This is a genomic window from Actinomadura sp. NPDC023710 (assembly GCF_040639875.1).
Taxonomy (GTDB): Bacteria; Actinomycetota; Actinomycetes; order Streptosporangiales; family Streptosporangiaceae; genus Spirillospora; species Spirillospora citrea.
In genome coordinates, this window is record NZ_JBFAGB010000003.1 from 1 (window position 1) to 56,443 (window position 56,443).

A 56,443-nucleotide genomic window follows, 5' to 3' on the forward strand; every position below is an offset into this window, starting at 1 on the left:
TTCGCGTCCCTGTGTGGTTCCCAGAAAACAACCGGGAACCCGTTAGACTTAACTTAATTGAATGTCGAGCCGATGGCTCGGACGTGGATTTGCCCACCCCCGTTTGCTTGGGGTGGTGCGTTGAGACGTTCGGTGGTTTTGGCGAGGGGGAAACACCCGGTCCCATCCCGAACCCGGAAGTTAAGCCCTTCAGCGCCGATGGTACTGCATGGGAGACCGTGTGGGAGAGTAGGACGCCGCCGGACATATATTGCAGAAAGGCCCCGCCGTTACCGGCGGGGCCTTTCTCATTTTTGGCCTGGTGGGCGGTCATCCGGGAGGGAGACGTCGTTCTTCAACGGTGGGGCCGTGAGGGACGCTCGGCGCCCGTGGGCCTGTGGAGCCACCGCTCGACGATGTACTGAAGCGGGCTGGTGTTGATGTAGTGGAACTTGTACCGGCCCTCGCGCCTGGTCTCGACCAGGCCGGCGGCCTCAAGGACGTCGAGATGCTGCGAGATCGCCTGCCGTGAGGAGCCGAGCCCGTGCATGGTCGTCAGGCGGCCGCAGATCTCGTAGAGCGTCTGACCGTTCTGGCGGGTCAGCTCGTCGAGGATGGTGCGCCGGGTGGGGTCGGCCAAAGCCTTGAACATGTCTCCCACTCACCCAACGTTAGGCAAGCCACTGCTTGCCAGTCAAGATCGACCGCCGGTGGGCGCGGCAGGTGTTCAGTGCCCTGCCGCGCGGCCCGTGTCTCGCCGGCCCCATTGCTACCGGTCTAAAGGGGTGCTCGTTCCGTCCCGGAGCTGCTCGCTGCGGCCGTCGGGTCGAGGGGCGTCGTCGCCCGGAGGAGCAGCGGTAGGGCGGTGGCGGTCAGGCAGAGGAGACCCGCCACGAAGGTGGCCGCGTGCAGGCCGCCCAGGGTGGCGAGGACTGGATCCGTCGCGGACGAAAGCGCATCGGTGCGAGCCGTGACGATGGCCGCCAGGCCGGCCGTGCCGATGCCGCCGAGGAACTGCGGCAATTGTGACAGGCCGCCTGCGGTGCCCTGCTCGTCGTCCCGCAGCCCGGACGTCATGGTGGTGATGAAGGAGACGACCGTCAGGACGTGGCCGAAGCCCATGGCGCCGGATGTGGCGAGCAGGAGCGGAAGTCCGCCCTCCACGGGCAGGAGGACCATCGCGCCGGTGCCGATGCCCTGGACGGCGAGGCCGAGGCTCATGGCGCGGGCCTTGCCCAGGACTGCGATCAGCCGGGCGGCCAGCACACCCGCGACGAGGGCCGCGATGCCCTCCGCGAGGAAGCCGGCACCCGTGGCCAGTGCCGAATAGCCGAGCACGTCCTGCATGTAGAGGCTGAGGAGGACCGTCGTCCCGCCGCACATGCCGAGGGTGACGAAGCCGACCAGGCCGCTCCACTTCACCGTCGGCCTGTTCAGCAGGCCCAGCGGGATCAGGGGTGCCGGGTGCCGCCGCTCCGCCAGGAGGAACGCGCTCAGGGAGAGCGCCGCCAGGGAGAGGGAGCCCAGCGTCGGCGGGCTCGCCCAGCCCGCGTCGGCGCCTGTCGAGATGCCATAGACCAGGGCGAACAGGCCGATGCTCGCCAGTACGGCGCCGGGGACGTCCAGGCGGGCCGTCGCCCGTGTGCCGGTGCCACGCGGCAGCGTGGTCGTGCCGAGCAGCACCAGGACGCTGATGGCGGCCAGGAGCAGCATGGTCCAGCGCCAGTTCAGGCCGCTGGTGATGACGCCGCCGCCCAGGGTGCCGAGGACGAACCCCAGCGACAGCACCGCACCGTTGACGCCCAGCGCCCGCGTTCGGCGGGGTCCTTCCGGGAACGCCGCGGTCATCAGCGCGATGGCGGTCGGGGTGATCATCGCGGCGGACGCGCCCTGGCCCGCACGGGCGGCGATCAGCAGGGCCGGCCCCGTCGCCAGCGCCGCCGCCAGGGAGAGGCCCCCGAACAGGACGACTCCCAGGGTGAACAGCCTGCGGCGGCCGACGATGTCGGAGACGCGGCCGAACAGAGGCAGCAGGCTCGCGGTCGGGAGCAGGCAGGCCGTCGCGACCCACTGGAGCGAACCCGTGCTCGCGAAGCCCAGATCGCGTCCTATCTCGGGCAGGGCCACGGTCACGACCGAGTAGTCCAGCCCTGTCATGAAGGTGGCGCCGCACAAGATGAGCAGGGCCAGCCATCCGCGGCGGCCGAGCGCGCTGGAACGCGCGCGCCGGATCGAGTCGTCCGTCATGTTCGCCTTTCATGATGTGCCGTGCCGGAACGCATGACGGCGTCCCGGCACGGACCACCCTGCGGCGAACCGCGAGCGCTACCCAGCCCCCTGCTGAGGGCACCCCTGCGGTGCCTACATCCGACAGGTGCAGGCAAAGGGGGGCGGAGGCGGGCATGCTGGACGGCATGGAGCAGCGGTCCGAACTCGGTGAGTTCCTGCGCAGCCGTCGCGCCCGGCTTCGCCCCGAGGACGTCGGCCTACCCGACTACGGCGGCCGGCGGCGCGTGCCCGGTCTGCGCCGCGAGGAACTGGCGCAGCTCGCGGGCGTCAGCGCCGGGTACTACACACGCTTGGAGCAGGGGCAGAGCACCAACGCCTCGCAGGCCGTCCTCGACGCGGTCGCCCGCGTCCTGCGGCTGGACGAGACGGAGCACGCCTACATGGGGAGCCTTGCCCGCCAGAAAGCGGAACCGCGCCGGCGCCCGCGCCCGGAGCGGCTGCGCCCCGCGGTCCGCCTCATGGTCGGCGCGTTCGGCGACACCCCCGCACTGATCATGGGGCGCCGCTACGACGTGCTCGCCTGGAACCGCGCCGCGCACGCGCTGCTCGCCGGGCACGTCCCGTTCGAGGCTCCCGAGCAGCCCCGTGGACGCCCCAACATCGCCCGCCTGGTCTTCCTGGACCCGCATACGCGCGAGCTGTACGCCGACTGGCGGACCAAGGCCCGGGACACGGTCGCGGACGTCCGCATGACCGCCGCCCGCTACCCCCACGACCCGGAACTGAACGGCCTCATCGGCGAGCTCACCGTGCACAGCCCGGAGTTCACGTCCTTGTGGGCGGCGCATCCGGTCCAGGACTGCGCCGTCCGGTACACGCGCGAGTTCCGGCATCCGCTGGTGGGGGCGATGACGCTGAACAACGAGATCATGGAGCTGTCCAACGACGAGGGCCAGCGCATGGCGGTGTTCACCGCCGACCCGGGCACCCCCTCGGCCGCAGCACTGAGCCTGCTCGCGGGCCTGGCCGGGGAGGCCGCCGGCATCCTCGAAGGCGGCGCCGCTCGCGCGGCGACACCACCGGGAGCGTCCGAACGGAACGGCTGAGGAGCGACCACCACGAGCTCCGCGCGGCAAGTTGCGATGATGCGCCGCGTGGGGGAGGGCGTTACGCCAGCGCGTTGAAGACCGCTTCGGCGCGGTCGCGCTTGGCATAGAGGTCCCATGCGGTGTCGGCGATGTCGTCGGGGTCGAGGGTGCCGACGGTGATGCCGTCCAGGTCCTCCATCCGGGACATGATCATCCGGTGGATGTCGCCGCGTTCGATCAGGCCGCCGATCGTCAGCGTGCCGGCGTAGATCCCCTTCTCGGTCAGGGCCGCGTTCAGGGTGAGGGCGTAGTTCCGCAGCGCCGCCGAGGAGAGGGCGAAGCCGCCGAGCACGGGCATCGGGACGACGGCGCTGAGGCCGCCCGCGAACAGCAGCCCGCCGCTGCCGCGCTCCAGCATCCCGGGCAGGACGGCGCCCACCACGTCGATCGCCGGATACACCCAGCTCATCGCCTCCTTGGCGGTCGGTACGTCCGTCGAGGTGATGGCGGTGGGCCGGGCATCGGGGTCCGCCGCGCCGGGGCCGTAGTAGACGACGTCGACGGGGCCGACGGCGTCGAGCGCGGCGAGCAGCGCGTCACGGTCGCGGACGTCCGCGGCGCGGGCCGTGGCCTCGATGCCCTCGGCCTCCAGCGCCGCGAGGTAGCCGGGGTGGCGCGCCGGGTTCCTGGACAGGAGCACGATCTTGTGGCCTTCGCGGCCGAAGCGGTGCGCGACGGACATGCCGAGACCCGGTCCGGCCCCGATGACGACGGTCGTGGATGACATGTGAACCTCCAGAAAGTTGAGGACGCCCTCAACTTAGCATGAAACTTGAGGGTCTCCTCAATTTCGTAGTATGGGGGCATGGCCGGGAAGAGCAGGCCGCCTCGGGCGGACGCCGTGCGCAATCGGGACAAGCTGGTGGCCGCCGGCGCGGCCGTGTTCGGGGAACGCGGCCTCGACGCGCCGCTGGAGGAGGTCGCGCGGCGGGCGGGCGTGAGCATCGGCACGCTCTACAACCACTTCCCCGCGAGGGAGAACCTCTTCGACGCCATCTTCCCCGCCCGCCTAGCCGCGCTCGACGAGATCGTCGAGCGGTCCCTGGCCGAGCCCGACCCCTGGAGCGGGTTCGTCGGCTACATCGAGGGGCTGTTCGCCTTGCAGGCCGAGGACCGCGGGCTCAACGACGCGCTCGCCCGGCGCTACCCCCTCGCCGCCGAGTTGAACGCCGCCTGCGATCGGGGATTCGACCACCTGGTGACGATCACGGCCAGGGCCAAGGAGGCCGGGGATCTGCGCCCCGACTTCGAGCCGCAGGACGTCGTGCCGCTGATGTGGGCGATGTCGCAGGTCATCCGGGAGTCCGCGGACGCCGCGCCCGACGCCTGGCGGCGCTGCCTCGGGTTCTTCCTCGACGGGCTGCGGGCCGAGGCCGCGCGGCCGCTGCCCGTTTCGGCGCTGACCGCCGAGCAGATGGCCCGTTTCACGGCTTGAGGTCGGTGCGCCGGACTCTCCCGTGTTCAGGCTTCCAGGTCGCCGAGGAGGGCGTCCAGTTCGCCCAGTTCGTCTTCGCTGAAGACGTGGATGCCGGAGCGGCGGAGGAGCGCGGTCGTCACGCCGGAGCCGGGGACCGACGTGCCGGTGAAGGTGCCGTCGTGGACGCGGTGGCCGCCGCAGGACGGGCTCCCCTCTTTGAGCAGGGCAAGGCGGGCGCCGGCGCGCCGCGCGGCCTCCAGGGCCAGGCGGGCGCCGCGCAGGAACTCGCCGGTGACGTCGGCGCCGCTGCCGGTGAGGATGCGGGCCGTGCCGTCGAGGACGTCGCCGCCGTCCCCGCCGACGATCTCGGCCGGCGGGCGGGGGACGGGCAGGCCGCCCGACACCTCGGGACAGAACGGGACGAGGCGGCCCTCGGTGCGCCAGCGCTCGAAGAGCCCGCCCGCCACCGGCTTGGCCGCGCCGTCGTAGCGGACGGGCCGCCCGGCGAGGCATGAGCTGACCAGGATGCGCTCCACGCCGTCCAGCCTATGCGGGCCGTCGCCCGTCTCCCGCGCGGAGGTCGGCCCACGGTGTTCTCCTCGGACGGTCCGAGCAACCCGCCTTCGACCTGCGACATTCGAAGCCGTCGCAGGTCGAAGGAGAGAGGCGTTCCGGCGGGCGACCGTCCTACTTGCCGCCGCGGATGCGGTTGACGCCGATCTGGGCGACGCGGACGGCCGCGCCCGGGTTGAGGCGGACGCCGCGCCAGGCGAGGCGGCCGTGGGCGGGCGAGACGATCAGGGCCTGGTTCTTGGCGACGCCGCGCATGATGTCGCGCGCGAGCTTCTCGGCCGTGTACAGGCGCGGTGCCGCCTTCGCGATGTCGCCGGTGGCGTCGCCGCTCAGCGGGGTCTCGGGCAGGTCGGGGTTGACGTTGTGCAGGAGCGGGGTGTCCACGAAGCTCGGGCACACGACGCTGACCTTGACGCCGCGCCCCGCGGCCTCGGCGCGCAGGCCGAGGGAGAGGCCGACGACGGCGTGCTTGGTGGCGGTGTAGGGGATGCCGATCGGCATCGGGACGAGCCCGGCGAGCGAGGCGGTGTTGACGATGTGGCCGCGGCCCTGCTCCAGCATGATCGGGTAGGCGGCGTGGACGCCGTGCACGACGCCCTTGAGGTTGATGTCGATGGCGCGGTTCCAGTGGTCGAGGGTGAGCTCCTCGGCCAGCCCGCCGACCGCGATGCCCGCGTTGTTGAACACCAGGTCGAGCCGCCCGTGGTCGGCCTTGACGCCCTGGTAGAGGTCGGCGACGGCGCCGGCGTCGGTGACGTCGAGGGGGGCGGAGACGGCCTTGCCCATGCCGAGGGTGTTCAGTTTGTCGGCGACCTGCGCGGCGCCCTCGGCGTTGATGTCGGTGACCACGACGGTGTCGCCGCGCGCCACCAGGGACGTGGCGATCGCACGGCCGATGCCGGACGCTCCTCCGGTCACGATCGCGATGCTCATTGCGCGCTCCGCTCGGGTGAACAGCGGGTCCGGGCTCGGGGGTGGGGCGAGCCCGGACCGCACTGGCTAATTGGATGTTCTGTTCAATTGCGTGGATTCTAGGTGGCGGCGCGGGCCGCCGGTACTCACCGGGACGACAAACTCGGCGCCGCGGACTCGTCCCGGCGCTCGATCTGGAAGTCGCCGGGGTCGAGGCGGCGGGTCCGCAGCCAGAAGGCGAGGGTGGACGCCGGCCACGCCGCCCGGTTCACGCCCTCGCGGTCGAGGTACCAGCTGTCGCAGCCCCCGGCCACCCACACGGCGCCCTCCGAGCGGTGCTGCACCCAGCGGTTGAACCGGTCCTGCGCGGACGGCCTGACCGAGATCGCGGAGCCGCCCGCGTCGTCCAGCATCGCCAGGCACTGCAGGACGTAGCGGACCTGCGCCTCGATGATGAAGATCATCGAGTTGTGGCCGAGGCCGGAGTTCGGGCCGAGCAGCAGGAACAGGTTCGGGAAGCCCTTCACGGCGACGCCGAGGTGCGCCTCGATGCCGTCCCGCCACGCGTCCTGGATCCTCAGCCCGTCGCGGCCGACGATGCGGGCGCCGTCGAAGGCGTCGGTGACGTGGAAGCCGGTGCCGAAGACGATGGCGTCCACCTCGTGCTCGCGCCCGTCGCGCGTGACGATCGAACTCGGGCGGATCTCGGTGATGCCCTCGATGGTCAGCTCCACGTTGGGCCGCATCAGCGCCGGGTAGTAGTCACTGGACACCAGCGTCCGCTTGCAGCCCATCGTGTAGTCGGGGGTGAGCTTTCGGCGCAGGTCCCGGTCCGGCACCTGCCGGGCCAGGTGCCGGCGGGCCAGGGAACCGGCCGCCTTCAGCAGCCTGGGGTTCTTGAACCCCAGGACGAAGCTCTCCTGCATCAGGTAGATGCCGTTGCGGTACCCGCGCTGGACGAGCGGGACGCGGCGGAACAGCGCCCGCTCCACCCCGGTGACCCGGCGGTCGGGCTTCGGCAGGATCCACGGCGGCGTCCGCTGGAACACCGTCAGATGCCGGACCTTCCCCGCGATCTGCGGGACGAACTGGATCGCCGACGCGCCCGTCCCGATCACCGCGACCCGCTTGCCGGTCAGGTCGTAGGAGTGGTCCCACTCGGCGGAGTGGAACGCCGTCCCCTCGAACGAGGCGAGACCGGGCAGGTCGGGGATCCTCGGACGGTGCAGGGGCCCCATTCCGGCGACCAGCGCCCGCCCGCGGACGGTCTCGCCGCCGTTGACGGTCACCCGCCAGGTGTCGGTGGCGTCGTCGTACTCCGTCGCGGTCACCTCGGCGTTGAACCGGATGTGCTGCGCGAGCTCGTACTTGTCGACCACGTCCTTGATGTACCGCAGCAGCTCGCCCTGCTTCGGGAACATCCGCGACCAGTCGTTCTTCGGCTCGAAAGAGTAGGAGTACAGCAGCGACATGATGTCGCACGCGCATCCGGGATAGGTGTTCTCCCGCCACGTCCCGCCGACCTCGTTCGCCTTCTCCAGGATGACGAAGTCGTGCACGCCGGCCTTCTTCAGCCCGATCGCCATCCCGAGGCCCGAGAAGCCCGTCCCGATGACGACGACCTTGTACGGGCCGCCCGGCCCCGCCGCGGGCGTGACGACGGCGGGGCCGCCCTCGGCCTGCGCCATGCTCAGGCGGCCTTGGCCGGCTCGACCGCGCGGCGCTGCTTGGGCTCGTCCCAGATGCCGAAGGCCTTCCAGACCTGCTTGTTCACCGGCGTGACCACGCCGAGCTCGGCCATCAGGTCGCGGATCTTGCCGACCGAGTTGGAGATCTCCGCCTGCGCGGCGTCGTTCTTGTAGGCGGCGCGGACGACGTCCTTCGGGATGTTGAAGTGCCGCACCATCGGGCCGGGCGGGGAGAGCATGATCCGCGCCATCACGCCGAGGACGACGGGCGTCGCGATGCCGAGGATCCGGCGGCGCACCGGGTGCATGTTCGGGACGCGGTGCTTGAGGTAGTGCCGGGCGAACGAGATGTGCCGGGCCTCCTCCGCGATGTGGATCTTCATGATGGTCTCCTCCAGGGGGTGCTTGATGTGCCCGCCCTTGAGGGACTTGCGCTGGACGTAGTCGATCGGGTCCTCGCCGCCGAGCACGAAGATGAAGAACATCTCGGTGCTGACCAGCGGGATCCACGGGGCGGCCTGCGCGATGAGGCTGAGCGCGCGCGGCATGCCGCGGATCGGCATCTTCGTCCGGTTCACGAACTCCTGGAACATCATGCCGTGGTGACATTCCTCGGTCGTCTCGTGGTAGACGTACCGGAACTCGGGCCGCCCGTTCGGCAGCCGGTAGGCGTAGTTGAGCAGCCCGCGCTTCAGCAGGTTCTCGAACTGCAGCCCGATCTTCATCGCGGTGGCGACGCGCCAGAGGCCGATCTGCGACTTGATCTCCGGCGGCTGCGACTGGTACCACGCCGTCTCCCCGAGCCGGTCGAACGGCGGCAGCACCCAGCGCGGGTCGTTCTTGTCGACGAGGAACTCGGGGTCGTCCCAGGGGATGTCGGCGTAGGCCTCCCAGTGCTTGTCGACCGAGGCCTTGTTCAGGCGGTCGATGACGCCGAGGTACGACTTCTTGTCCTTGACCTGCTCGCGGACCTCGTCGGCGAGTTCGGTGGGGGCTTTCGGCATGGGGGACGCTCCCTCGGGGTGGTGCGGTCGGCCGGGGCCGGTGTGTGACGGGTCGTGGCTAGGGGCCGGTGCGGGGCCGGGCCTCCGCCTGGCCCGGCTCGGGGACGATCAGCTGCGCGACGTCCTTGACCTGGCGCAGCACCGCGGCCTGGTGGCCGTCGGCGTCGTCGTCCAGCGCGTTCTGGATGGACAGCCCGACGAACATGGCGAACAGGGTGCGCAGCGTCGTCGAGACGAAGTCGGGGGGAAGGGTGTTGTCGGGGAACAGCCGCTCGAAGGTCTCCGTGATCACCTGGAGGATCCGCTCGTTCAGATCGCGGCACAGCGGCCGCAGCTCGTCGTCGGTGCGGGCCGCCACCGCCAGCTCCATGAGGGCCTTGGCCGGACGGCCGCGGAACACCTCCCAGAGCAGGTCGAGCGCCCCCGACACGTTGCGCCGCTCCGCCGGCAGCACCGCGAAGGCCGTCTCGTAGGCCAGGCGCTGCGCCTCCAGCAGGTGCTCCAGCGCCGCCGCGACGAGGACCATCTTCGTCGGGTAGTGGTGCTGCTGCGCCCCGCGCGAGACGCCGGCGCGGCGCGCCACCTCCGTGGTGGACGTCCCGGACCAGCCGAGGTCCACCAGGCACTCCGTGGTGGCCTCCAGGAGCCTGGCCTGCGTGCGCTCCCGGCGCTCCTCCTGCGTGCGGCGCCCGGAGGAGCCGTGCCGGTGACGTCTGCGGCTGCTTACTGACACGACTCCGACGGTACGAGCGCGAGATACATGCAATCAAGCCTGCATGTATGTTGCCCGCATCACAATTGGACACCGCGTCTTATTGATCTTCGCCGGTCCGCCGCGTACCGCGCCGGACGTATCAGGCCCCCCGCGCGGCCTCCCCGGGGAGCAGGCGCAGTGCATCTCCTGGCCCGACGACGGGCCCCATGGCGCGAGGCCACGATCCCGGTCATGGAGAACGCAGCGAAAGCACGCCGACCGATCGGGGAGGCCGTCGCGGGCGGCGCCCGCACGGTGGGCCTCAGCAAGGTCTACGGGTCCGGCGCCATGGCGGTGCGGGCCCTCGACGACGTCAGCGTGGAGTTCCCGGCGGGCCGGTTCACCGCGATCATGGGGCCGTCCGGGGCGGGGAAGTCCACGCTCATGCACTGCGTCGCGGGCCTGGAGGACGCGACGTCCGGCAAGGTCCACGTCGGCGACCAGGAGCTCGGGGCGCTGTCGGACCGCCGCCTGACGCGGCTCAGGCGCGAGCGGATCGGGTTCGTGTTCCAGGCGTTCAACCTGCTCCCCACGCTGACGGCCCGCGACAACATCCTCCTGCCCCTGACCCTCGCGGGGGCGGACCCGGAGCGGGAGTGGCTGGACACGGTCGTCCGCGTCCTGAAGCTGGGGGACCGGCTGTCGCACCGTCCCTCGGAGATGTCGGGCGGGCAGCAGCAGCGCGTGGCGCTGGCCCGCGCCCTGGTCACGCGCCCGCAGATCGTGTTCGCGGACGAGCCGACCGGCAACCTCGACTCCCGCACCGGCGCCGAGGTGCTGGCGCTCCTGCGCGACGCCGTGGACCACCTGGGGCAGACCGTGGCGATGGTCACCCACGACCCGGTCGCCGCCGGGCACGCCGACGCGGTGGTGTTCCTGGCCGACGGCCGGATCGTGGACGTCATGGACGCGCCCACACCCGACCGCGTGCTCGACCGCATGCGCGGGCTGGGGGACCACCGATGACCGGGCTCGTCTTCAAGGAGCTGTGGGGACGCAAGCGCCGCATGGCCGGATCCCTGATGGCGGTCTTCCTCGGCGTGACGTTCCTGACCGGGACGCTCGTCCTCGGCGACACCCTCGCGGCGAGCATCGACGGGTACGTCTCCAGTGCGTACGGAGACACGGACGTGGTCGTCCGGAACGCGACCAGGGTGAGCGACGCGCCGTGGGGCGCGCGCGGGCAGATCGACGCGTCCGTCCTGGACGGTGTGCGCCAGGTGAAGGGCGTCGCCAACGCCGAGCCGACCATCGAGGGGTCGGGGCAGCTGCTCGCCAAGGACGGCACGGTGATCCCGTCGCGCGGCCCCCGGACGGCGGGCAACTGGAAGACCGACCCGAAGCTCAACCCCTACCGGCTCGCCGAAGGGCGGGCGCCCCGCGCCCCGGACGAGGTCGTCATCGACAGGATGTTCGCCGACGAGGGCCACCTGAAGGTCGGCGACCGGACGGCGGTGCTCACGCCGGAGAAGGTCTCGGTGACCGTCGTCGGCATCAGCATGTTCGGCGACGAGGAGGCCTTCGGCGAGACGTCCTTCACGGCGTTCTCCCTCGACGGGGCCCGCAGGCACGTCGCGAAGGGCGCCGACCGCATCAGCGGCGTCGCCGTCCGCGCCGAGGACGGCGTCGACCAGGCGGAACTGGCGTCCCGTGTGCGGCCGGTGCTGCCCGCCGGGGTCCAGGCCCTCACGAAGAAGGCGCAGGTCGAGGAGGGCATGAGCCTCGTCCAGAACGGCTTCCTGCGCGTGTTCAGGACCGTCCTGGCCGCGTTCGGCGGCGTGGCGCTGCTGGTGGCCGCGTTCAGCATCCACAACACGTTCGCGATCACGATGGCGCAGCGGACCCGCGAGTCGGCCCTGCTGCGCGCGCTCGGCGCCGGGCGCCGGCAGGTCGTCACCATCGTCGGATTCGAGGCGCTGGTGATCGGCGCCACCGCTACCCTCGCCGGACTCGCCGGCGGGCTCGGGTTCGCCGCCCTGCTCCGGGAGCTGTTCATCCGCTTCCGCATCGGCATCGCGCTGGAGGGCCTCACCGTCGCCGCCACCACGTTCATGATCGCGGTCCCGGTGGGGCTGCTGGTCACGCTGGCCGCCGCGCTCGGCCCGGCGCTGAAGGCGTCGCGGGTGCCGCCGCTGGCCGCGCTGCGCGAGGTCGCGGCCGAGACGTCCCGGCCGTCGGAGACCCGCCTCATCGTCGGCGGCGTCTTCGCGGCGGTCGCGGTCGGCACCGTCTCGTTCGGCGCGGTCACCGGGCAGATGGCGATGGCGGCCGCGGGCGCGGTGATGACCGTCGTCTCGATGGTCGTGCTCGGTCCCGTCGCGGCCCGTCCCGTCGCGGCGCTGCTCGGCGGGCCCGCCGCGCGGCTGCGCGGCGTGCCCGGGGCGCTCGCGCGCGACAACGCCACCCGCAGCCCGGCGCGCACGGCCGGGGCGGCGACCGCGCTGATGATCGGCGTCGGGGTCGTCACGCTGATGACGGTGTTCCTCGGATCGCTGCGCGCCTCCCTGGAGGACGGCGTCGCCGGGTCGTTCAAGGGCCCGATCGTCGTGGATGCGGGAACCAACGAGACCGGCGGGTTCGCCACCTCGCTCGTGCGGGAGGCGGCCGAGCTGCCCCAAGTGGGGGACGTCGCCGGGATGGGCACGGGCGGCATGCGGGTGAACGGCGAGCCGTCCACCGTCAGCGTGGCCGACCCGTCGAGCCTGCGGCGCGTCCTCGACCTGGACGTCACCCAAGGCGGCCTCAACGACGCCGGTACGTTCGCCGTCTCGAAGAAGGCCGCGGACGACAACGGCTGGCGCGTGGGTACCGCGGTCGGCGTGAGGTTCGCGGACGGTGCCTCACAGAAGCTCACCGTGGGCGCCGTCTACGGCAACACCGACATGACCGGCGACTACCTTGTCCCGCGGTCGGTGTGGGACGCGCACACCAGGCAGCCGCTGGACACCAGGGCGTTCGTCGAGCTGAAGCCCGGCGCGTCGGTCGCGTCCGCCCGGCAGGCCCTCACCGCGCTGGCCAAGCCGTACGGGGCGCCCGCCGTGGAGTCGAGGGACGAGTTCGTGGCGGCGCAGACCGAGGAGATGGCCGGTTTCATCAGCGTCGTCTACGGGATGCTGATCCTGGCCATCGTCGTCGCGCTGCTCGGCATCGCCAACACGCTGTCGCTCGCCGTCCACGAGCGGACCCGCGAACTCGGCCTGCTCCGCGCGGTCGGCGCGACGCGCCCGCAGATCCGGTCGATGGTGCGCTGGGAATCGGTCATCGTGGCGCTGTTCGGCACCGGCGGCGGTCTCGGCCTCGGCGTGTTCCTCGGCTGGGGCCTCGGCGCCGCCCTCGGCAACCCGTTCGCGCCGCCCGCCGCGCAGGTCGCGGTCATCGCCGGGGTCGGCGCGGTCGCGGGGGCGCTCGCCGCGATCCGTCCCGCCCGGCGGGCGGCGCGGCTGGCGATCCTGTCCGCCATCGCCGCGCCGTGACCCTCGCCGCGCCGTGACGCGCCCGTCCCCGTTCCCCCGGCGCCGCGCCGGGGGAACGGGGCGTCCTCCCAGGTCGCAGGGCCGTTTCGGGGCGGGCCGCGTGTCGCGCGCGGGCCGTGGCTAAGGTAAGTCCATGCAGGTCAACCAGTCGGGCAAGCTGACCAACGTCTGTTACGACATCCGCGGGCCGGTCCTCAAGCGCGCCAAGCAGATGGAGAACGAGGGCAGCAAGATCCTCAAGCTGCACATCGGCAACCCGGCCCCCTTCGGGTTCGAGGCGCCGCCCGGACTCCTCCAGGACATGATCCGCAACCTGCCGGAGGCGCACGGCTACAGCGACTCCAAGGGCATCCTGCCCGCCCGCCGCGCCATCGTGCAGGGCTTCGAGGACAGCGGTGTCACCGGCGTCGACGTCGAGGACGTCTACCTCGGCAACGGCGTCTCCGAGCTCATCGTCATGACGCTGCAGGCGCTGCTCAACGACGGCGACGAGGTGCTCATCCCGACGCCCGACTACCCGCTGTGGACGGCGGCGGTGTCGCTGTGCGGGGGGACGCCCGTCCACTACCTGTGCGACGAGGACGACGGGTGGCAGCCGAGCCTGGACGACATCGAGTCCAAGATCGGCGACCGCACCCGGGCCCTGGTGATCATCAACCCGAACAACCCGACCGGCGCCGTCTACTCGCGCGAGGTGCTCTCGCGCATCGTCGAGGTCGCCCGCCGCCGCAACCTGATCATCTTCGCGGACGAGATCTACGACCGGATCCTCTACGACGACGCCGAGCACGTCCCGATCGCGTCCCTGGCCCCCGACCTGCTGTGCCTCACCTTCGGCGGCCTGTCCAAGAACTATCGCGTCGCCGGGTTCCGCTCGGGATGGGTGGTGCTGTCCGGGCCGAAGGAGCACGCCGAGTCCTACATCGAGGGCCTCGACATCCTCGCCAACATGCGGCTGTGCCCGAACGTCCCGGGGCAGCACGCCATCCAGGCCGCGCTCGGCGGCTACCAGAGCATCGACGAGCTCGTCCTGCCGACCGGGCGCCTCGGCGAGCAGCGCGACCGCGCCTGGAAACTGCTGAACGACCTGCCGGGCGTCAGCTGCGTCAAACCGCGCGGCGCCCTGTACGTCTTCCCGCGCCTGGACCCGGAGATGTACCCGATCGAGGACGACATGCGCTTCGCCCTCGACCTGCTGGAGCAGCAGAAGCTCCTCATCGTGCAGGGGACCGGGTTCAACTGGCCGTCCACCGACCACTTCCGCATCGTCACCCTCCAGTACGCCGACGACCTGGAGGACGCCGTCGGGCGCATCGGGGAGTTCCTCTCCACCTACCGCCGCTAGGACGGTGACGCGGCGGCGTCGAGGCGCCGGAGGGCGCCGCGGACGACGGCGGGATCCGTGGTCGCCCAGAACGGCGGCAGCGAGTTCTTGAGGAAGCCGCCGTAGCGGGCCGTGGCGAGCCGCGGGTCGAGGACGGCGACCACGCCCCGGTCGTCCATCGAGCGCAGCAGCCGGCCCGCGCCCTGCGCGAGCAGCAGCGCCGCGTGCGTCGCCGCGACCGCCATGAACCCGTTGCCGCCGCGCGCCGCGACGGCCCGGGACCGCGCCGAGGACACCGGGTCGTCCGGGCGCGGGAACGGGATGCGGTCCATGATGACGAGCTGCAGCGAGGGGCCGGGGACGTCCACGCCCTGCCAGAGCGACAGGGTGCCGAACAGGCAGGTCCGCTCGTCCTCGGCGAACTGCTTCACCAGCAGCGACGTGGAGTCTTCGCCCTGGCACAGCAGCGGGTGGGTCAGGTGGTCCTTCAGCTCGTCGGCGGCCTGGCGAGCGGCGCGCATCGAGGAGAACAGGCCGAGCGTCCGCCCGCCCGCCGCCTCGATCAGCTCGGTGATCTCGGTCAGGTAGGCGTCGGCGAGGCCGTCGCGCCCCGGCTGCGGCAGATGCCGCGCGACGTAGAGGATGCCCGCCTTCGGATGGTCGAACGGCGAACCGACGTCGAGGCCCGACCAGACGACCTCGGTCTCCTCGCCCTTCTCCGTCGCGGTCTGCGCGAGGCCCTCGGCAGCGGTCTTGGCGTCCCTCGACGCGCCCTCGTCCAGCGGCGGCAGGCCCCACTGGCGGGCGAGCGGCTCGAACGATCCGCCCAGCGTGAGCGTCGCCGACGTCAGGACCGCGGTGCGCTGCTCGAACAGCGTCGTGCGCAGCAGCCCGCCGACACCGATCGGCGCCACGTGCAGCGCCGGCGGCCGCTTCGGGCGCCCTTCCTGGACGAACGGCTTCTCCAGCCACACCACGTCGAAGCGCTGCGCCATCTCGGGCTGGAACGCCTCCAGGATTCGCACGGCCGTGTCGTGCAGTTCCTCAAGCGAGGACCGCGCCGCCTTGCGCGCGGCCATGTCGCCGGGGTCGGAATCCTTCTTCTCCGGCCCGAGCGCCGTGATGCAGCCGTGCGCGGCGTCCCGCACGGAGGCCAGAGTGTTGCCCAGGGCGCCGGACAGGACGTCCATTCGGCCCGCGGGCATCTCCTCCAGCAGAAGGCCGAGGCCTTCGGCGGCCTCCTTGAGCCGGTCGGCGACGTGCTCCTCGGTCAGGCGCCCGCACCGCCGCGCGGCCGTCTCCACGCCGGCCGCGCTCAGATCCCCCGTCGCGACGGAGGTGACCCGGTCGACCAGCTCGTGGGCCTCGTCCACGATCACCACGTCGTGCTCGGGCAGGACCTGGAACTCCTCCAGGGCGTCGATGGCCAGCAGTGCGTGGTTGGTGACGACGATGTGCGCCTCGCCGGCCTCCGCCCGCGCCAGCTCGGCGAAGCACTCGCTCCCGTGCGGGCACCGCTGCGCGCCCAGGCACTCCTTCGCCGTCACGGCGACCTGCCGCCACGCCTGCTCGCCCACCCCCGGAACCAGCTCGTCGCGGTCGCCGGTCTTGGTCTCCTCGGCCCACTCGTTCAGCCGCTTGACCTGCCGTCCGAGCGAGGACAGCTGCTGCGGGTCGAACAGGCTCGGCCCGCCGTCCTCCTCCTCGGGCACGCCCGTCTGCACCCGGTGCAGGCACAGGTAGTTGCGGCGCCCCTTGAGGATCGCGAACTTCAGCTCCGTCCCGAGCAGCGGCCCGAGGGCCTCGGCGAGCCGCGGCAGGTCGCGGTCGACGAGCTGCCGCTGCAACGCGATCGTCGCCGTGGACACCACCACGGTCGTCTTCTCCTTGACGGCATGGCGGATCGCGGGAACCAGATAGGCGAGCGACTTGCCCGTCCCCGTGCCGGCCTGCGCGGCGACGTGCTCCCCGGACTCGATGGCGTTCTCGACCGCCTGCGCCATCGTCACCTGCCCGGGGCGCTCGGCGCCCCCGACGGACGCGACGGCCGCGGCGAGAAGGGTCGCCATGTCGGGAATCTGGGTCTCGCTGCCGGTCAGCAGATCAGGGGCGGGCACGTCGCCCAACGCTACCGCCCGCGGCCGACACCCGCGTCCCGTCCCGCACGACCGCACCCCGAATCGTCCAGGAGTTATCCACAGTCTGGGAACCCGCGGCGGCCGCTTCACGGCCCCTGAAAACCTCGACGCATGACATCACTGGTGATCCGCTCGGCCCAGGACGCCATCGCGGCCGTCCCCTATCTGCTCGGCTTCCACCCCGCGCGCAGCCTCGTCGTCATCGGTTTCGAGGGACGATCCCGCGGCACATGCGCGGTCCGGCTCGACTTACCGTCGGCCGACGCCGCCGGACGCGTCGCCGCCGTCCTGTCCGGCAACGGCTTCGCCCGCTCGCTCCTGCTCGGGTACGGCCCGGCCGGCGAGGTGGCGGAGGCCGCCCGGCCCATGCGCGCGGCCCTGGCCTCCGCGGGCGTCCCGGTCGCCGAGGCCATCCGCGTCGCCGACGGCCGCTGGTGGTCGCTCACCTGCGACGACGTCTGCTGCCCGCCCGAAGGGATCCCCTATGACGTCCACGCCAGCACCGTCGCCGCCGAGGCGACCTTCGGAGGCCACGTGGCCCTGGCCGACCGCGCCGAGCTCGTCGCCTCCGTCCAGCCGCTCGACGGCGCCGCCCGCGCCGCCATGCACCGCGCCACCGAACGCGCCGAGCAGCGCTGCCTGGCCCGCCCGCCCTCGTCCGCCGAAGACGACCTCGCCTTCGTCCTCGCCGTGCTCGCCCGCGCCCGCACCGGCTCGCGCCCGACCGACGACGAGGTCGCCTGGCTCGGCCTCCTCCTCGCCGACCTGCGCGTCCGCGACGAGACCTGGACCCGCCTCGATGCGGACGCCCCGGCCGCCGACATCGCCTTCTGGCGCGACATCGTCCGCCGCGTCGACCCCGCCCATGTCCTGGCCCCCGCGTCCCTGCTGGCATTCGCCGCCTACTCCGCCGGCGACGGAGGCCTGGCCAACGTCGCCCTGCAACGCGCCCTGGACACCGACCCCGCCTACTCCATGGCGGTCATCCTCCGCGAAGTGGTCAACGCGGGCATCCCACCCGCCAAACTCCGTATGCGCACGGCGAGTTCGCCACCAGCCGACCACCGGAAGGCCGGCTAGCCGCCGCGTGCCGTCGACCCGGTCGAACACATCCGCGCCATGGAGGTCGCCCGGTATCGCAGCCCCCTACGCGAATGACTCCTCGCGCGTTCTCGCTGCGCCCTCTACCCGACCGGGCCGCTGCCCGACGTGCTGGGACGCGACCGCACCCGCTTCGCCGTGCTTCAGACGGTTTAGGAGGAGACGGCTTCGCCGGGGGTGCCGGGGTCTATGCGGCGGTCGGGGTTGCGGTCGTTCCAGGCGCGCATGCGGGGCGGGTAGCCGACGATCTGGACGTCGTAGACGGGCAGGCCGAGGTCGCGGGCCACCTTGCCGATGACCTTGGGGGAGCCGACGCGGCGGCGGGTCCACTCGCCGTCGTGGGCGACGGCGACGGCCGTGGTGTCGGTGGCGAACGTCTCGGGCTCGACGAAGAACTCGACGCCGCGGCGGGCGCGGGCGAAGGCGATCAGCGCCTCGACGTCGGAGTCCGTCGCCTCCCGGTCGAGCTTCGTCACCGTGGACCCGCGGTGCCTGCGGATCCCGAACCGGTCCCGGAACCTCATCGTCCACTCCGTCGTGTGGTCCGCCCGGAACCGCTCCGGAGCGGGCTTGTGGTGTACGACGATAACGAGATCGGCGGTGCGCCGGTTCCCGACACAGCGGCGGCGACCCCGGCGGGCCGGGGGGCCGCGCCCTAGACTGGCGCCTTCGGGGGATCATCACGCGGGGGTGTCGATGAACGGGCCGAACCTTGTTCGGCGGGTGGCCGGAGCCGTGCTCGTGGTCGCGGTGTTCGGGCTCCTGAGCACCCTCACCCCTGCCCAGGGCCAGGTGAGGCCCATCGCGCAGACGGCGTCCCCCAAGGCGGGCCCCGGGGCGAGGCCGGCCGCGCCTCCGAAGCCGCCGCCGCCCGACTGCGCCCGGGCCAAGTGCCTGGCGCTGACGTTCGACGACGGGCCCGCGGAGAGCACCGCGGAGCTGCTGGACATCCTCGCGGCCCGCAAGGTCAGGGCGACGTTCTTCATCGTGGGCGAGAACGCCGCGAAGCATCCGGATCTGGTGCGCCGCGAACTGGAGGCCGGGCACGAGATCGCCGACCACAGCTACACGCACGCCGACCTCGGGAGGGCTTCCCAGAAGGAGATCATGGCCGAGCTGACGAGGACGCAGGACGCGATCCGGCGCGCGTCCGGGGTCACGCCCGTGCTGCTCAGGCCGCCCTACGGGTCGACTTCCGAGCGGCTGACGAAGATCACGCGGGAGCTGGGGATGGCGCAGGTGCTGTGGACGGTCGATCCCCTCGACTGGGAGCACCGCGACACCGCCTACGTCGAGAGGCGGGTGCTGAAGGCGGTGAGGCCCGGCTACATCGTCCTGATGCACGACATCCATCCGACGAGCGTCAAGGCCGTCCCGAAGATCATCGACCGGCTGGCGGCCGAGGGATACGTGTTCGTCACGGTGCCCGAGCTCTTCGGGGGGCGTCTGACCCCCGGGAAGGAGTACGTCCAGCGGAATTCAGGGGATCCTCAGGGTCTTCCCTGATGGCCTCGCGGCGGGGCCGCGCGGAGCATGGGCATATGAACAGCAGTTACGCGGTGGGGGATCTGCGGGTCTCTGACGCCGAGCGGGAACCGGTCATCCAGCGGCTTCAGGACTCCTACGCCGAGGGGCGCCTCGACGAGGACGAATTCGACCTTCGCGTGCAACTGGCGATGACGGCGAAAACGCGCAACGACCTCGGCGCCGTCCTCGTCGATCTGGTGCCCGCTCCCGCGCTGCCCGTGACGGTCGAGGCCGAGGCCGCGACAGGCGAGGACCGGATGCTGGCCGCCGTCGCGCACGCCGTCGCCGTCCCCACACTGTTCGTCGGCCCGCTCGTGCTGATGCTGCTGAGCGGCAAGCGGTCGCCCTACGTCCGGCGGCAGGCGGCGGAGGCCGTGAACTTCCAAGTGACGCTGCTGCTGCTCACGATCGTCACCTTCGGCGTCGGCGGGATCGTGTACGGGGTGGCGTGGGTGCTGTCGGCGATCGCGGCCGTCTTCGCGCTGACCGGCCAGACGTTCCGCTACCCGTGGATCCTGCGCCTGGTGAAGTGACGCGGGGCGACGAGCCCGGCGTCGAACGTGGCTCGGGTTTGTCGGAGGACGCCTCCGGGGAGGGTTGACGTGGCCGCGTCGAACGCGGCCGTCCGCCTCCAGGAGATGGAACGACGCCTATGCGCACGCCCGTGGGTTTATTCCCCTCCCTACCTGTGACTCCCCTAACGTCCGACTTATGTGGACCATGCATGGGATGATCGGTTAACTATGCGAGGGAGGGGTAGATGACGGAGCTTGCGATCAAGGGCGATCACCAGCGGGCGGTGGAGGCGCTCAGGAGGTCCTACCAGGCCATCCCGGCGGGCTCGCCGGTGCGGCTGGCCAAGCGGACCTCGAACCTGTTCCGGTGGCGCGACCCCTCGGATGCGCCCGGTCTGGACGTCTCCGGCTTCGACCAGGTGCTGAGCGTCGACCCGGACGAGCGGACCGCGCAGGTCCAGGGCATGACGACCTACGAGGACCTGGTCGACGCGACGCTGCCGCACGGTCTGATGCCGACGGTCGTCCCCCAGCTGAAGACGATCACGCTGGGCGGGGCGGTGACCGGGCTCGGCATCGAGTCGACGTCGTTCCGGGACGGGCTGCCGCACGAGGGCGTCCTGGAGCTGGAGGTCCTCACCGGTGACGGGGAGATCGTCACGGCCGCGCGGGACAACGAGCACAAGGACCTGTTCTACGGCTTCCCGAACTCCTACGGGACGCTCGGCTACAGCCTCCGGTTGAAGATCGAGCTGCGGCCCGTCCGGCCCTACGTCCGGCTGCGGCACCTGCGGTTCACCGACGCGGCGGAGCTCGCCCGCGTCCTGGGGGAGATCACCGAGTCCGGGACGTTCGAGGACGAGACCGTCGACTTCATGGACGGGACGGTCTTCAGCGCGGACGAGCAGTACATCACGCTCGGCTTCTTCGCCGACTCCGCGCCGTACGCCTCCGACTACACCGGCCAGCAGATCTACTACAAGTCGATCCAGCAGCGCTCGGTCGACTTCCTGACGATCCGCGACTACATCTGGCGCTGGGACACCGACTGGTTCTGGTGCTCGGGCGCGTTCGGCGTGCAGAACCCGGCCGTCCGGCGGCTGTGGCCCGACAAGTTCAAGCGCTCCGACGTGTACCGCAAGCTGGTCGCCTACGACCGCCGGTACCACATCGTCGCGCGCGCGGAGCGCTGGCGGGGGCTGCGGCCGCGCGAGGACGTCATCCAGGACATCGAGGTGCCGGTCGAGCGGCTTCCGGAGTTCCTGGAGTTCTTCCACGACAAGGTGGGCATGAGCCCGATCTGGCTGTGCCCGCTGCGTGCGAAGGAGCGGTGGCCGCTGTACCCGCTGGACGTGGGCCGCCCGTACGTGAACGCCGGTTTCTGGGGGACGGTGCGGATCCCGCCGGGGCAGATCCCCGAGTACCACAACCGGCTCATCGAGCGTAAGGTCGCCGCCCTCGACGGCCACAAGTCCCTCTACTCGACCGCCTTCTACGGCCGGGACGAGTTCTGGCGGTACTACGACGGGGAGACCTACCGGCGGCTCAAGGGGTCCTACGATCCCGACGGGCGGTTGCTGGACCTCTACGACAAGTGCGTGCGCGGACGCTGACCAGGCGCCCGCAGTTTCGGGGGAGCCCCGCGCGGGAGGCGGCCGACCGCCGCCGTCCGGGCAGGGGCGGAGAGACAGGAGGAACCAAGATGACGCTGGCCAGGGTCTTCGAGCAGCTCGCCGGGGCTGAGGCGCCAGTGGAGTTCACGGCCTACGACGGATCTCGGGCGGGGGTGCCCGGCGCCGACATCCGTTTCGACGTGCGCTCACCGTACGCGGTCTCGTACCTGCTGCACTCGCCGGGCGCGCTGGGGCTCGCCCGCGCCTACGTCACCGGCATGATCGACGTCAACGGCGACATGATCACGGCGCTGACGACGATGCAGCAGGTGCTCAGCGATGTGACACCGCGCGACAAGGCGAAGATCACCGCTGGGGTGATGCGCGATCCGCTGCTGCGCGCGGCGGCATCCCGCCGACTGGACCCGCCGCCGCAGGAGGCGCCGTTCAGCCGCATCCCGTCGTGGCTCCGGCACTCCAAGCGGCGGGACGCGCGGGCCATCTCCCATCACTACGACGTGTCCAACACCTTCTACGAGTGGGTGCTCGGCCCTTCCATGGCCTACACCTGCGCGTGCTTCCCGCATGAGGGCGCCACGCTGGAGGAGGCGCAGTTCGCCAAGCACGACCTGGTGGCCAAGAAGATCGGGCTGAAGCCGGGGATGCGGCTGCTGGACGTCGGCTGCGGCTGGGGCGGCATGGTGATGCACGCCGCGAAGGAGTACGGGGTCAAGGCGCTCGGTGTCACGCTGTCCAAGCAGCAGGCCGAGTGGGCGCAGAAGGCCATCGCCGACCGGGGCCTGTCCGACCTCGCGGAGGTCCGGCACATGGACTACCGCGACGTGACCGAGACCGGCTTCGACGCGGTCAGCTCCATCGGCCTCACCGAGCACATCGGGAAGAACAACCTTCCGGCCTACTTCTCCTTCCTCCACGGGAAGCTGAAGAAGGGCGGGCGGATGCTGAACCACACCATCACGCGGCCGGACAACAGGTCTCCGTCCCGCAAGGAGAACGGGTTCATCAACCGGTACGTGTTCCCGGACGGTGAGCTGGAGGGCCCGGGCTACGTCCAGAGCCAGATGAACGACGCGGGGTTCGAGATCCGGCACCAGGAGAACCTGCGCGAGCACTACGCGCGCACGCTCACCGGCTGGTGCGAGAACCTCGACGCGCACTGGGACGAGGCCGTCGCCGAGGTCGGCGAGGGCACCGCCCGCGTGTGGCGCGTCTACATGGCCGGCTGCGTGCTCGGCTTCAACCAGAACTGGATCCAGCTGCACCAGACGCTCGGCGTGAAGGTGGAGGACGACGGCACGAGCCACATGCCGCTGCGGCCCGACTGGGGATCGTGACGGCGCGACCGCTGCGACCGCCGACGAGCCGACCGGACGTTCCGGTCGGCTCGTCGCCGTTTCGGGCCGTCAGGCCCGCGCCCTCTCCCAGGCCTCGCTGGACAGGAAGTAGGTGTCGTAGATCTCCTGGACGTCCAGGAGGCTCTCCGGCGGGACCTTCCCGTAGGCGATGCGCTCCAGGTGGCGGAAGTACTCGAACCGCTCGACGCCCGGGGTGATGACGATGAGGATGTCGGCGCCCTCCCCGGGGGCGGCGGCGAAGGCGTGCGGCAGGCCGGGCGGGACGACGACGAGGTCGCCGCGTTCGGCGGTCACCACCTGCTCGCCCGAGAGGAGCTGGGCGGTGCCGTCCAGCATGTAGAACATCTCGGCGGAACCGTCGTGGCGGTGCGGTTTGGCACCGTCCGCGCCGGAGTCCAGGGTGACCCGCTGGGTGGACAGCGCGCCGCCGGTCGAGCCGCTGTCGGCCAGCAGCCGGATGGTGACGGGGGACCGGCCGATCACCTCGGCCTCGGCGGAACGGACGATCACGGACGCATCGAAGTCCGGTGAGATCAGCGACATGCGGTGGGCTCCTTGTCCGGGAGGGGAGAGGTCAGACGGCGAACAGCAGGGCGGCACTGACGAGCACGGCCACGGCGGTGGCGAAATGGACGCCGAACGCGACGGCCTTGGCGCCGCCGTGACGCAGGACGATCAGGGTGTCGCCGAGCGGCGCGATGGCCACGACCAGCATGTACCAGCCCGCGGCGTGGGCGTCCGCGAAAGCGATCAGGGCGAGGCCGAGGATGCCGAACGTCAGGTCGCGCAGCCCCTTGATCTCCAGGTAGGCGATGTCGCCGTCCGGCTTGGCGGGGACGCCGTAGCCGGCGGCCGCCGCGCGGGGCGCCATGAGGAACCGCACGCCGATGAAGACGCAGAACAGGGCGAGCACGACGGCCAGTGCGTAGGCGACAGGGGTGAGCATCAGCGTCTCCAAGAGTGCTAGCAGTGCTAGGAACGAGGTCGACGCTAGCATAGCGTCGACAGGATGGCTAGCAATGCTAGAATCACTGCCATGTCGATCCAGGGACGCCGCGAGCGCGAACGGGCGGAACGCGAGAAGCTGATCATCACGGCGGCGCGGGAGCTGGCCGAGAGCGAGGGGTGGGACGCGGTGACGACGCGGCGCCTCGCCGCTGAGATCGATTACAGCCAGCCCGTCCTCTACAGCCACTTCAAGGGCAAGGTCGCCATCATGGCGGCGGTCGCGGTCGAGGGGTGCGCCGAGCTCGCGGGCGCCTTGCGGGAGGCGCGTACCGCCTCCTCCGAGCCCGCCGGAGCGCTGGCGGACGTCGCGGCCGCCTACACAAACTTCGCCGAGCGCAGGCCCGCCCTCTACGACGCGATGTTCACCCGCGCCGTCGACCTGCCTTTCGCGACCCCCGAGGCGCCGCCCGCGCTCCAGGAGGCCTTCGGTGAGCTGCGCGAGACCGTCCGGCCGTTCGCGGGCGGGGACGACGTGGACGTGCTCACCGAGACGTTCTGGAGCGGTCTGCACGGCCTCCTCACCCTGATGCGGGACGGGCGCATGCACCGCGAGCACCACGACCTGCGCATGGCCGTCCTGCTCCGCCGGTTCGCCGCCTGACCCGCCCGCCGCGGCCGGGAACCGGGCCGGTCAGTGGGCGGCGCGTCCCGCGGTCGTGGCCTTGATGAGGCCGTCGGGGGTGAAGGCGACCGTCACCTGGCCGCCCTGCGGGGCGACGCCGTCGATGACCTCCTCGTTCTCCCTGATCCGGCATCCGTGGTGGGCGAGGAAGCCGCGGACGACGCGGCGCTGCTCGGTGGGGAAGATCTCGGCGGCGGTCGTCATCAGGCGCGTCGCCGAGAGCGGGTCGAACTCGGCCTCGGGGAGGGCGGGGTCGTCGACGTGGAAGTAGAACGAGCCCTTCCCGTCGTTCACGCGGCAGCTCTGGACGCCGTTGCCGCCGAGCAGCGCGGCGGCGGCGATGGCCATGGTGGTCGCGGCCTGATGCGGGTCGGGGAAGCCGGACAGGTCCAGGCGCCCCGCCGCCAGCTCCGGGACGGCGTGGCGTTCGCCGTGCTCGCGGACGGCCGCCAGCGGGACGACGGCGGGCACGTCGTCGCCGTAGTGCGGGTTGGCCCACGCCCACAGCCATGTGTCGCTCAGGTGCGAGAAGCTGCCGAGGAAGGTCATGCCGTGGAAGGTGCGGCCGCCCGCGGTGAGGGTGCGCTCGTCGACGTCGAAGGCGATGTCGCCGTCCCCGACGGCGGCGTTGAGGACGTCCTGCCGCTGGATCGCCGCGGCCGAGCCCGCACTGGCGAACGCCTCGAACTCCGGGCTGTAGACGCTGAGCCCGCCCAGGAACTCCGACCAGAACCGGGCACCGCGCTCGTCGCCCCGGCGCCGGTAGAGGTCGCCGAGCTTGCGGGCGGCCTGCTCGACACCGGCCTCCTGCACCGATCTGCGAAACCAGCCGATCGCGGCGTCCTCGTCCCCCGCCTTCTCGAAGTGCGCGCCGAGGCAGTAGGCGGCCTTGGGATGCCCGAGATCGGCGGCCTGCCGCCATGACCGGATCTGCCCGACGGGATCGCCCTTGTCCTGCCGCACGAAGCCCAGGTTGAACGCGGCGCCGCCGTTCCCGCGCTCGGCGGCGCGTGCGTACCAGGTCTCCGCCGCTTCGAGATCGCCCTTCCCGCCGTCGTCGTACAGCCGGCCGAGGTTGAAGGCGGCCTTGTCCGAGCCGAGCTCCCAGGCCTGGCGGAAGAAGCCCATGGCCTCGTCGACGTCCCCCCGGTCCTCCAGGAGGATGCCCAGGTTCAGGGCGCCGCCCCCGAAGCCGCCCTCGGCGGCCCGCCGGTACCAGCGTTCGGCGGCCTCCAGGTCGCCGCCGCGCTCCGCGCCGTAGCCGACCTCGAAGGCGCTCTCGGGAAGCCCCGCCTCCGCGGCCCGCCGCCACCACGCCATCGCCTCCCGGTCGTCACCGCGTTCCGCCGCGATGAAGCCGAGCTCGTGGGCGCCGCCCGGATGCCCCGATTCGAACGCCCGCCGCAACAACTCCTCGGCCTCCGCGACGTTCCCGCCGCGCTTGGCCTCCATGCCGCGCTCGTACGGTTCGACTGATCCGGCCGGGTACTCGGTCATCTCATGCCCCTCTGAGTGATCACAGGTTCACGGGATCGACGCCGCACGCCTGATCCGGGTTCCATCGGCGTGCGGACGACCGAAACCGTTCCGCACGCATGGACGGGCGGACCCCTCCGGTGGTAAGCCCGGGGGGAAGAACGGGCCCGTGCCGCGGCCCGTGGAGAGCGGGAGCCCTCATGGAACACGACTATGTCATCGTCGGCGCCGGGTCCGCGGGATGCGCCCTGGCCGCGCGGCTCTCCGAGGACGCCTCCGTCACCGTCGCCCTCCTGGAGGCGGGCGGCCCGGACGACAAGAGCGAGATCCACATCCCGGCCGCGTTCCCGAAGCTCTTCAAGACCGAATACGACTGGGACTACAGCACCGCGAAGCAGCCCGAACTGGACGGGCGCGAGCTGTACTGGCCGCGGGGGAGGATGCTCGGCGGGTCGTCCTCGCTGAACGCGATGATGTGGGTGCGCGGCCACTACGACGACTACGACGACTGGGACGTCCCCGGCTGGTCCTACGAGGACGTCGTCCCGTACTTCAAGCGCGTCGAGGGCCGCGTCGGCAGCAACAGGGGCGACGTCTACGGGACGTCCGGCCCGGTCACGATCTCCGAGCAGCGCAGCCCGAACGTGACGACGCGGGCGTTCCTGGAGGCGTGCGCCGCCGCCGGCCTGACCAGGCTGCCCGAGCTGAACGGCCCGTCCAACGAGGGGTACGCGCTCACGCCGGTCAGCCAGCGGCGCGGCAGGCGGTGCAGCGCGGCCGACGCGTACCTGCGTCCCGCTCGCGGACGCCCCAACCTGACCGTCGTGACGGGCGCGCAGGTGTCGCGGGTCCTGATCGAGGACGGGCGCGCGACCGGCGTGGAGTACGGCGGCGAGCGCGTCACGGCGCGCCGCGAGGTCGTCCTGGCCGCGGGCGCGGTCGGGTCGCCGCACCTGCTGATGCTGTCCGGCGTCGGCGACCCCGAGCACCTGCGGGGCGCCGGCGTGGAACCGGTCGTGGAGTCCCCGGAGGTGGGGCGCCACCTCCAGGACCACCTGTCGGTCGGGGTCGTACGGCACTGCCCTGAAAGGGTCACGCTCGCGGGCGCGGAGTCGCTGCCTAACATCGCCCGCTACCTGCTCGCGCGGCGCGGGCCGTTCACCTCCAACGTGGGCGAGGCGGTCGTGTTCACCAAGAGCGCCCCCACCCTGCACGCCCCCGACCTCGAACTGATCTTCGCGCCGGCCCCCTACATCGCGCACGGGCTCACCCCGCCGACCGAGCACGGCGTGACGCTCGGCGTCGTGCTGCTGCGGCCCGAGTCGTCGGGGCGCATCACGCTCGCCTCCGCAGACCCGGCCGCCCCGCCGGTGATCGACCCCGCCTACCTGACGAAGGAGAGCGACCTGCGGCGCCTGATGCACGGCGTCCGCCGCGCGGAGGAGCTGATGGCCGCCGACGCGCTCAAGCCCTACGTCGGCGACGTCATGCAGCCCTACGTGGGCGCGGACGACGAGGAGGCGCTGGCCGCCTACGTCCGGGGGCGCTCCGAGACGCTCTACCACCCGACCGGAACGTGCCGGATGGGCACCGGGGCCGACTCCGTCGTCGACCCGGACCTGCGCGTCCGCGGCGTCGAGGGGCTCCGGGTCGCGGACGTGTCGGTCCTGCCGCAGATCACCCGGGGCCACACCAACGCCCCCGCGATCATGATCGGCGAGAAGGCCGCCGACCTGATCAGGCGGCCAGCCAGCTGAGCACGCGCTCGTTCACCTCGGCAGGACGGTCCAGCTGGGGGAAGTGGCCGGCGGCGGGGATCCGCTCGGCCCGCGACCCCGGCGGGAGGGCGGCCCGGACGGCGTCGAGGTCGACCGCGTCCGCGGCGAGGCAGCCGTCCTCGGCGCCGTGCAGGTAGAGCACGGGGCGCTCGCCCACGACGGTGGTCGCCTGCTGCTCGGCCGCGTACCGGCCGACGAGCCGGGACGGGTCGAGCATCGCGCGGTAGTACCCGATCGCCGCCGCGGCGTTGGCGGGCGCGGCGAGGCACTCCATGACGCGGTCGACGTCCCCGGACCGGTCGCGGCCGTCGTCCGGGGACCAGTCGCGCCACAGCCCTTCCACGAACGCGCGGTCGAACGCGAGTTCGGCCAGCGGCGTCTGGAAGACGAAGATGTAGAACGAGCGCTTGAGCTGCTCGTAGTCGAAGAAGGCGGTCGTCATCACCGATATGGGCGGGACGGACAGGGCGACCGCCTTGCGCCAGCGGTCAGGGGCGGCGTTCGCGGCGCCGTAGGCGGCGAAGGCGCCCCAGTCGTGGCCGATGAGCACGGCGTCCGGGCCGCCGCCGAGCGCCTCGTGCAGGGCGACGGCGTCGGCGGCGAGGGCGCCGCTCTGGTACGCGCCGTCCTCGGGGACGGACGTGGGGGCGTAGCCGCGCATGAAGGGGGCCACGGCGCGGTATCCGGCGGCGGCCAGTTCCGGCATGAGGTGCCGCCAGGTGTGCGGGGAGTCGGGGAAGCCGTGCAGCAGCAGCGCCAGGGGCCCGTCCTGGGGGCCGGCGGTGAGGTATCCGAAGTCGAGCCCGTTCGCGTCGGCCGATCCGGCCGTGATGTCGCTCATGTACGCCTCCTGGTTCGCGGCGAACGGTACCCGCGGCGTCACGGCGCGGGATCAGCGGGGCCGTTTCTCTTCGGATATCGGCGTATCACCATGTATTTACAGCGGATTCCGCAGTCACATAGCATCGACGCAACTGGATCGATCGCACCGAGGGAAACGTGATGACCGAGTCGGACGTGACCAGCCAGCAGCACGACGCGATGCAGAGGGCGGCGCGCGACCATCTGTGGATGCACTTCGCGCGGCACTCGGCGTCCCTGGACGGCGGCGAGATCCCGGTGATCGTCCGAGGTGAGGGCGCCTACGTGTACGACTCGGGGGGCCGCCGCTACCTGGACGGGCTCGCCGGGCTGTTCACGGTCCAGGCCGGGCACGGGCGCGAGGAGCTGGCGCAGGCCGCCGCCAAGCAGGCCGCCGAGCTGGCCTACTTCCCGATCTGGTCGTACGCGCACCCGAAGGCCGTCGAGCTGGCCGAGCGGCTCGCCGCCCTCGCGCCCGGCGACCTGAACCGCGTCTTCTTCACCACCGGGGGCGGCGACGCGGTGGAGAGCGCGTGGAAGCTCGCCAAGCACTACTTCAAGCTCACCGGGAAGCCGGCCAAGCACAAGGTGATCAGCCGCGCGGTCGCCTACCACGGCACCCCGCACGGCGCGCTGTCGATCACGGGCCTGCCCGGCCTGAAGGCGCCGTACGAGCCGCTGGTGCCGAGCGGCTTCCGGGTGCCGAACACCAACATCTACCGCGCCGCCGAGCACCGCGACGACCCCGAGGCGTTCGGCCGGTGGGCCGCCGACCGGATCGAGGAGGTCATCGAGTTCGAGGGCGCCGACACCGTCGCCGCCGTGTTCCTGGAGCCGGTGCAGAACGCCGGCGGCTGCTTCCCGCCGCCGCCCGGCTACTTCGAGCGCGTCCGCGAGATCTGCGACCGGCACGACGTCCTGCTGGTGTCGGACGAGGTGATCTGCGCGTTCGGGCGCCTCGGCACGATGTTCGGCGCGCAGCGGTTCGGCTACACGCCCGACATCATCACCTTCGCCAAGGGCGTGACGTCCGGGTACGCGCCGCTCGGCGGGATGCTCGTCGCCGACCGCCTGTTCGAGCCGTTCAGGGGCGGGACGGAGATGTTCGCGCACGGCTACACCTTCGGCGGGCACCCGGTGTCGGCGGCGGTGGCGCTGGCCAACCTCGACCTGTTCGAGCGCGAGGACCTGACCGGGCACGTCCTGCGCAACCGGGACGCGTTCCGGAGCACGCTGGAGCGGCTGCGCGACCTGCCGATCGTCGGCGACGTGCGCGGTGACGGCTACTTCTACGGCATCGAGCTGGTGAAGGACCAGGCCACACGTGAGACGTTCGACGACGAGGAGTCCGAGCGCCTGCTGCGCGGGTTCCTCGACAAGGCCCTCTACGAGGCGGGCCTGTACTGCCGGGCCGACGACCGCGGCGACCCCGTCGTGCAGCTGGCACCGCCGCTGATCTGCGACCAGGGGCACTTCGAGGAGATCGAGCAGATCCTGCGCTCCGTCCTCCAGGAGGCGTGGACGCGGTTGTGAGGGGCCGCCGGGACCCGGCGCGTTCCCGGGGCCCGGCGGACCAGTGTGAGGCGCGTCACCCGGCCGATCAGTGTGCGCTTGCTGCTTGACTTTGAGAGGGTGCCTGTAAACCGAATCGGGTTCGGACATGACAAGGCGGTGGGCGCGTGCTCAAGGTCGACGACATCAACCTGACGGACTGGGAGTTCTGGCGGCGACCGCACGACTACCGGCACGAGGCGTTCAAGGCGCTGCGGTGGCACGCCGGCCTCATCCGCTACGAGGAGCCGGACATCGTCATCGCGCCCCAGGGCCCCGGCTACTACGCGCTGACCCGGCACGCCGACGTCGTCGAGGCGTCCCGCCGCCCGCAGGACTTCTGCTCCGGGAAAGGTGCCATCAGCATCCCGGACATGCCGGGCGACATGCACGAGTACTTCGGCTCGATGATCAGCATGGACGACCCCCGGCACGCCAAGATCCGGCGGATCGTGTCCCGGGCGTTCTCGCCCCGCATGATCCAGCGGTTCGAGGACCGGGTCGAGGCCGTCGCGGGCCAGATCGTCGAGAACGTGGCGTCGGGCAGCGGCTCGGGCGACTTCGTGACCGACGTCGCCGCCCGGCTCCCCCTGAAGATCATCTGCGACATGATGGGCATCGCGGAGGAGCAGTACGGGACCGTCCTGGACGCCACGAACGTCATCCTGGCGGGCAACGACCCCGAGTTCATCCCGTCCGCGGAGCCGGAGCAGATGGCGATGGCGCTGCTCGGTGCGGGCGAGACGCTGCGCGGCCTGGTCGAGGACCTCGGGCGGCAGCGCCGGGCGGACCCCACCGACGACCTCACCTCCGCCCTGGTGAACGCCAACCTCGACGGCGAGTCGCTGACCGACCAGGAACTCGGCTCGTTCTTCATCCTGCTGGTCGTCGCCGGCAACGAGACCACCCGCAACGCGATCGCCCACGGCCTCGACCTGTTCACCCGCAACCCCGACCAGCGGGCCCTGCTGGTCGAGGATTTCGAGAACCGGATGCCCGGCGCGGTCGAGGAGATCGTCCGGTACGTCTCGCCGGTCATCTGGATGCGCAGGACCGCGACCCGCGACACCGTGCTGAACGAGCACGAGATCAAGGAGGGCGACAAGCTCGTCCTCTACTACTGGTCGGCCAACCGGGACGAGTCGGTCTTCACCGACCCGGAGCGGTTCGACATCCTGCGCGATCCGAAACAGCACGTCGGGTTCGGCGGGCCCGGGCCGCACTTCTGCCTCGGCGCGCACCTGGCCAGGCGCGAGATCACCGTGATGTTCCGCGAGCTGCTGCGCCACGCGCCCGCCATCCGCGCCTCCGGCGACCCCGACCGCCTGGAGTCCAACTTCATCAACGGGATCAAGCGCCTGCCCTACACGATCTGAGCCCGGACTACCAGGGCAGGGGGCCGTCCTCGGAGAGGAACGCGCCCGTCGGGCCGCCGTCGTCGCCGAGGAGGGCCACTCCGGCGATCACGGACGCCCCCTGCTCCGGCGTCCGGTACCCGGCGTGTTCGTTGAGGTCCGTCGCGCAGTACCCCGGCGTGGCGGCGTTCACCGTGATCGAGGTGCCGGCCAGCTCCTTGGCGTAGGCGACGGTGACGGCGTTCAGCGCCGACTTGGACGCGTTGTACGGCAGCAGGTTGACGCCGTGCACCGGGCTGGACGGGTCGCCGTGCAACGTCAGCGAGCCGAGTTCGCTGGAGACGTTGACGATCCGCCCGGCGGGGGAGTGGCGCAGGAGCGGGAGCATCGCGTTGGTGACCGCGACGACGCCGAACACGTTGGTCTCGAACGCGGTCCGGACCAGGTCCGGCGACGTCCGGCTCGGCGGGAAGCCGGTGGCGCCCGTTGTGGTGATCCCGGCGTTGTTGACCAGGATGTCGAGCCGGCCGAACTCGGCGTCGATCCACTTGGCGGCGGCCTCGACGGTGTCGGCGTCGGTGACGTCCAGCCGGACGAACCGGGCGTCGATCCCCTCGGCGGCGAGCGCGGCGGCGGCCGGCTCGCCGCGCTCGGCCGAACGCGCCCCGAGCAGGACGGCGGCGCCGCCGCGGCCGAGGATGCGGGCCGTCTCGAGGCCGATGCCCTTGTTGGCTCCGGTGATGAGTGCGATCTGTGTCGTCATGCCGTCCAGGTTGCCCGGCGGTGTCCGGGCTGAGGAGAGACCGGCCGAAGCTGGGATCGGCCGTACCACCCTCGACCCGGCGGCAGGTCCGTCGTATCGGACATGCTGGAGAACATGGACAGAGAGCAGATGGCGGCGTTCCTGCGTTCCCGGCGGGCCCGCATCCAGCCCGCGGACGTCGGGCTCCCGAGGGGGGCGCGCCGCCGAACCCCCGGTCTGCGCCGGGAAGAGGTCGCGCAACTGGCCGGAATGTCGGTGGACTACTACATCCGGCTGGAGCAGGGACGCGGGCCTCGTCCGTCCAGGCAGATCCTCGGAGCGCTCGCGCGGGCGCTGAGGCTGACCGACGATGAGCGTGCTTACCTCTACGCCCTCGCCGGTGAAGCGCCGGAACCGCCCAGCGGCCCTTCGCAGGACGTCCCGGCGGGCATCGTCCACCTGCTCGAACGGCTGGACGACACGCCCGCCTACGTGCTGAACGCCCGGCAGGACATCATCGCCTGGAACCCGCTCGCGGCGGCGCTCATGACCGACTTCGCCGCGATGGCGCCTCACGACCGCAACGTCGTCCGCTGGCTGTTCACCGGCCGCGACATCGAGCGGTACGGCGCCGACGAGTACGTGACGCAGTTCGCCCGCGGACTGGTGGCCGACCTGCGGGCGGCGTCCGGCCGGTATCCGGGCGACGCGGGCATCGCCAGGCTGGTCGCCGAGGTCGCCGGCCGCAGCGCGCTGTTCGCCAGGCTCTGGGACGAGGGCGAGGTCGGGATCAGGCGCGGCAGCCGCAAGCGCATGACGCATCCCGTCGTCGGCGAGCTGGAGATGCACTGCGACGTCCTGTACGTCCCGGAACGCGACCAGCGGGTCGTCCTCTACACGACCACGCCGGGCACGCCCTCGCACGAGGCGATGAAACTGCTGCGCGTCGTCGGGACCCAGGACCTCAGCATTCGCTGAGGCCCCGGGCCCCGCGCGCGGTCAGCGCAGCTCGCGCTTGAGGATCTTGCCGGTGGCGGTCATCGGCAGCTCGTCGCGGAACTCGACGATCCGCGGGTACTTGTAGTTGGCGAACTGCTCCTTGCCCCATGCGACCAGCTCGTCCTCGGTGACCGCGGCGCCGGGCGTGCGGATCACGTACGCCTTGACCTCCTCGCCGTGCGAGGGGTGCGCGACGCCCACGACCGCGGCCAGCGACACCTCCGGATGGGTCATCAGGACCTCTTCCAGCTCGCGCGGGTAGACGTTGTAACCGCCCCGGATGATCATGTCCTTGGAGCGGTCGATGATGTAGTAGTAGCCGTCCTCGTCGCGCCGGGCCACGTCACCGGTGCGGAACCAGCCGTCCCTGATGGCGGCCTCGGTCGCCTCGGGGCGCCCGTGGTACCCCTTCATGATGTTGTGCCCCCGGATGGCGATCTCGCCGGGCCCCTCGCCCTCGATCTCCTTCCAGTCGTCGTCGATCAGCTTCATCTCCACGCCCCACACGGGCAGGCCGATCGAGCCGGGCTTGGTCGGGCGGTCCGGGCGGTTGAACGAGGCCACCGGCGACGTCTCCGACAGGCCGTACCCCTCCAGGACGTCCACGCCGAACTTGGTCTTGATCCCCTTGAGGACCTCCATCGGCAGCGCCGACCCGCCCGACACCGCGACCCGCAGGTTCTCCCGGATCGACGCGATGTCCTCGTCGGAGGTCTCGTCGGTCAGCAGGCCCCAGTACATCGTCGGGACGCCCGCGAAGATGTTCACCTTCTCCTTGACCATCAGCTCGACGGCCTGCCGGGCGTCGAACCTCGCCTGCATCACGAGCGTCGCGCGCCGGTAGAGGCCGACGTTCATCACGCACGTCTGCCCGAAGATGTGGAACAGCGGCAGCGTGACCAGCGACGTGTCGTGCAGCGTCCGGTAGAACAGCGTGTCGTCCACCATGGCGTTCGTCAGCAGGTTGCTGTGCGTGAGCTCGGCGCCCTTGGGCGGCCGGTCGTCCCGCTGGTGTAGATGATCACGGCGGGGTCGCCCGGCCCGGTCTGCGCCGTCTCGCCGGTGCCCGGCTTCCCCGCGAGCGCCGCCCAGAACAGCTCGGCGCCCTCGACCGGGGACGCGGCGGCGGACGGGTCGGCCGGCAGCAGGAAGAGGTGCTCGCACCCCTCCGCCTGCTCGAACCCGGCGCGCCCCATCTCGCCGAGCGGCAGCTCCGGCGTCCCCTCGAAGCAGAAGAACGCCTTGGCGCCGGAGTCGCCGAGGTGGTAGGCGATCTCCCGCGGCTTGAGCAGCACGTTCAGCGGGACGACCACCGCCCCCGCCTTGAGCACCCCGAAGTACACCATCGGGAAGTACGGGAGGTTCGGGCTGGACAGCGCCACCTTGTCGCCCGGCCCGATGCCGCGCTCGCGCAGCAGGTTCGCGACCTGGTTCGCGACCTGGTCGAGGAAGGAGTAGGAGAGCCGGAGGTCCCCGAACACGACGGCGTCGCGGTCGGGCGTCTCTCGGGCGGCGTCCTCCAGCAGCACGGACAGGTTGAGCATGGCACTCCTCGCGCGGAAAGGTGACCGGCCGGTTAGTTACCGACGAGTGTATGAAACCGTTCCGCACATCCTGCTGCACGGGGCTCGTCCGACGCCATCATTCGCAGCCCTTGACGTGGCGTTCTCGTCGTTGCGACGGCGCACCCGCGAGAGGGAGGGAGTCCGCCTTGTCGGGCCTTCGGCGTCATGACCGGATCCGGCCGGTCCGCGCGGGCGCCGGGGCCCGCGCCGGATGCCGGTCGCCCCGCGGCGCTAGCATGTGCCGCTGCAGCGAGAAAGGGTGCGCGATCTTGATCATCTTTGGCTGGCGGGTGGTGTTCTTCACCCTGACCAGGGGAACCTTCCACTGTCCCGGGTGCGGCGGCGACCGCGAGTACCGCCGCAGGCAGGGGCGCAACTTCTTCACGCTGTTCTTCGTTCCGGTCATCCCGCTGATGAAGGCCGGCGGCGAGTTCGTCGAGTGCGACGCCTGCCACGGCCGCTGGAACCCGGCCGTGCTCGACGTGCCGACGACCGCGCAGCTCGCGCAGATGCCCGCGATGCTGCTGCGCCTGGCCATCGCCCAGGTCCTGCGCTCCGGCGACTACACCAACGCGGCCGCCCGCTCCCGCGCCGTCGTGGTCGTCCGGCAGGCCGGCGAGCCCGGGTACGACGAGTCCGCCCTGAACGCCGACCTCGGCCGTCCCTTCGACGAGGTCCGCGTGGAGATGGCGCGCGCCGCCTCGGCCCTCGCCCCCGAGGCGCGGGAGAGCATCCTGCGCGCCGCCGCCGAGATCGCGCTGGTCGACGGCCCGCTGACCGTGTCCGAGGAGGAGACGCTGTCCGCCGTCGGCGCCGATCTGGAGCTGACCCGCGTGCAGGTGACCGGCGTCGTGTCCATGGCCCGCCAGGAGTCGGGGCACTAAGTCGCGGCGGGCGGGGTTGCGGCTGCGCTACTCTTGAGGTATGCCAACCAGGCTGCTCCTCGAAGGACCACGTTGACGCACTGACGTCAGCGTGGTGGCCCCTCCTGTGCGAGGGGCCGTTTCATGTCGGCGGACGGCCACGACCCAGCAGCAGGAACCGGAGTCAGAAGCGTGAGCAGCGACGTTCCCCACCGCGCAACGCCGGGGGGTGCAGGGGGGGCGTCCCCCCTGAGCGACGGGTACGACCCACGGGCGGTTCAGGACAAGTGGCAGGCCCGCTGGGAGGAACTCGACCCCTTCAAGGCGGACGAGAAGGGCCCCGCCGAGGAGCGCCGCTACGCCCTGGACATGTTCCCCTATCCCAGCGGCGACCTGCACATGGGTCACGCGGAGGCGTTCGCCATCGGCGACGTCGTCGCGCGCTACTGGTTCCAGCGCGGCTTCAACGTCCTGCACCCGATCGGCTGGGACTCCTTCGGCCTGCCCGCCGAGAACGCCGCGATCAAGCGCGACTCGCACCCCGCCGAGTGGACGTACGCCAACATCGAGACGCAGGCGGCCTCCTTCCGCCGCTACGCCCCGTCCTTCGACTGGACGCGGCGCCTGCACACCTCCGACCCCGAGTACTACAAGTGGACGCAGTGGCTGTTCCTGCGCTTCTACGAGCGGGGCCTGGCCTACCGCAAGGGCGGCCACGTCAACTGGTGCCCGAAGGACCAGACGGTGCTGGCCAACGAGCAGGTCGTCGGCGGGCACTGCGAGCGCTGCGGCGCGCTGGTCGAGAAGCGCGTGCTGACCCAGTGGTACTTCAAGATCACCGAGTACGCGGACCGGCTGCTGGACGACATGGCGCAGCTGGAGGGCAAGTGGCCCGAGCGCGTCCTGCTGATGCAGCGCAACTGGATCGGCCGCTCCACCGGCGCCGACGTCGACTTCGTGATCGAGGGGCGCGACGAGCCCGTCACCGTCTACACCACCCGCCCCGACACCCTGTACGGGGCGACGTTCATGGTCGTGGCCGCCGACGCCGCGCTGGCCGAGGAGGTCTGCCACCCCGACCACCGCGCCGCGTTCGAGGCCTACCGCGACGAGGTCTCCCGCGAGAGTGAGATCGAGCGGCTGTCCACCGAGCGTGAGAAGACCGGCGTGTTCCTGGGCCGCTACGCGATCAACCCGGTCAACGGCGAGCGGCTGCCCGTCTGGGCGTCCGACTACGTCCTGGCCGAGTACGGGCATGGCGCGATCATGGCCGTCCCGGCGCACGACCAGCGCGACCTGGACTTCGCGCTGAAGTTCGGCCTGCCCGTCCGCATCGTCGTCGAGACCGGCCTGGCCGACCCCGCCGAGACCGGCGTCGCCACCCCCGGCGACGGCGCGATCGTCAACTCCGGCCCCATCGACGGGCTGACCAAGGCCGACGGCATCGCCCGCATCACCGGGATCCTGGAGGAGCGCGGCACCGGTCGCGCGTCGGTGAACTTCCGGCTGCGCGACTGGCTGGTGTCCCGGCAGCGGTTCTGGGGCTGCCCGATCCCGATCGTGCACTGCGAGGCCTGCGGCGAGGTCCCCGTCCCCGACGACCAGCTGCCGGTGACCCTGCCCGAGGGCCTGCGCGGCGCCGACCTGGCCCCCAAGGGCACCTCGCCCCTGGCCGCCGCGTCCGACTGGGTGAACACCGAGTGCCCCAAGTGCGGCGGCGCCGCCACCCGCGACACCGACACCATGGACACGTTCGTCGACTCGTCCTGGTACTACTTCCGCTACTGCTCGCCCGACTACGAGGACGGCCCGTTCGACACCGAGCGGGTCCGCAAGTGGATGCCGGTCGACCAGTACACGGGCGGCGTCGAGCACGCCATCCTGCACCTGCTGTACAGCCGGTTCTTCACCAAGGTCCTGTACGACATGGGCATGGTCGACTTCACCGAGCCCTTCACCCGGCTGCTGAACCAGGGCCAGGTGATCAACCAGGGCAAGGCGATGTCGAAGTCGCTGGGCAACGGCGTCGACCTGGGCGAGCAGATCGGCGAGTTCGGGGTGGACGTCGTCCGGCTGGCGATCCTGTTCTCCGGCCCGCCCGAGGACGACATCGACTGGGCCGACGTCTCCCCGCACGGCATGTCGAAGTTCCTGTCCCGCGTGCACCGCATCGCCGCCGAGGTCTCCTCCGAGCCCGGCGCGGACGTCGCCTCCGGCGACACGACCCTGCGCCGCGCCACGGCCCGCACGGTCGACGAGGCCACCACGCTGGTCGAGACGCAGCGGTTCAACGTCGCCATCGCGCGGATCATGGAGCTGGTCACCGCGACCCGCAAGGCCATCGACTCCGGCCCCGGCGCCGCCGACCCGGCCGTCCGCGAGGCCGCCGAGGCGATCGCGGTCCTGCTGTCGCTGTTCGCCCCCTACACCGCCGACGAGGCGTGGGAGATGCTGGGCCGCACCGCGCCGGTGGTCCGCGCGGGCTGGCCGTCCGCCGACCCCGCGCTGCTGGTGGAGGAGTCGGTCACCTGCGTCGTCCAGGTCGCCGGGAAGGTCCGCGACCGCCTGGACGTCCCGCCCGGCATCGCGGACGAGGAACTGGAACGCCGCGCCCTGGCCTCGGCCAAGGTCCAGGACGCCCTGGCCGGCGCCGACATCGCCAAGATCATTGTCCGGGCCCCCAAGATCGTCAACATCGTCCCCAAACGCTGACCACCCGCGACGCCGCGCCGCTCCCACCCTGAGCGGCGCGGCGATCCCTCTACACCTCCCACGCCTCTACCCTCCGGCGCACCTGCGGGCCGGTCGTGGGGCTGGGTTCGGGCATGCGTGAGCGGCCGCCGGAGACGCTCCGGCGGCCGCCGACGGCCGGTGTCACATCTTGCGGAGCACCGCCACGACCCGGCCGAGCACCGACGCCTCGTCGCCGGGGATCGGCTCGTAGGCGGGGTTCTGGGGCATCAGCCAGATGTGTCCGTCGTCGCGGCGCTTGAACGTCTTGACCGTGGCCTCGCCGTCGATCATCGCGGCCACGATGTCGCCCTGCTCGGCCACCGGCTGCTGCCGCACGACCACCCAGTCACCGTCCGCGATCGCGGCGTCGATCATCGAGTCGCCGGTGACCTTCAGCAGGAAGTGGGTGCCCTCGCCGACGAGCTGCTTCGGCAGCGTGAAGACGTCCTCGACGGCCTCCTCGGCGAGGATCGGGCCACCGGCGGCGATACGGCCGACGAGCGGCACGTAGGCGGGCGTGGGCTGCCCCGAGGTCTGCTCGTAGGCCTCCTCGTGGGTGCGCACCGGTGTCGTGCCCGGCACCCGCACCTCGACCGCGCGCGGCCGGTTGGGGTCGCGCCGCAGGAAGCCCTTGCGCTGCAGCGCCCGGAGCTGGTGCGACACGCTGGAGGTGCTGGTCAGCCCCACGGCCTCGCCGATCTCGCGCATCGAGGGCGGGTACCCGCGGCGCTGGACCGAGTCACGGATCACCTCCAGCACCATGCGCTGTCGCTGCGTCAGGCCCGTCTCGTCCATCGGCCCGTCGGGCAGCTCCCGGACCTTGCTCATCGCTAGTCGCCTCCCGGGCGCCTCGGATCCGTCACTCCTTGTCATGGAACGCTATCGCGTCCAGGCCCGATGATCAAACAATTGTTCGAAGATGTGCTCGCTTTTTCGGGACGGCCCCTGGTAGAACATCGTACAGACGTTCGATCGAAAATGCATTCGAAGTCGAGGAGGGGAGAGATGCCGGGTTCACCCCACAGTGGCCGTCCTCCGATCCGCCTGACCCGCCGGGGCCGCGTCGTCCTGGTCGCCTTCGTCGCCACCGTGACGCTCGTACTGCTCTGGCTCACCATGGGTTCGGGCGCGTTCGCCGGCTCCCGGGAAAGCCACGGCGGCGCGTCCCGTCCCGCCGAAACGGTCGTCGTCGAGCCCGGCGAAACCCTGTGGGACATCGCGTCCACCGCCGATCCCGGCAGCGACCCGCGCCTTGTGGTGCAGCGCATGATCGACCTCAACGGTCTGGCAGGCGACCCCACCGTCCACCCCGGTCAGCAACTCCGGCTTCCGTCGAGCTGACCGGCGCAGCGGGCTCGGTCACGCTCAGTCACCCTGGATGCGGTGACTCAAGGTGCCCGTCGAACGACGCGGAGCGGCGGGTACCACCCGTCGGCGCGACGGGTCGCGCTCCTCGCGGCGGAGCGCTCGGAACTTGCGTGCGGGCGGCGGTGCCGGCGCTTGCCGGCCGGGAGCGGGATCGGCGGCCGGGGGCGCCGCGGCGGGCGGCTGACAGCGCGCGGGAGAGGGCCTCTTGCTGGGACTTCGGCGTGCCGGGGGTTACCGGGAGGGGCCTGTCGGGGGCGCTGGGTGACGACACGCCCGGAGGGAAAATCGGGGTGTCGGAGATGACCTGCGCGGACGTGGCGGATGTGACGCAGGGGGCTCGGGACCAGGTTGCGAACGAGTCCGGTGAGCCGTACGGTTGACCACAACATCTAGTAGTCACATCGATGTAGTTCCCTATATATGGCGCTATCATCGGTGTAACTCGTTTACGTCAGGGGAGGGACCAAACGTGCACTGCCCGTTCTGTCGCAACCCTGACACCAAAGTGATCGACAGCCGTTCGACCGATGACGGGGGCGCCATTCGGCGTCGCCGGTCGTGCTCGGAATGCGGCAAGCGATTCACGACGCAGGAGAATGTGCTCGTGATGGTGGCCAAGCGCAGCGGGGTCACCGAGCCGTTCTCCCGGGAAAAGATCATCGCCGGTGTGCGCAGGGCCTGCCAGGGCCGTCCGGTCGACGAGGATGCGCTCGCGAAGCTGGGGCAGCGGGTCGAAGAGGCGATCAGGTCGTCCGGGTCCGCGGAAATCCCCTCGCACGAGATCGGCCTCGCGATCCTGGGGCCGCTCGGCGAACTCGACGAGGTCGCCTATCTGCGATTCGCCTCGGTCTACCGGGGCTTCGAGTCGCTCGACGACTTCGCCAAGGAGATCGAGGCACTGCGGAAGACCGGTTCCTCGGGGGAGCCCGGCCCGTCCCGGTAGGGACGGTTCCGGAAACACATCAGCACACGTAAAGGCGTCTCCGCGCGGGCATGGCCCGGGCGGCGGCGTGGTTGTTCCTGGACAGGGCCCGGCGGGAGGGCCCGAGAGGGGGAAGGTCATGACGGAGACGGTGAGCGGCTCGGCGGCGCGGCGCGGCAAGGGGGGCCGCAGGGGGCTGAAGGTCGAGCGCATCTTCACCACGCCCGGCGTGCACCCGTACGACGAGATGCGCTGGGAACGTCGTGACGTCGTCATGACCAACTGGCGCGACGGCTCGGTGAACTTCGAGCAGCGCGGCGTCGAGTTCCCCGACTTCTGGTCGCTGAACGCCGTCAACATCGTCACGTCCAAGTACTTCCGCGGGGCGGTCGGCACGCCGCAGCGGGAATGGAGCCTGAAACAGCTCGTCGACCGTGTCGTCCGCATGTACGTGGACACGGGCCGCCAGGAGGGCTACTTCGCGTCCGACGAGGACGCCGAGATCTTCGACCACGAACTGAAGTACGCGCTGGTCCACCAGCTGTTCAGCTTCAACTCCCCCGTGTGGTTCAACGTCGGCACGAAGTCCCCGCAGCAGGTCTCGGCGTGCTTCATCCTGTCCGTGGACGACACGATGGAGTCGATCCTGGACTGGTACAAGGAAGAGGGCGTGATCTTCAAGGGCGGCTCCGGCGCCGGCCTGAACCTCTCCCGCATCCGCTCCAGCCGCGAGCTGCTGTCCTCGGGCGGGACGGCCAGCGGCCCGGTCTCGTTCATGCGCGGCGCCGACGCGTCCGCCGGAACGATCAAGTCGGGCGGCGCGACCCGCCGTGCCGCCAAGATGGTCGTGCTGGACGTCGACCACCCCGACATCGGGGAGTTCATCGAGACCAAGGCGCGCGAGGAGAACAAGATCCGCGCGCTGCGGGACGCCGGGTTCGACATGGACCTCGGCGGCAAGGACATCGGCAGCGTCCAGTACCAGAACGCCAACAACTCCGTCCGGGTGTCGGACGAGTTCATGCACGCCGTGGAGTCGGACGGGCAGTTCGCGCTGCGGGCCCGGATGACCGGCGAGGTCGTCGAGAAGGTCGAGGCCAAGGAGCTGTTCCGGCTGATGGCCAAGGCGGCGTGGGAGTGCGCCGACCCCGGCATCCAGTACGACGACACGATCAACGACTGGCACACCAACCCCGAGACCGGGCGGATCACCGCGTCCAACCCCTGCTCGGAGTACATGAGCCTGGACAACTCGTCCTGCAACCTCGCGAGCATCAACCTGCTGAAGTTCCTCACGCCCGAGAACGCCTTCGACGTCGCGAGGTTCGTCAAGCTCACCGAGCTGATCATCACGGCGATGGACATCTCCATCACGTTCGCCGACTTCCCGACCGAGAAGATCGCGCAGACGACCCGCGACTACCGGCAGCTCGGCATCGGCTACGCCAACCTGGGCGCGCTGCTGATGGCGACCGGGCACGCCTACGACTCCGAGGGCGGACGGTCCCTGGCGGCGGCGATCACCTCGCTGATGACGGGCGTCGCCTACCGGCGGTCGGCCGAGATCGCGGGCGTCGTCGGCCCGTACGCGGGCTACGCGCGCAACGCCGAGGGCCACAAGCGCGTCATGCGCAAGCACGCCGCCGCCAACGACGACGTCCGGACGCTGGGCGCGATGGACAAGGCGATCCACGCCGCCGCCGCCAAGCAGTGGACGGACTGCCTGAAGGCCGGCGAGAAGAACGGCTACCGCAACGCGCAGGCCAGCCTGCTCGCCCCCACCGGGACGATCGGCCTGATGATGGACTGCGACACCACCGGCATCGAGCCGGACCTCGCGCTGATGAAGTTCAAGAAGCTCGTCGGCGGCGGGTCCATGCAGATCGTCAACCACACGGTGCCGCGCGCCCTGAAGCAGCTCGGCTACCAGCAGGAGCAGATCGAGGCGATCGTCGAGTTCATCTCCGAGCACGGCCACGTCGTGGACGCGCCCGGGCTGCGGCCCGAGCACTACGAGGTGTTCGACTGCGCGATGGGCGAGCGGGCGATCAGCCCGATGGGGCACGTCCGGATGATGGCGGCCGTCCAGCCGTTCCTGTCCGGCGCGATCTCCAAGACCGTCAACATGCCGGAGCAGGCCACCGTCGAGGACATCGAGAAGGTGTACTTCGAGGGCTGGCGGCTCGGCCTGAAGGCCCTGGCGATCTACCGCGACAACTGCAAGGTCGGCCAGCCGCTGTCCGCAGCGGGCAAGAAGGAGGAGCCGAAGGCGGCGGCGCCCGCGGAGACGACGCCGCGCCCCGTCCGCAGGCGGCTGCCGAAGCAGCGTCCCGCGACCGTGACCCGCTTCTCCGTGGCCGGCGCCGAGGGGTACATGACCGCCTCGTCCTACCCGGACGACGGCGTCGGCGAGGTCTTCCTCAAGCTCGGCAAGCAGGGCTCCACGCTCGCCGGCGTGATGGACGCCTTCTCCATGGCGATCTCCATCAGCCTCCAGTACGGCGTCCCGCTGGAGACGTGGGTGGAGAAGTTCACCAACATGCGGTTCGAGCCGGCGGGCATGACCGACGACCCGGACATCCGCATGGCGACCTCGGTGATGGACTACATCTTCCGCCGCCTGGCGCTGGACCACCTCCCGTACGAGGAGCGCGCCGAACTCGGCATCTTCACCGCCGGCGAGCGCGCGATGCAGGCCAACGGCGAGGACCCCGCCGCCCTGCACGCCGAGGAGGAGGTCGACCACGAGTCGCTGGCGCAGTCGGCCGAGATCGCCCGGCCGGCGGCGCCCGCCCCGGCCGCGGTCGGCGGGGCGCGCTCGTCCATGGAGGTGATCGAGAGCCGCCAGGGCCGCACGGCCGACGCGCCGCTCTGCCTCACCTGCGGTACCAAGATGCGCCCGGCGGGCAGCTGCTACGTCTGCGAGGGCTGCGGCTCGACCAGCGGCTGCAGCTGACCCGGAGCCGATACCGGCTGCGTAGTGCCTGGTCAGAGCGGGGTATCGGTCACAGGCCGGTACCCCGCTCTCGCTTTCGCGTGATCGTTTGTTGCGTTGAGCGCAGCTCGCCGTTCGATCCGCGGCCTACCGCGACCCGCCTTTGCCGGGCCTCGGGGCGAAGCATCGACTGGGTTATGCGTCCGTCATCGGATGGGGCTCCTCGCCGCGCAGGGGTTCGGGCGCGGGGTCTTGACGTGTCCTCATGGTCAGGGCCAGCAGGATGGTGCAGGCGGTGAAAGCCGCTCCGACGGTGAAGGCCGTAGTCACCCCCTCGGTGAAGACGTGGTGGCCTGTTCCGTGTGTCGTGCGGGTGGCGGCGCCGAACGCGGTGACGAGGATGGCCAGCCCCAGTGCGCCGCCGATCTGCTGCATGACGTTGCGCAGGCCGGAGGCGGCGCCGGCGTCCTCCGCGCGTACGCCGGAGGTCAGCACGGTGGTGACCCCGACCAGCAGGGTGCCCATGCCGAGGCCGGCGATGAGTGTCGGGCCGAGCAGCGATCCCGCGTAGTCGGCCGACGGTGTGAGCCGGGCCAGCCAGAGGAGGCCCACGGTGATGGCCGCGGCGCCGGAGGCGGTGAGCGTCTTCGCGCCGAGGCGGGGCAGCAGCCGAGCGGAGGCGTTGGAGGAGATGAGGATCAGGACGGTCAGCGGCACGAACGCGAGGCCGGCCTTCAGCGGGTCGTAGCCGCGGATCTGCTGCAGGAACTGGGTGAGGAAGAAGAACATGCCGTTGCCCGCGGCCATGACGAACAGCAGGCCGAGGTAGCCGGTGGCTCGGTTGCGGTCGGCGAACAGCCGCAGCGGAGTGATCGGCTGCCGGACATGGGCCTCGATGGCGACGAACAGCGCGAGCTGGATGACGGCCGCGCCGAGCGCGCCGAGGGCGACCGGGTCGCCGAAGTCCTGCTCGGCGGCGCGGATGAAGCCGAAGACGAGTGCGGTCATGCCCAGGGTCGAGGTCAGCGAGCCGGCGAGGTCGAAGCGTCCTGGACGGCGGTCGGTTTCGGCGATGAACAGCGGGGCCGAGATGAGCAGGACGGCGCCGACCGGCACGTTGATGAACAGGACCCAGCGCCAGGACATCCAGTCGGTGAGCATTCCGCCGGCGATCAGGCCGAGGGCGGCGCCGGAGCCGGAAACGGCCGCGTAGGCGCCCAGCGCCCGGCCTCGCGCGGCCGGGTCGGGGAAGCCGAGGGTGATCAGGGCGAGGACGGTCGGTGCGGCGACGGCGGCGCCGATCCCCTGACCGGCGCGGGCGACGAGCAGCATTCCGGCCGAGGTCGACAGCCCGCCGGCCAGTGAGGCGACGGTGAACACGGCGACTCCGCCGATGAGTGCCCGCCGCTGGCCGAAGATGTCGCCGATGCGTCCGCCGAGCAGGAGCAGCCCGCCGAAGGCCAGCATGTAGGCGTTCAGCACCCACGACAGATCGGCAGGGGAGAAGGCCATGTCGCGCTGGATGTGGGGCAGGGCGATGTTCACCACGCTGGTGTCGAGGATGAACATCGTCTGGCAGGTCAGGACGATCGCCAGCACGAGGCCCGGTCGGCGCTGCGATCCGGGCGGATCGGGCACACGGGTGGCCCCCGTTGTCGGCGCGGGCAGGATCTCTTCGGTCATGATGCTCCTCGCTGCGGCGGTGGAAGTTAAACGAGGAGGCTCCTCGCTTCAAGTCCGGTACGATATGAGGAGCTTCCTCGTTTAGCAACCGGCGGAGGGTTCATGACGAATGGGCGGGCTACCGGGCGGGCGCCGCGCAAGGACGCGCGGCGCAACTCCGAACGGCTGCTGACGGCGGCGCGGGCGGCGTTCACCGAGCAGGGCGTCGGCGCGTCCCTGAACGACATCGCGCGCAGAGCCGGCGTCGGGAACGTGACCCTCTACCGGCACTTCCCGACCCGCCAGGCGCTTCTGGAGGCTCTACTGGGTGAGAGCCTCCGCGGGCTGCGCGTACGCTCGGACGCGCTGCTCACCACCGCCATGCCCGGCGACGCACTGGCCAGATGGTTCGAGGCCGCAGTGGAGCATGCGATGACCTATCGCGGCCTGGTCGACGCCCTCGTTGACAGCCTCGCCGATCCGGAATCGGACCTGCACGCCAGTTGTCAGGCCATGAAAGCGGGTGGGGCGCAGCTGTTGGTGCGCGCTCAGCAGGCCGGGGCCGTCCGGCCGGACGTCAGTGCCTCCGCGCTGTTCTCGCTTGTCGCGGCGGTCGCTTGGGCCGTGGAACGAGCACCTGAGGACCGTGAGCAAATCCTGGCCGTCCTGTTCGACGGACTTCGCCCCGCTACGGACCCCGTACGCGGTGACGGCGGCGCTTGAGACCGAGACTCGGGCGGGCATACCGCACCCGCTGGACACTGCCCCGGTACGCGAGCGGACCTTTGCCCGCTGATTCGTTCGGGCTGATCGGCTTCGGCCGAACTGCCGGAAAGCTAGAGGCCCGCCGTCCGGATGGCCCGATCCGCGAGACGGGCGCCGACCAGCTGGACGCTGCGGAGGACTAGAATCGGATCATGCCTTTGTCGGTTGAGGACATCGACCGGTTCGAGCTGGCGAGGCCCCGTCTGCAGGCCATCGCCTACCGTCTCCTCGGTTCCGCGGACGAAGCCCAGGACGTCGTGCAGGAAACGTTCCTGCGCTGGCAGGCCGCCGACGTCGCCCGCGTCGAGGTCCCCGAGGCCTGGCTGACGAAGGTGCTCACCAACCTGTGCCTCAACCAGCTCGCCTCCGCGCGGGCACGCCGCGAGACCTACGTGGGCCGATGGCTCCCCGAGCCGCTGCTCGCGGGGGACGTGATGCTCGGGCCCGCCGACACGGCCGAGCAGCGCGAATCGGTCTCGTACGCGGTCCTCACCCTTATGGAGCGCCTGTCTCCCAACGAACGGGCCGTTTATGTGCTGCGGGAGGCCTTCGACTACCCGCACCGGGAGATCGCTGAGATCCTCGACATCACCGAGGCCGCCAGCCAGCAGATCTTTCACCGTGCCAAGAAGCATGTCGCGTACGGCAGAACGCGCAGCGAGATCGACGATGCCGCCGCCCATCGGATCGTCGAGGAGTTCCTGGCGGCCGCCGCCAGCGGCCAGACCGATGAGCTCGTACGCCTCCTCACCAAGGACGCCGTCTCCGTCGGCGATGGCGGAGGGCGGGTCCCGGCACGCACCAGGGCGTTCGAGGGAGCCGCCGCGGTCGCGAAGTTCGTCCGGGCCCTGTTCGAGCCCTCCGAGGCCAAACGCGCCATCGTCGGCGGCTCGTCCGAGATCTACGCCTGGGTCGCCAATGGCGAGCCCGCCGCTGTGGCCGTCGTGGACGGCCGGGTCGTCGCCGTCATGTGCCTGGAGGTCACAGCCGAGGGCATCACTGCCTGCCGCACTCAGGCGAACCCCGACAAGCTCGAACGAGCGACCCGGCAATGGGCGTCGGCCGACCATGGGGAGCCTCTGCTCACGGTGTGACGTAGGTCACCTTCGACTTCTGTCAGCAATCGTCGGGCCATCCGGTTCAGGTGGCGAACCCGGACCGGAGAGCAAGGGAGCCGACGATGAGAGTACTGGTGGCAGGAGCGACCGGAGCGATGGGCAAGGAACTCCTGCCTCGTCTGGTCGAAGCGGGGCACGAGGTGTTCGCCATGGTCCGCAGCGAATCCGGCAAGTCCGGGGCGGCCCGGCTGGGCGCGGTACCGGTCATCGCCGACGCGCTCGATCGCTCCCAGGTCGAGGCGGCCGTGCGCGAGGCGGCACCAGAGGTGATCGTCAACCAGTTGACCGCCATCGGGGACATCGACACCCGCCATTTCGAACGCAGCTTCGCCGCCACCGACCGGCTGCGGACCGAGGGCAACGACAACCTGCTCGCGGCCGCGCGCGCCACCGGTGTACGACGGTTCGTCGCCCAGAGCAACGGCGCCTTCACCTACGACCGCACCGGCGGGCGGGTCAAGAGCGAGCAGGACCCCTTGGACCGCTCACCGGTCGCCCCGATGGCCTCGATGATCGCCGCGGTCGAGCATCTGGAGAAGGCCGTGCTGGGCGCCGACTGGACCGAGGGGATCGTGCTGCGCTACGGCGCGTTCTACGGGCCGGGCACCTCCATGGCGCCGGGTTCCGAGCAGCTCGAGATGATCCGCAAGCGGAAGTTCCCGGTCGTCGGCGACGGCGGCGGAGTGTGGTCGTTCGTCCACATCGCCGACGCCGCGGAGGCCACGGTCGCGGCGGTGGAGAACGGCGGCCGCGGTGTCTACAACATCGTCGATGACGACCCCGCCCCGGTCGCCGAATGGCTGCCGGAACTGGCGGTGATGCTGGGCGCCAAGAAGCCGCTGCGCGTACCGCGGTTCATCGGACGGCTGGCAGCCGGAGAGGCCGGAGTCGTGCTCATGACCGAACTGCGTGGCGCATCCAACGCCAAGGCCAAGCGCGAACTGGGCTGGCACCCGGCACACCCCACGTGGCGCCAAGGCCTCCAGCCTGTGGCGTGACTTGCTGAGCCGCCGCCGTCCACGAGTGGGGGATCGGCTTCGGCCGGTCCCTTCTCGCGTGCCTCAGTTCGGTGTGCCTGCGTCGTCCGCGGGGCGCTTGGTCGGCTGGGTGGTCGAGGCGCGGCGGCGCTGGGACGGCTTGCGGCGCCCGGCCACCAGCACGTCGTCGGGGTCGTCGGCGGGCTTGTCCGGTTTCTCGGACGGGTCCGGGGCGGGGAGAGCGGGGGGCTTGGAGGGGCGGCGCGGCTTCTTCACGGGCTTCAGCTCGGCCTCGCGCAGCGACTCCACGAAGCTCGCCGCGTCGTCCTCGTCCTCGTCACCCGGACCGGGGCGGCGGACGCGCTTCGCGATCACCCACTGGTCGAGGGTCAGGCGGCCGCCGCCGCCCGCCGCGAACAGCAGGCTGGCCATGCCGAGCGCGAGGACCAGCTCGTAGCCGTCCTGGACGGTCCCGCCGTCCACCATGAACAGGCCCTGGTCCGCATGGACGAAGATGAACGCGCCCGTCATGTCGATGAAGAGCAGAGCCCCGGTGACCGGCAGGCCGAGCCCGACGATCAGCGCCGCCCCGCCGAGGAGTTCGACGAACGCGGAGTAGACGGCCGCGGCGGTCGGCAGCGGAACGCCGAGCGCGTCGAACGAGCGGCCCGTCGCGGTCACCCCAGCCTCGATCTTCTGCCAGCCGTGCGCCATGAAGACGATGCCCACGCCTAGCCGCGCCAGGACGGCGACGACGTCGTACAGCGGACGAGTGCGCATGCCAGCGGCTCCTTCGGCGCGGGGGACGGGCCCTGGTTCGACGGAGAGTATGACGGCCCGGATGCGGATCTCGCGAACATCGCAGGTGAACGGGCCGTTCAGGTTTCGATGGAGCCGCGGGTGAAGGCCGCGGCGACGGTTTTGCAGGCGTGCTCGACGGCCTCGATCCCGTCCCGCAGGGTGGCGCCGCGTTCTGAGAGGACGGCGAGCAGAAAGGTGCGCCCGGTGGCGCGGACGATGCCGATGCTGTTGACCGTCCAGGCGCGGCCGTGCCTTTCGCGGGGGAGCCAGCCGTTCTTCACTTCGGCGCCGCTCCCGGCCGCGCCGACTCCCCACGCCTGCTCCGGCACGACCTCCCCCATCAGGTGGCGGACGTAGCGTCGGCCTGAGGAACCGAGCGGGCCGTGCGCCGACGTGAGAGCGGCCAGCAGCCGGATCTGGTCGGCGGCGCTAGTCGTCGACGACCCCCAGGAGCCGCCGGGACCTGGCTTGGTATCGCGCAGGCCCAGTCTCTCGTTGGCGGAGGCCAGGCCGTCCCCGCCGCCGATGGAACGCCACAGCGCGCCGGTGGCGTCATTGTCGCTGACCTTGATCGCCCGTTCGGCCAGGGCCTTCTCGGTGGACGTGAGCGCGCGCCGCTCGTCCTGCGCCCGGAGCAGCACCGCCATGACGATGTCGACCTTGACGATGCTGGCCGTCGCCGTGCGCAGGCTCCCGCCATAGGAGTACGAGAGGCCGGTGGCCACCTCGCGCACCGCGATCGACAGATCGCCGGGCCTGCCGTCCAGGTACCGGTGGAGCGCGCGGGTGAGTTCCTCGCGCTGGGATCGGGTGAAGGTGGGCGTCGTCGCCTGCCGCCTCGGAGCCGGGGTCGTCGCGGCCATCGTAGGGGCGGCGGTGGGCTCGCGGACGAACGTCGTCGAGCGGGCCACGAGGATCGCGGTCGCGGCGAGCACTGCGCCGGCGAGGAGCACGGCCCGTCTCATCGACGGCGTCCTGCGTCGGAATCCATGATCGGGAGTCTCGTGAGCCGGCCGTTACCCCTGCGTTAGCACCTCCTGGCGGCCTGCAAGAGGAACTGTGCATGACCGGTTATGTGGTGAGAGCATCAGCACATGATGGGTTCTCGCCAGCTGGAGTACTTCAGGGCGGTGGCACGTGAGCTGCACTTCACGCGTGCGGCGGAGACGTTGCAGATCGCGCAGCCCGCCCTGTCGCAGCAGATCCGCAAGCTGGAGCGGCAACTCGGCATCACGCTGTTCGAGCGCAACAACCACCGGGTCGAGCTGACACCGGCCGGCGCGGCGCTACTGGAGCATGCCGAGCGGATCCTGTCCGACATCGCGGCGGTCGAGGACGAGATGCGCGGCTGGGCGGAAGGGACGCGGGGCCGGATCCGCCTCGGTGGAGCCCGCGGCCTGACGGCCCGGCTCGCGCGCCTGCTGGCGGAGTTCTCCGCGGAGTTCCCGGCGGTCGACGTGGAGTTGCGGGAGATGAACACCGAGGAGATGGTGGCGGACCTCGGCGGAGGACGCCTCGACGCGGCGACCGTCGTCCGGATGCCGCCGCAGGAGGAAGGACGGCGGTTGGAGTCCCTCCCGCTGGGCGAGGAGCCGCTTGTCCTCATCACCTCGGAGTCGGCGCCGCTCGGGGGCAGGTACAGGGTGCCCGTCGCCGCGCTGGACGGTGTCGACCTGGTCTGCTACTCGCCGGGCTCGGTGATCCGCGAGATCGTCCTGTCCGCCTTGGCGGCCGCCGGCGCGGCGGCGCGCATCCGGTTCGAGACGCGGGAGTACAGCACGGCCAGGGCCATGGCGAGCGTGGGACTGGCCGCTGCCGTCGTCCCCCGCTCGGTGGCCGAGGAGCCGGGCCAACCGGTGAGCATCGTCCGCCTCGAACCGGAACCGACCTGGGCGCCGTCCCTTGCCTGGCCTGCCGGACGCCGTCCGGGCCCCGCGCTGGCCGCGTTCATCGACTTCGTCGCGCGCCGTCCGGATCTCGCCTCGATCGGACCCTGACGGACGGCCGGGAAGCCGAAGCGGCTTGCGTGCGTCTGCGCGCCAGGTCTGCCGGAGCAGGAGTGATAAGGCAGGGATATGACGGCAAGCTTCACTAGGTCTTGGACATCTTGCAGGCATCGGCAGGAGCATGGAGGCGTCCCACAGAACGTGGACCACTGACGGAGGAGCACGACATGAACCGTGGCGAGCTTGGGCGGCACGAGTACGAGGGATTGATGGGACGCACGCCCGAAGAGGCGCTCGAAGAGGTGCTCCGGACGTCCCCGCAGATGTTCGAAACCGTGGTGGAGGGGGCGTTCGGCGGTGCTCTGGCCCGTCCCGAACTGAGCCGCCAAGCGCGGGAGCTCGCCTCCGTCGCCATCATCGCGGCCCTGGGAGGCGCCGACCGCCGTCTCGCCAGCCACGTGCGGGGAGCGTTGCGTCAGGGCGTCGAGCCGTCCGAGTTGCTGGCGCTTTGCGAGCACATCTCGGTCTATGCGGGCTTTCCTCGCGCGCTGGACGCGCTCGCCGTCGTCAACGGCGTTCTGGAAGAGCAGGGCGTTCCGAAGCCGCCACAGATGCACCGCGTCGCGCTGGCCGACCACGAGACCGTCGTCGCGCAGAAGGGCGACCGCGGACCGGCTGTGATCCTTTCGCATTCCCTGGGCGTGGACTGGCGCATGTGGGAGCCCGTCATGGAACGGCTGGCGAACGGCCGGCGGGTCTTCGCCTACGACTTCCGCGGCCACGGCGGCGCCGCCGGAGCGCCGCGGCCGTTCACCATGGACGACCTCGCCGCGGACCTGCTCGGCGTCCTCGACGCGTTCGAGGTGGACCGGGCGCACGTCGTCGGCCTGTCGATGGGCGGCGGCATCGCCCAGACCGTCGCCGTCCGCGCACCCGAACGCGTCGCCTCGCTGGCGCTGCTCGCCACCACCGACCACGCCTTCGACGCCTTCGAGGACCGCGCTCGCTCCGGTGAGGCCGACGGCATGGAGGCGCAGCTCGTCCCCACGCTGACGCGCTGGTTCACGCCCGCCGCGCTCGCCACCGACCCGTGGGGCGTCCGGTACGCGCGGGAGCGCATCCGGCGCTCCGACTCCGCCGACTGGGCCGCGGCCTGGCGGGCCTTCAAGGGCGTCGACGTCCGGGACCGCCTCGCCGGGGCGGACTTCCCGACCCTGGTGCTCGCGGGTGAACTGGACGCCTCGACGACCCCGGAGATCATGTCCGGCATCGCCGAGCGCATCCCGGGCTCGACGTACCGGGAGCTCCCCGGCACGCCGCACATGCAGACCCTCGAACGTCCCGACCTGGTCGCCGAAGCCCTCGACGCCTTCCTTCCGGCCGAACGCTAGAGCCGACGCCATCCGCCGCGCGGGTGAGGCTGACGCCCCGCGCGGGGGAGTCGGCGGCCGCCCGGCGGACGGCAGGCTTCGATCATGACGGGAATGTCCGGAGTGATCGGGGCGAGATGGGAGGCGGCGCGACGGCTCGGCGGGTATGGCGCCGCCGCGTCGCTGTCGCTGTACCTGGCGGTCAAGGTCGTGTGGATAGCGGCCGCGGCGTTCGGCCACGCTCCAGCGGATTTCGGCGGCGCGGACTGGATCGTGCTCAACGTGGTGACGGTCGGCATGTCCGCGACCGGGATCATCCTGGGGCTTGTCCTGGCTCGGGGCACGCGGTGGCGGATTCCGGCCGCCCCCCTGGTCTTCTTCACCTGGGTGGGAAGCGGCTTCCTGATCCCCCTCATGCCCTACACCCTGGTCAGTGCGGTCCTGGGCGCCGGTGAGGAGGACGCCGGTGGCGACGCGGCACCGTCCTGGGAGATGACTCTCATCGGCATCGGATTCACCGGCATGGCCCTCGGCCTCGCCATCGCGCTCCCCATCTACATGCGGGAGCGATGGCCGACCGCCTTCCTGGGACGCCTCCCTGACCGAAGAAGAACCGCCGTCCGGCGCGCGCGCACGGCCGCCGTCTTCACCGCTGTGCCGACCGCCTTCTGGACGCTCTGGTCGGCGGGCGCGGAACTCGGCCTCGATCCCGCACACCGCGACCTGGTCGACCTGAACGCCCGGCTCCTCCTGGGTGATTCGGCGCTCTGGGCACTGCTCGGGGTCTGGAGCGTCCTGGCCGTCAGTTCCGCACGCCCGAACGTGCCTGCCTGGCTGCCTATGGCCCTCGGGTTCACCGCGTCCGGCTCCCTCTTCGCCTGGGGCGGCTGGAAGCTCGCGGTCGCACTCCTTCGCCCAGGCGGCTACACGCCCGCCGAGTATCCGATCGCCGCGATCGCCCTCAACGGGCTCGCCGCCGCAGGAGGCGTCCTGATGCTGAGCACCCTCCTCGCCTCCCTCCGCACCCCAAACGCACCGCCCGCCGGCACGCAGCAGCCCACGCTGTGAAACACCGGCCCCGTCCAGTGGGGGCACCTGCCCAGGAAGCCTGTCCAGACATACGCCTGTCCCCGTGTGTGCTGTCCAGGCGCGGGCCTGTCCAGGCGCGGGTCTGTCCAGGCGCGGGTCTGTCCAGGCGCGGGCCTGTCGGGACGTGGGCCTGTCGGGACGTGGGCCGTCGAGGCGTGGGGCTGTCGGGACGTGGGCCTGTGCAGGCGTGGGCGCCTGTCCAGACGTGCGCCCGTTTAGACGTGCGCCCGTTTAGACGTGCGCCCGTTTAGACGTGCGCCTGTTCAGACGTGCGCCTGTTCAGACCTGGGCGCCTGTTCAGGCGTGCGCTTGTTCAGGCGTGCGCCTGACCAGGGGGTGCCCGGCGAGGGCTGCCCGGCCGGGGTCGGGCGCGGGGGCGCCGTTCAGCGAGTCCGGCCCCTTGACTTCAGCGGTGTCGCCGGCATGGCGGGTGCCGGGATGGGGGAGCCGTCATACCCGCGCACGGTGCCGAACCGGTCGCCTCCCATCCAGTCCTCCCGGGCACGGGCGATCTCTTCTCCCGTCCGGGCGACGAAGTTCCACCACATGACGAGCTTCTCCTCGAACGGCTCACCGCCCAGCAGCATGAGCCCGCTCGCGACGCCCGCCCTCAGGGGCAGTTCGCGGCGGCCGGATCCCAGGTACAGCATCGAACCGGGGTCCACGCGCATGCCGTCGACCTCCGTGACGCCGGACATCGTGAGTGCGGCGTACTCGAAGTCCGGTTCCAGGGGCAGACGCACGTCGGCGCCGTCCGCCAGGGCGATGTCCGCCCCGACGATGGGCGTGAAAACCGTGCCGGGCGACGCGGCCCCGTCCAGTTCCCCGAGGATCACGGTGGCGCTGAAACCCGGACCGTCGACGACGGGCAGGTCGGCGTGATGCTCGAACGCCGGGTCCGTGTTCCTGTCGGACTCGGGCAGCGCCACCCAGAGTTGGGCCCCGTGCAGGACGGGGCCGTGCCCGCGCGGCGACTCCTCCGAGTGCGAGATGGCCCGTCCGGACGTCATCAGCCCGAGTTCCTTCGGCCGGACGGTCTGCAGGCTGCCCAGGCTGTCGCGGTGAAGCACCTCGCCGCCGTGCAGCCAGCTCACCGTCTGCAGGCCGATGTGCGGGTGCGGCGGCACCTGCATGCCGGGCTCGTCGGTGATGTCGTCCGGCCCGTAGTGGTCGACGAAGCACCACGCGCCGACCATCCGCCGGCCCAGGCTGGGCAGCAGCCGCCGGACGATGGTGCTCTCACCGAGCGGCACCCGCCGGGGCGGCAGCAGCTCATGGACCGGCCCTCCCGGGGCGTCCACCCGCCCCCCGCACTCGACCGGCTTCGGCTTGACGTCGAGATTGCTCACCAGACCACCTTCCCCGCGGCCCTCCCCGCGACGCCGCCATTCAACAATGCCCCTCGCCCAGCCCACCGAACCGCCCCGCCCGTGTGTGGAGACGGGTCGGGGCCCGGTGTCATCGGGGGGTCGAGGTGGGGAAGGCGGGGGCCCAGGGTTCGTTGTCGATCTCCAGTGTGTTGATCAGTTGGCTGATGGTGCGGTACCAGCCGGTGAGCACCAGGAGTTCGAGAAGCTGGGGCTCGTCGTAGTGCTCGGCGAGGGCGGTCCAGGTTCGGGGGGATATGCAGGCCGAGTCGTGGAGTTCGTCGGCCGCGCTCAGCAGCAGGCGCTCCTTGGGCGACCAGGGGGCGCCGTCGCCGGACACGGTCGCCTGGAGCTGTTCCCGACTCAGCCCGGCGGCCTCGCCGAAGGTCGCGGCGTGGACGCCCCACTCGTACTCGCAGCCGGCGCGGGCGCAGGTCCGGTCGATGATGATCTCGCGGTCCCGGGCGGGCAGGCGGCCGTGGGCGAGCAGTCCGGCGCCGAGCACGCGCATGCGGGACGCCAGCTCGGGGTTCCGGTGCAGGGTGCGGAACAGCACCAACGGGTCGCGGGCGACGTCCGGTGGCATCCATCTGGCCAGGGCGGCGGCGATCTCGGTGGTGTACGGGGGATCGAGCGGGGCGATGCGCGGCACGGCGGCCTCCCAGGTGCTTCGATTTTAGAAGCAGTCTTGCGCTTCGGAAACAGAAGCGCAAGAGGATGCCGTGTCAGCCGGCACCCTCGTCGAGCGCCGCGGCCCACCGGTCGGACCATCGCGACAGCGGTCGGAGTGCCTCGCGGGCATCACGGCCCAGCTCGGTCAGGGCGTACAGGTTCTCGGGCGTCTGGTGGACGAGGCCCGCGTCGATCAGTTCGAGGAGCCGCTGCCGCAGGACGCTGGAGGACATGTCGTCGCAGCGCTGCTGGAGGGTGCGGAAGCCGAGAGGCCGGTCCTGCAATTCCCAGACGATGCGCAGGGTCCAGCGGCGCCCGAAGAGGTCCAGGGCCGCCATCAGCGGGCGGCCCCCGGACGAGCCGCGCACCGGTCTTCCCGGTTTCGGCATGCCCCCTCCTGTGGTCAGGTTCCCGGAACACTAGCCGCAGCGGCCGCCTGCCGCTGCGCCATGTTCCCGCACGCGGCGGAATCCAGTGCGAGGCCGCGGGGTTCAGATGTACGTGATGCACGGTGAGTACAAGGTCCCGGGCGGCAAGCTGGTCGTCGCCGATGTCGACGTCGTGGACGGGCTGCTGCGCGGCCCGAGGATCAGCGGCGACTTCTTCCTGGAGCCGGACGACGCCCTCGAAACGATCAACGCGGCCCTGGACGGGCTGCCCGCCGGTCTCGACGCCCGGGCGATCGGGGTCCGCGTCCAGGCGGGCCTTCCGCGGGACACGGTGATGCTCGGCATCACCGCCGAGGCCGTGGGGATCGCGGTGCGGCGGGCCGTCGCGCGGGCGTCCGACTGGCGCGAGCACGACTGGCGGCTCGTCCACGAGCCGCCGCGGGACCCCGCACTGCACATGGCCCTCGACCAGGTGCTCGCCGAGGAGGTCGGGGCGGGACGGCGCCCGCCGACGCTGCGGGTGTGGGAGTGGGCGTCGCCGGCGGTGGTCATCGGCAGCTTCCAGTCGCTGCGCAACGAGGTCGACGCCGCCGAGGCCGAGCGCCGCGGCGTGGACGTGGTCCGCCGGATCAGCGGCGGTGGCGCGATGTTCATCGAGCCGGGCAACACCATCACCTACTCGCTCTACGCGCCGGAGAGCCTGGTGGCGGGGATGTCCTTCGCGGAGAGCTACGCCTT

General features: G+C 71.2%; 49 protein-coding genes, 1 rRNA gene and 1 pseudogene (1 of these 51 cut by a window edge). 28 read left to right on the forward strand and 23 right to left on the reverse strand.

Annotated features, from left to right (window positions below; translation table 11 throughout):
• Nucleotides 1-128: 128 nt before the first annotated feature.
• A 5S ribosomal RNA gene (gene rrf / locus AB0H37_RS04060) occupies nt 129-245 on the forward strand.
• 89 nt (nt 246-334) lie between these two features.
• Here rrf and AB0H37_RS04065 read toward each other — a convergent pair.
• Nucleotides 335-640: a metalloregulator ArsR/SmtB family transcription factor gene (locus AB0H37_RS04065; RefSeq protein WP_179836618.1), complete on the reverse strand. Its 306-nt coding sequence runs from the start codon at nt 638-640 to the stop codon at nt 335-337.
• A 116-nt stretch (nt 641-756) separates the two neighbouring features.
• Nucleotides 757-2,226: an MFS transporter gene (locus AB0H37_RS04070; RefSeq protein WP_360611225.1), complete on the reverse strand. Its 1,470-nt coding sequence runs from the start codon at nt 2,224-2,226 to the stop codon at nt 757-759.
• A 155-nt stretch (nt 2,227-2,381) separates the two neighbouring features.
• Here AB0H37_RS04070 and AB0H37_RS04075 point away from each other — a divergent pair, with 155 nt between their 5' ends.
• The gene (locus AB0H37_RS04075; RefSeq protein ID WP_360611227.1) at nt 2,382-3,314 is read left to right on the forward strand and encodes a helix-turn-helix transcriptional regulator; all 933 of its coding nucleotides are present in this window, start codon (nt 2,382-2,384) and stop codon (nt 3,312-3,314) included.
• A gap of 61 nt (nt 3,315-3,375) precedes the next feature.
• On the opposite strand, the gene AB0H37_RS04080 is transcribed toward AB0H37_RS04075, so the two are convergent.
• Entirely contained in the window at nt 3,376-4,083 is a 708-nt protein-coding gene (locus AB0H37_RS04080) for an SDR family NAD(P)-dependent oxidoreductase (RefSeq protein ID WP_360611229.1), read from the reverse strand.
• Between the two features lie 78 nt (nt 4,084-4,161).
• On the opposite strand from AB0H37_RS04080, the gene AB0H37_RS04085 reads away from it, so the two are divergent.
• Nucleotides 4,162-4,791, forward strand: coding sequence for a helix-turn-helix domain-containing protein (locus AB0H37_RS04085; RefSeq protein WP_360611231.1), 630 nt, complete (start codon nt 4,162-4,164; stop codon nt 4,789-4,791).
• A 26-nt stretch (nt 4,792-4,817) separates the two neighbouring features.
• Here the strand turns inward: AB0H37_RS04085 and AB0H37_RS04090 are convergent, their stop codons facing one another.
• The 5 genes from AB0H37_RS04090 to AB0H37_RS04110 all read right to left on the reverse strand — a co-directional run bounded on the left by AB0H37_RS04090 (nt 4,818) and on the right by AB0H37_RS04110 (nt 9,683).
• A complete protein-coding gene (locus tag AB0H37_RS04090; RefSeq protein ID WP_360611233.1) occupies nt 4,818-5,309 on the reverse strand; it encodes a DUF523 domain-containing protein in 492 nt (163 codons plus the stop codon).
• 151 nt (nt 5,310-5,460) lie between these two features.
• A complete protein-coding gene (locus tag AB0H37_RS04095; protein WP_360611235.1) occupies nt 5,461-6,279 on the reverse strand; it encodes an SDR family oxidoreductase in 819 nt (272 codons plus the stop codon).
• A 125-nt stretch (nt 6,280-6,404) separates the two neighbouring features.
• Entirely contained in the window at nt 6,405-7,946 is a 1,542-nt protein-coding gene (locus AB0H37_RS04100) for an NAD(P)/FAD-dependent oxidoreductase (protein WP_360611237.1), read from the reverse strand.
• A gap of 2 nt (nt 7,947-7,948) precedes the next feature.
• Nucleotides 7,949-8,950: a diiron oxygenase gene (locus AB0H37_RS04105; protein WP_329087483.1), complete on the reverse strand. Its 1,002-nt coding sequence runs from the start codon at nt 8,948-8,950 to the stop codon at nt 7,949-7,951.
• Between the two features lie 58 nt (nt 8,951-9,008).
• Nucleotides 9,009-9,683 (reverse strand): TetR/AcrR family transcriptional regulator, encoded by a 675-nt coding sequence (locus AB0H37_RS04110; RefSeq protein WP_179836610.1) that lies wholly within the window; start codon nt 9,681-9,683, stop codon nt 9,009-9,011.
• Between the two features lie 213 nt (nt 9,684-9,896).
• Between AB0H37_RS04110 and AB0H37_RS04115 the strand changes: the two genes are divergently transcribed.
• The 3 genes from AB0H37_RS04115 (at nt 9,897) to AB0H37_RS04125 (ending at nt 14,522) form a co-directional block, all read left to right on the forward strand.
• Nucleotides 9,897-10,670, forward strand: coding sequence for an ABC transporter ATP-binding protein (locus AB0H37_RS04115; protein WP_360611239.1), 774 nt, complete (start codon nt 9,897-9,899; stop codon nt 10,668-10,670).
• The gene (locus AB0H37_RS04120) at nt 10,667-13,177 is read left to right on the forward strand and encodes an FtsX-like permease family protein (protein ID WP_360611241.1); all 2,511 of its coding nucleotides are present in this window, start codon (nt 10,667-10,669) and stop codon (nt 13,175-13,177) included. The genes AB0H37_RS04115 and AB0H37_RS04120 overlap by 4 nt, the downstream gene beginning before the upstream one ends.
• 133 nt (nt 13,178-13,310) lie before the next feature.
• Entirely contained in the window at nt 13,311-14,522 is a 1,212-nt protein-coding gene (locus tag AB0H37_RS04125) for a pyridoxal phosphate-dependent aminotransferase (protein ID WP_179836607.1), read from the forward strand.
• Here the strand turns inward: AB0H37_RS04125 and AB0H37_RS04130 are convergent.
• Nucleotides 14,519-16,570 (reverse strand): ATP-dependent DNA helicase, encoded by a 2,052-nt coding sequence (locus AB0H37_RS04130; protein WP_329098600.1) that lies wholly within the window; start codon nt 16,568-16,570, stop codon nt 14,519-14,521. The two genes, AB0H37_RS04125 and AB0H37_RS04130, sit on opposite strands and share 4 nt — an antisense overlap.
• Before the next feature lie 180 nt (nt 16,571-16,750).
• Here AB0H37_RS04130 and AB0H37_RS04135 point away from each other — a divergent pair, with 180 nt between their 5' ends.
• Nucleotides 16,751-17,719, forward strand: coding sequence for a DUF4192 domain-containing protein (locus AB0H37_RS04135; RefSeq protein ID WP_360611243.1), 969 nt, complete (start codon nt 16,751-16,753; stop codon nt 17,717-17,719).
• 173 nt (nt 17,720-17,892) lie between these two features.
• Here the strand turns inward: AB0H37_RS04135 and AB0H37_RS04140 are convergent, their stop codons facing one another.
• The gene (locus AB0H37_RS04140; protein WP_179836605.1) at nt 17,893-18,264 is read right to left on the reverse strand and encodes a hypothetical protein; all 372 of its coding nucleotides are present in this window, start codon (nt 18,262-18,264) and stop codon (nt 17,893-17,895) included.
• 172 nt (nt 18,265-18,436) lie between these two features.
• Here AB0H37_RS04140 and AB0H37_RS04145 point away from each other — a divergent pair, with 172 nt between their 5' ends.
• From AB0H37_RS04145 to AB0H37_RS04160, 4 genes are all read left to right on the forward strand, one after another.
• On the forward strand, nt 18,437-19,246 hold the full coding sequence (locus tag AB0H37_RS04145; RefSeq protein WP_360611246.1) for a polysaccharide deacetylase family protein: 810 nt from the start codon (nt 18,437-18,439) through the stop codon (nt 19,244-19,246).
• 35 nt (nt 19,247-19,281) lie between these two features.
• The gene (locus AB0H37_RS04150) at nt 19,282-19,800 is read left to right on the forward strand and encodes a DUF1707 and DUF4870 domain-containing protein (RefSeq protein WP_360611248.1); all 519 of its coding nucleotides are present in this window, start codon (nt 19,282-19,284) and stop codon (nt 19,798-19,800) included.
• 227 nt (nt 19,801-20,027) lie between these two features.
• Nucleotides 20,028-21,395: an FAD-binding oxidoreductase gene (locus tag AB0H37_RS04155; protein ID WP_360611250.1), complete on the forward strand. Its 1,368-nt coding sequence runs from the start codon at nt 20,028-20,030 to the stop codon at nt 21,393-21,395.
• A gap of 89 nt (nt 21,396-21,484) precedes the next feature.
• Complete coding sequence (locus tag AB0H37_RS04160; RefSeq protein WP_179836601.1) at nt 21,485-22,750, forward strand: cyclopropane-fatty-acyl-phospholipid synthase family protein; 1,266 nt, start codon at nt 21,485-21,487, stop codon at nt 22,748-22,750.
• A gap of 69 nt (nt 22,751-22,819) precedes the next feature.
• Here AB0H37_RS04160 and AB0H37_RS04165 read toward each other — a convergent pair whose 3' ends face one another.
• Both AB0H37_RS04165 and AB0H37_RS04170 read right to left on the reverse strand, forming a co-directional pair.
• Nucleotides 22,820-23,314, reverse strand: coding sequence for a cupin domain-containing protein (locus tag AB0H37_RS04165; RefSeq protein ID WP_179836600.1), 495 nt, complete (start codon nt 23,312-23,314; stop codon nt 22,820-22,822).
• A 31-nt stretch (nt 23,315-23,345) separates the two neighbouring features.
• A complete protein-coding gene (locus AB0H37_RS04170; protein ID WP_360611252.1) occupies nt 23,346-23,717 on the reverse strand; it encodes a DUF4267 domain-containing protein in 372 nt (123 codons plus the stop codon).
• Nucleotides 23,718-23,807: 90 nt separating this feature from the next.
• Here AB0H37_RS04170 and AB0H37_RS04175 point away from each other — a divergent pair, with 90 nt between their 5' ends.
• Nucleotides 23,808-24,380, forward strand: coding sequence for a TetR/AcrR family transcriptional regulator (locus AB0H37_RS04175; RefSeq protein ID WP_360611254.1), 573 nt, complete (start codon nt 23,808-23,810; stop codon nt 24,378-24,380).
• A 30-nt stretch (nt 24,381-24,410) separates the two neighbouring features.
• Here the strand turns inward: AB0H37_RS04175 and AB0H37_RS04180 are convergent, their stop codons facing one another.
• Entirely contained in the window at nt 24,411-25,898 is a 1,488-nt protein-coding gene (locus AB0H37_RS04180; RefSeq protein ID WP_360611256.1) for a tetratricopeptide repeat protein, read from the reverse strand.
• Between the two features lie 179 nt (nt 25,899-26,077).
• On the opposite strand from AB0H37_RS04180, the gene AB0H37_RS04185 reads away from it, so the two are divergent.
• Nucleotides 26,078-27,634: a GMC family oxidoreductase N-terminal domain-containing protein gene (locus tag AB0H37_RS04185; protein ID WP_360611258.1), complete on the forward strand. Its 1,557-nt coding sequence runs from the start codon at nt 26,078-26,080 to the stop codon at nt 27,632-27,634.
• Here AB0H37_RS04185 and AB0H37_RS04190 read toward each other — a convergent pair.
• The gene (locus tag AB0H37_RS04190) at nt 27,615-28,496 is read right to left on the reverse strand and encodes an alpha/beta hydrolase (protein ID WP_360611260.1); all 882 of its coding nucleotides are present in this window, start codon (nt 28,494-28,496) and stop codon (nt 27,615-27,617) included. The genes AB0H37_RS04185 and AB0H37_RS04190 overlap by 20 nt on opposite strands.
• Before the next feature lie 161 nt (nt 28,497-28,657).
• On the opposite strand from AB0H37_RS04190, the gene AB0H37_RS04195 reads away from it, so the two are divergent.
• Nucleotides 28,658-30,049 carry an aspartate aminotransferase family protein gene (locus AB0H37_RS04195; protein WP_360611262.1) on the forward strand — a complete coding sequence of 464 codons (1,392 nt, stop codon included), beginning with the start codon at nt 28,658-28,660 and terminating at the stop codon, nt 30,047-30,049.
• Nucleotides 30,050-30,195: 146 nt separating this feature from the next.
• Complete coding sequence (locus AB0H37_RS04200) at nt 30,196-31,443, forward strand: cytochrome P450 (protein ID WP_360611264.1); 1,248 nt, start codon at nt 30,196-30,198, stop codon at nt 31,441-31,443.
• A gap of 7 nt (nt 31,444-31,450) precedes the next feature.
• Here AB0H37_RS04200 and AB0H37_RS04205 read toward each other — a convergent pair whose 3' ends face one another.
• Nucleotides 31,451-32,185, reverse strand: coding sequence for an SDR family oxidoreductase (locus AB0H37_RS04205; protein ID WP_360611266.1), 735 nt, complete (start codon nt 32,183-32,185; stop codon nt 31,451-31,453).
• Between the two features lie 114 nt (nt 32,186-32,299).
• Here AB0H37_RS04205 and AB0H37_RS04210 point away from each other — a divergent pair, with 114 nt between their 5' ends.
• Nucleotides 32,300-33,142 (forward strand): helix-turn-helix transcriptional regulator, encoded by an 843-nt coding sequence (locus AB0H37_RS04210; protein ID WP_360611268.1) that lies wholly within the window; start codon nt 32,300-32,302, stop codon nt 33,140-33,142.
• Nucleotides 33,143-33,163: 21 nt separating this feature from the next.
• Here AB0H37_RS04210 and AB0H37_RS04215 read toward each other — a convergent pair.
• Nucleotides 33,164-34,707: pseudogene (locus AB0H37_RS04215) on the reverse strand (long-chain fatty acid--CoA ligase).
• 290 nt (nt 34,708-34,997) lie between these two features.
• Here AB0H37_RS04215 and AB0H37_RS04220 point away from each other — a divergent pair.
• The gene (locus tag AB0H37_RS04220) at nt 34,998-35,612 is read left to right on the forward strand and encodes a TerB family tellurite resistance protein (RefSeq protein ID WP_179836589.1); all 615 of its coding nucleotides are present in this window, start codon (nt 34,998-35,000) and stop codon (nt 35,610-35,612) included.
• A gap of 228 nt (nt 35,613-35,840) precedes the next feature.
• Nucleotides 35,841-38,303, forward strand: coding sequence for a leucine--tRNA ligase (gene leuS / locus AB0H37_RS04225; RefSeq protein ID WP_229810166.1), 2,463 nt, complete (start codon nt 35,841-35,843; stop codon nt 38,301-38,303).
• Between the two features lie 162 nt (nt 38,304-38,465).
• Here the strand turns inward: leuS and lexA are convergent, their stop codons facing one another.
• Entirely contained in the window at nt 38,466-39,152 is a 687-nt protein-coding gene (lexA, locus tag AB0H37_RS04230; protein ID WP_179836587.1) for a transcriptional repressor LexA, read from the reverse strand.
• Between the two features lie 177 nt (nt 39,153-39,329).
• Between lexA and AB0H37_RS04235 the strand changes: the two genes are divergently transcribed.
• The 3 genes from AB0H37_RS04235 to AB0H37_RS04245 all read left to right on the forward strand — a co-directional run bounded on the left by AB0H37_RS04235 (nt 39,330) and on the right by AB0H37_RS04245 (nt 43,570).
• Nucleotides 39,330-39,665 (forward strand): LysM domain-containing protein, encoded by a 336-nt coding sequence (locus AB0H37_RS04235; protein ID WP_179836586.1) that lies wholly within the window; start codon nt 39,330-39,332, stop codon nt 39,663-39,665.
• A gap of 496 nt (nt 39,666-40,161) precedes the next feature.
• A complete protein-coding gene (nrdR, locus tag AB0H37_RS04240) occupies nt 40,162-40,635 on the forward strand; it encodes a transcriptional regulator NrdR (RefSeq protein ID WP_179836585.1) in 474 nt (157 codons plus the stop codon).
• A 118-nt stretch (nt 40,636-40,753) separates the two neighbouring features.
• The gene (locus AB0H37_RS04245; RefSeq protein WP_360611271.1) at nt 40,754-43,570 is read left to right on the forward strand and encodes a vitamin B12-dependent ribonucleotide reductase; all 2,817 of its coding nucleotides are present in this window, start codon (nt 40,754-40,756) and stop codon (nt 43,568-43,570) included.
• A 174-nt stretch (nt 43,571-43,744) separates the two neighbouring features.
• On the opposite strand, the gene AB0H37_RS04250 is transcribed toward AB0H37_RS04245, so the two are convergent.
• The gene (locus AB0H37_RS04250) at nt 43,745-45,232 is read right to left on the reverse strand and encodes an MFS transporter (protein WP_360611273.1); all 1,488 of its coding nucleotides are present in this window, start codon (nt 45,230-45,232) and stop codon (nt 43,745-43,747) included.
• Between the two features lie 102 nt (nt 45,233-45,334).
• On the opposite strand from AB0H37_RS04250, the gene AB0H37_RS04255 reads away from it, so the two are divergent.
• From AB0H37_RS04255 to AB0H37_RS04265, 3 genes are all read left to right on the forward strand, one after another.
• The gene (locus AB0H37_RS04255) at nt 45,335-45,934 is read left to right on the forward strand and encodes a helix-turn-helix domain-containing protein (protein ID WP_360611275.1); all 600 of its coding nucleotides are present in this window, start codon (nt 45,335-45,337) and stop codon (nt 45,932-45,934) included.
• 194 nt (nt 45,935-46,128) lie between these two features.
• Nucleotides 46,129-47,070 carry an RNA polymerase sigma factor SigJ gene (gene sigJ / locus AB0H37_RS04260; RefSeq protein WP_360611277.1) on the forward strand — a complete coding sequence of 314 codons (942 nt, stop codon included), beginning with the start codon at nt 46,129-46,131 and terminating at the stop codon, nt 47,068-47,070.
• An 86-nt stretch (nt 47,071-47,156) separates the two neighbouring features.
• The gene (locus AB0H37_RS04265) at nt 47,157-48,092 is read left to right on the forward strand and encodes an NAD(P)-dependent oxidoreductase (RefSeq protein WP_329087530.1); all 936 of its coding nucleotides are present in this window, start codon (nt 47,157-47,159) and stop codon (nt 48,090-48,092) included.
• A 63-nt stretch (nt 48,093-48,155) separates the two neighbouring features.
• On the opposite strand, the gene AB0H37_RS04270 is transcribed toward AB0H37_RS04265, so the two are convergent.
• Nucleotides 48,156-48,851 (reverse strand): DoxX family protein, encoded by a 696-nt coding sequence (locus AB0H37_RS04270; protein ID WP_360611279.1) that lies wholly within the window; start codon nt 48,849-48,851, stop codon nt 48,156-48,158.
• A 98-nt stretch (nt 48,852-48,949) separates the two neighbouring features.
• Nucleotides 48,950-49,837, reverse strand: a complete 888-nt coding sequence (locus AB0H37_RS04275; protein WP_360611281.1) for a serine hydrolase — start codon at nt 49,835-49,837, stop codon at nt 48,950-48,952.
• Nucleotides 49,838-49,966: 129 nt separating this feature from the next.
• On the opposite strand from AB0H37_RS04275, the gene AB0H37_RS04280 reads away from it, so the two are divergent.
• From AB0H37_RS04280 to AB0H37_RS04290, 3 genes are all read left to right on the forward strand, one after another.
• Nucleotides 49,967-50,869, forward strand: coding sequence for a LysR family transcriptional regulator (locus AB0H37_RS04280; protein ID WP_179836577.1), 903 nt, complete (start codon nt 49,967-49,969; stop codon nt 50,867-50,869).
• Between the two features lie 176 nt (nt 50,870-51,045).
• On the forward strand, nt 51,046-52,209 hold the full coding sequence (locus tag AB0H37_RS04285; RefSeq protein WP_360611283.1) for an alpha/beta fold hydrolase: 1,164 nt from the start codon (nt 51,046-51,048) through the stop codon (nt 52,207-52,209).
• An 84-nt stretch (nt 52,210-52,293) separates the two neighbouring features.
• Nucleotides 52,294-53,256, forward strand: coding sequence for a hypothetical protein (locus AB0H37_RS04290; protein WP_360611285.1), 963 nt, complete (start codon nt 52,294-52,296; stop codon nt 53,254-53,256).
• Between the two features lie 404 nt (nt 53,257-53,660).
• Here the strand turns inward: AB0H37_RS04290 and AB0H37_RS04295 are convergent, their stop codons facing one another.
• From AB0H37_RS04295 to AB0H37_RS04305, 3 genes are all read right to left on the reverse strand, one after another.
• On the reverse strand, nt 53,661-54,626 hold the full coding sequence (locus tag AB0H37_RS04295) for a pirin family protein (protein ID WP_360611287.1): 966 nt from the start codon (nt 54,624-54,626) through the stop codon (nt 53,661-53,663).
• Between the two features lie 109 nt (nt 54,627-54,735).
• A complete protein-coding gene (locus AB0H37_RS04300) occupies nt 54,736-55,296 on the reverse strand; it encodes a carboxymuconolactone decarboxylase family protein (protein ID WP_329087538.1) in 561 nt (186 codons plus the stop codon).
• 73 nt (nt 55,297-55,369) lie between these two features.
• Nucleotides 55,370-55,705 (reverse strand): helix-turn-helix domain-containing protein, encoded by a 336-nt coding sequence (locus tag AB0H37_RS04305; RefSeq protein WP_360611289.1) that lies wholly within the window; start codon nt 55,703-55,705, stop codon nt 55,370-55,372.
• A 106-nt stretch (nt 55,706-55,811) separates the two neighbouring features.
• Between AB0H37_RS04305 and AB0H37_RS04310 the strand changes: the two genes are divergently transcribed.
• A protein-coding gene (locus AB0H37_RS04310) for a biotin/lipoate A/B protein ligase family protein (protein WP_360611291.1) crosses the window boundary here: on the forward strand, nt 55,812-56,443 show its 5' portion. It continues 427 nt past the right edge of the window; 632 of the gene's 1,059 nt are visible here — the first part of the coding sequence; it begins with the start codon at nt 55,812-55,814; its stop codon lies beyond the right edge, outside the window.

Coding starts and splice junctions, on each gene's coding strand:
- AB0H37_RS04180 (WP_360611256.1), bottom strand. CDS start 25,898: ATGACCGAGTACCCGGCCGGATCAGTCGAACCGTACGAGCGCGGCATG.
- AB0H37_RS04075 (WP_360611227.1), top strand. CDS start 2,382: ATGCTGGACGGCATGGAGCAGCGGTCCGAACTCGGTGAGTTCCTGCGC.
- AB0H37_RS04120 (WP_360611241.1), top strand. CDS start 10,667: ATGACCGGGCTCGTCTTCAAGGAGCTGTGGGGACGCAAGCGCCGCATG.
- AB0H37_RS04250 (WP_360611273.1), bottom strand. CDS start 45,232: ATGACCGAAGAGATCCTGCCCGCGCCGACAACGGGGGCCACCCGTGTG.
- AB0H37_RS04115 (WP_360611239.1), top strand. CDS start 9,897: ATGGAGAACGCAGCGAAAGCACGCCGACCGATCGGGGAGGCCGTCGCG.
- AB0H37_RS04245 (WP_360611271.1), top strand. CDS start 40,754: ATGACGGAGACGGTGAGCGGCTCGGCGGCGCGGCGCGGCAAGGGGGGC.
- AB0H37_RS04070 (WP_360611225.1), bottom strand. CDS start 2,226: ATGACGGACGACTCGATCCGGCGCGCGCGTTCCAGCGCGCTCGGCCGC.
- AB0H37_RS04195 (WP_360611262.1), top strand. CDS start 28,658: ATGACCGAGTCGGACGTGACCAGCCAGCAGCACGACGCGATGCAGAGG.
- AB0H37_RS04255 (WP_360611275.1), top strand. CDS start 45,335: ATGACGAATGGGCGGGCTACCGGGCGGGCGCCGCGCAAGGACGCGCGG.
- AB0H37_RS04185 (WP_360611258.1), top strand. CDS start 26,078: ATGGAACACGACTATGTCATCGTCGGCGCCGGGTCCGCGGGATGCGCC.
- AB0H37_RS04155 (WP_360611250.1), top strand. CDS start 20,028: ATGACGGAGCTTGCGATCAAGGGCGATCACCAGCGGGCGGTGGAGGCG.
- AB0H37_RS04170 (WP_360611252.1), bottom strand. CDS start 23,717: ATGCTCACCCCTGTCGCCTACGCACTGGCCGTCGTGCTCGCCCTGTTC.
- AB0H37_RS04265 (WP_329087530.1), top strand. CDS start 47,157: ATGAGAGTACTGGTGGCAGGAGCGACCGGAGCGATGGGCAAGGAACTC.
- AB0H37_RS04175 (WP_360611254.1), top strand. CDS start 23,808: ATGTCGATCCAGGGACGCCGCGAGCGCGAACGGGCGGAACGCGAGAAG.
- AB0H37_RS04280 (WP_179836577.1), top strand. CDS start 49,967: ATGATGGGTTCTCGCCAGCTGGAGTACTTCAGGGCGGTGGCACGTGAG.
- AB0H37_RS04275 (WP_360611281.1), bottom strand. CDS start 49,837: ATGAGACGGGCCGTGCTCCTCGCCGGCGCAGTGCTCGCCGCGACCGCG.
- AB0H37_RS04135 (WP_360611243.1), top strand. CDS start 16,751: ATGACATCACTGGTGATCCGCTCGGCCCAGGACGCCATCGCGGCCGTC.
- AB0H37_RS04165 (WP_179836600.1), bottom strand. CDS start 23,314: ATGTCGCTGATCTCACCGGACTTCGATGCGTCCGTGATCGTCCGTTCC.
- AB0H37_RS04190 (WP_360611260.1), bottom strand. CDS start 28,496: ATGAGCGACATCACGGCCGGATCGGCCGACGCGAACGGGCTCGACTTC.
- AB0H37_RS04095 (WP_360611235.1), bottom strand. CDS start 6,279: ATGAGCATCGCGATCGTGACCGGAGGAGCGTCCGGCATCGGCCGTGCG.
- AB0H37_RS04160 (WP_179836601.1), top strand. CDS start 21,485: ATGACGCTGGCCAGGGTCTTCGAGCAGCTCGCCGGGGCTGAGGCGCCA.
- AB0H37_RS04085 (WP_360611231.1), top strand. CDS start 4,162: ATGGCCGGGAAGAGCAGGCCGCCTCGGGCGGACGCCGTGCGCAATCGG.
- AB0H37_RS04150 (WP_360611248.1), top strand. CDS start 19,282: ATGAACAGCAGTTACGCGGTGGGGGATCTGCGGGTCTCTGACGCCGAG.
- AB0H37_RS04125 (WP_179836607.1), top strand. CDS start 13,311: ATGCAGGTCAACCAGTCGGGCAAGCTGACCAACGTCTGTTACGACATC.
- sigJ (WP_360611277.1), top strand. CDS start 46,129: ATGCCTTTGTCGGTTGAGGACATCGACCGGTTCGAGCTGGCGAGGCCC.
- AB0H37_RS04305 (WP_360611289.1), bottom strand. CDS start 55,705: ATGCCGAAACCGGGAAGACCGGTGCGCGGCTCGTCCGGGGGCCGCCCG.
- AB0H37_RS04235 (WP_179836586.1), top strand. CDS start 39,330: ATGCCGGGTTCACCCCACAGTGGCCGTCCTCCGATCCGCCTGACCCGC.
- AB0H37_RS04270 (WP_360611279.1), bottom strand. CDS start 48,851: ATGCGCACTCGTCCGCTGTACGACGTCGTCGCCGTCCTGGCGCGGCTA.
- AB0H37_RS04285 (WP_360611283.1), top strand. CDS start 51,046: ATGAACCGTGGCGAGCTTGGGCGGCACGAGTACGAGGGATTGATGGGA.
- AB0H37_RS04140 (WP_179836605.1), bottom strand. CDS start 18,264: ATGAGGTTCCGGGACCGGTTCGGGATCCGCAGGCACCGCGGGTCCACG.
- AB0H37_RS04100 (WP_360611237.1), bottom strand. CDS start 7,946: ATGGCGCAGGCCGAGGGCGGCCCCGCCGTCGTCACGCCCGCGGCGGGG.
- AB0H37_RS04080 (WP_360611229.1), bottom strand. CDS start 4,083: ATGTCATCCACGACCGTCGTCATCGGGGCCGGACCGGGTCTCGGCATG.
- AB0H37_RS04130 (WP_329098600.1), bottom strand. CDS start 16,570: ATGGCGACCCTTCTCGCCGCGGCCGTCGCGTCCGTCGGGGGCGCCGAG.
- AB0H37_RS04205 (WP_360611266.1), bottom strand. CDS start 32,185: ATGACGACACAGATCGCACTCATCACCGGAGCCAACAAGGGCATCGGC.
- lexA (WP_179836587.1), bottom strand. CDS start 39,152: ATGAGCAAGGTCCGGGAGCTGCCCGACGGGCCGATGGACGAGACGGGC.
- AB0H37_RS04210 (WP_360611268.1), top strand. CDS start 32,300: ATGGACAGAGAGCAGATGGCGGCGTTCCTGCGTTCCCGGCGGGCCCGC.
- AB0H37_RS04145 (WP_360611246.1), top strand. CDS start 18,437: ATGAACGGGCCGAACCTTGTTCGGCGGGTGGCCGGAGCCGTGCTCGTG.
- AB0H37_RS04290 (WP_360611285.1), top strand. CDS start 52,294: ATGACGGGAATGTCCGGAGTGATCGGGGCGAGATGGGAGGCGGCGCGA.
- AB0H37_RS04105 (WP_329087483.1), bottom strand. CDS start 8,950: ATGCCGAAAGCCCCCACCGAACTCGCCGACGAGGTCCGCGAGCAGGTC.